Here is a 57,671-nt window from a genome sequence, read left to right on the forward strand (position 1 = left end):
AAGAAGGGCCGAATGGCACGAAGACTATACTTTGCCATCCCTTTGGGACTTTTATCAGCCCAGTAAAATATCGCACGGCTCATATTGGCACGATTGGGGCACGGAACAGGAAGTGGCCTGGAGGAATAATTACAAGCTATGGATGACCTTTGTAAACGAGTATAAAAACAGAGGTGGTAGGGTTACCACAGGGTCAGATTCAGGTTTTATTTTCCAATTATATGGCTTTGCCTATATCCGTGAGATGGAATTGCTACGTGAAGCGGGATTCCATCCATTGGAAATCATACGTTCGGCTACCCTAAATGGAGCAGAAGCTTTGGGAATGGATGACAAAATTGGTACTGTGGAAGTAGGAAAACTGGCAGATTTTGTGATTGTGGCCGAAAATCCCCTGAAAAATATAAAGGTACTTTATGGCACCGGGGCCATTAAATTAACCGATGACAACGAGGTTGTCAGGGTTGGTGGTGTCAACTACACCATTAAAGATGGAATTATCTACGACGCGAAGGCGCTTTTGCAAGACGTAAAGACAACAGTACAGCAGCAGAAACAAAAATTAAACTACAAAATAAAGCAACCGGGATTAAAATAGTATACATATTTTAAGGGTTTTGAGGTTTGATTGGGCTAAAATATAGTAATCGGGTTATGGAATTCTTCAATAATCGGTCTGTTACGGTTTTTTCCGATTAAACGTTTGTTTGAGCATTTAATGGATAAAAGGCTTATTCTGTCTTTGATGAATTCCCAGGGTCTCTCTTTTTCCTAAGAGAAAAGGCTATCGACGCAATAACGAAAGCCGTACTGAAAAACAGCGTCATTGGAATTATGATTCCCATAATCATGATTAAGCTAATTTAGATCGGTTTCTTTTAGTCTTAAAAGAAAGTGCTTTCTTAACTCTAGAGTTTTTGAACATGTACAATCTGGCTACCTTAGTTTCCTTTTCAGTTTCTTCCTGAATTTCAATGTTCAATTCTACACCTACAGTAAAAGTTTCAACTTTAACTTCTTTAGAAGTGTCTTGGGCCATAGCTAAGGTTCCGAAGAAGATTATTGCGATAAGGGTTAAAACTGCTTTCATGACTTGGGTTATTTTTACATGGTAAATTTACTTTTGGGCATACCCTCCCCTAGATTTTCATCGCTTAACCCACATTTTTTTTCGGTATCCGTACTTTTTTCGGCTGAAGTGCATTTTATCCTCGATGAAAGTTTTAGGCTCAAAAAACAGGCTGCCGATTTGATGTGCATTTCATCGATACCAGCAATAATAATAGCTATTACACGACGTGCACTTTATCTGATTTTTTGGTCAGGACATCTATGGGAAGACTTGTATCGGAACCCAATATTTCATAATTTCAAGACATTTTCGGACTCAGACCGAGGTTATTTTAAACCCTAGACCATGAATATTACTTTTTTAGGCCACGCCACCATTTTTATTGAAACAGAAAACACCAAACTCATTGTTGATCCATTCATTAGCGGGAACAATTTGGCGGCACATATAGACATCAATGCGCTAAAGGTTGATTACATACTTATTACCCATGGACACCAAGATCATGTATTGGATGTAGAGGCAATAGCAAAAAATAATCCCAAAGCCATGCTGATTTCAAACTACGAAATTGTACAATGGTTTGGTGAAAAAGGCATAAATGGACACCCTTTGAACCATGGCGGGAAACACCATTTTGACTTTGGCAGTTTAAAATATGTGAATGCAATCCATTCCAGCATATTGCCAGATGGCTCTTATGGTGGAAATCCAGGTGGGTTTGTATTGACAACTCCCTCAAAGTGTGTTTATATTGCTGGAGATACAGCACTAACATTGGATATGAAGTTGATTCCTGAGACCAGCCCTACATTGGATTTGGCAATTTTGCCCATTGGAGACAATTTTACAATGGGGTATGAGGATGCTTCAATTGCCAGTGATTTTATTAGGTGTAACAAAGTTATGGGCTACCACTATGATACTTTCCCTCCTATTAAATTGGATAAAACTGCGGCCCAATCCCATTTTGAGTCCAAAGGAAAGGAATTGATATTGTTGGATATTGGATCCAGTATATCCATTTGAAAAATTATACCCAACTTCGTAATGCATCATATAGTGGTGCGACAAAACAGAAAAATTAAATGATGAGAAAAATATTAGTCCTGTTGATATCATTGACCTCAATGGGTTGTCAATCCAGAAAAGCACCAACCCAACCTGTAGTTGCCCAACAAGACATTATTGAAGAAGCATCTCTACAATCTCCAGATTTACAGGAATATGAAACCGCATACTTTGCCAGTGGTTGTTTTTGGTGTGTGGAAGCTGTATTCGAAAGCGTAAAAGGCGTTAAAGAAGTCTATTCCGGCTATTCCGGGGGCAAAGAAAAAGACCCAACTTATGAACAGGTGGCTTATGGTCGTACAGGACATGCAGAAGCCGTGGAGGTATATTATGATCCCAAAGAAATCTCTTTTACAAAATTGGTGCAGGTATTTTTTGGATCTCACGACCCAACTTCCTTAAACAGACAAGGACCGGACAGGGGCGCCCAGTACAGGTCTATTGCATTTTATAAGAATGAAGGTGAAAAGAAGGTCATTACATCATACATAGCTCTGTTAGAATCCAAAAAAGCGTATGATCGGCCTATTGTTACCCAAGTGGTGCAATTTGACACCTTTTACAAAGCGGAAGATTACCATCAAGATTTTGAAAGAAGAAACCCCAACAATTCTTATATCCGAAATGTTTCCATTCCTAGATTAAACCGGTTCAAAGAAAACTTCAAATCTTATTTAAAAGAAGAATCCCACTAACAATAGTTGTGGATATTTGTGTAAGGTGTGGCAACTTGAAAAATCAGGATTTAAGAAATTGTCCTTGCTGTTTTATTTATGGGGAGATACGTAGATCAGAATCAGTTGCTTTGGGACAATAACCGATTACTATTGCGTTAATACTACTTCGCTATACTTTGAATTAATGTTGATGACCTTCCCCTCTCTGTTGTTAACATGATAGCCCTTGTGGATATTTGTATTATAATTTTTTGATGTGCCAATGGCCAGGACCTCGGGGTATTCAAACTCAGAGAATGTTTCATTAACGTATATTGAAAAGGGTACCGTAGGTATTTTGCAGTTTACTTCACCATTTTCCACGGTAATATCAATATTGGAAAAACCATCTGACACAGAGTTTATTTCCAAGGCACCTAAACTGTTGGTCACAAATACATTGTTTGTCAAGCGATCAATGCTAACATTGGAAGAAACCGCATTTAACCTTAAATCCACAACTTCTGCCAGGCTTACATTATCGGAATAGTCGGTTTTTAGCTGTCCATACTTCCATTTTTGAACTACAATTGGGGAATACGACGCCCTTATATCTGTTCGATCGCCATCAATGGTGGAAGCAAACAAGCTTGCGTAGGACAAGCTTGCATTGATATTTTTAGCGTTTGCTGCCAACTTCACCTCTCCGTGCCTAACGTTCATCTTCAGCTTTACGGACTTGGGCATTTTAATCTTTATGCGTTTTTTGACTTTATACTTTTTATGTTCCCCATCTGTGGAAAAATAAAATATGTTACTGTCGTCACCACTTTGTATGCTAAAAACCCTTTCCGATCGGAGTTTATGTCGTAACTCATTTCTTTCTTCTCTTAACTCATCTCGCTTGGCCCTCATTTCATCTCTTTTGGCACGAGCTTCTTCACGCATGGCCTCTCTTTGCTCCATAAGCTTTTGTCGCTGTACCTCACGCTCTTCCCTTTGCTTTTCACGCTGCTCCGCCATCTTTTCCATTTTATCACTCCATTCCTCAAAGCGATTCTGATACTTTTCGTCAAAATTTTTATCAAAATCCTTTTTCCACTTCTTCAGGTATTTATCTCCATCCTTTTTATAGGCGTCATAGTCAAAATCAATGTGCGGAATCGGAGGCATCGGTGGCATTTCCGGCATTACAAAAACCTCTGGCATTTCTGGCAACTCCATATGCTCAATAATAGGAGCAACAGTAGGAAGGTCTGGAAGAACAAAACTAAAATTGTTAGACGCTCCGAAGCCCGTATTTTTTGTACTCACTTCAATTTCCTTGCTATTTCCCAAGATTTTAATGGCATCCTTTTCAAAAAAGGATTTTGCCTCCTCATCTGTAGCCCCTTCAAGCTCAATGACCGCTGTTATCTCCACTTGGTTTTTGTTCCAAGTTTCAAATTCAATATCGGCATGGCTTGTGTTGATGTTCAAAACCGTTTCATCACTTACATTGAAAGTTTCTGTATAGGTTTTGGATTTTTCCTGCCCGTAGCCAACTATTCCGACCAGGGCAAAAAGAAAAGCATTAAATAATATTTGATGATTCCTGTTCATTTTTTGATGATTTTAATTGATTCAACTTTGTTTTTAATTTGTGCAATAATTGCAACCGTAATTGTAGGTTTTGGATCAAGGCATTTATAGTGTCGTCGTTGGGGCCAATTTCATTGAGCTCAACATTTAATCGACTGTATTCTTTATCCAATTCACCAAGTCGTTCCATATAACTGTCTACTATCGCCTTATTTTCCCCAGTAAAGTCCAATTCGGAAAGTTCTAGATTGATATTTGTCACATAGTAACTCTCAATCTTTTTTAAATCTGGGGAAAGGTCTCCCAGACTTACCGTCCTAAGTTGCTTTTCCAAACTATTCTTTTCAACAATTTGTGTATCGGTTTTTAAGCTCTCTTTTGTTCCACCTGAAAAAAAGTATATCGCCGTACCAAACAAAATGACCGCTGCTGCCGCAATGCGAATCCAGAAAAAAGAGTTTGACTTTTTCTTTATTTCTTGCTTCGGAAGTTTTTCATCCAACTTGGACAAGAAGCGTTTCTCATGTCCTTTTTTCATAACATAAGCTTTGCGGTCCCTTTCTTTTGCAAACAATTCTCTTAGATCATGTCCCATAAGCCATATTTTTAAGCATTTCTTTTAACTGAGTTTTTCCTCTTAGCAGTCTGGTTCTTGAAGCAGTTTCCGAAATTTCCAAAATTTGGGAAATCTCGTTATGATCATACCCCTCTACCAAAAACAATTGAACTACATATCTATATTTCTCTGGTAAATTTTCTATGGTTGACTTCACTTTCTCCAATGCAACCCCATCTTCAATGGTCCAGTCATCATCCTCCGTTACATGCATAAAGCTCTCGTTCAATTCCACTGTTTTTTGATGTTTCGATTTCAAAAAATCGATGCTCCTGTTCACCACAATCCGTTTTAACCAAGCTCCAAATGTTACCTCTCCCTTAAATTGATCTATACGCTGAAAGGCCTTGATAAAAGATTCCTGCAACACATCCTCCGCATCATCGGGATTCTTCAAGAATCGCATAGCCACACCGTACATACCATCACAGTATTGTTTGTACAATTGTAATTGCGCCTTACGATCGTTGGCCTTGCATTGCTCTACCAGTTCAATTTGAAACATGGTCAGTTTTTATGTTGGATTTTATAGTTGTTTAAGTAAAGGACGATGAAAAAAAACCGTCGTTGCAAAATCAATTCAATTTAGCGCGTTTTTAACATAAAAAAGTAGGCTAGGGTCATATCCTATTCCATTTGACCTGTAAAATGTATCCCAAAAACCCATGAAAACTTTATACCTTCGTATGGAATTCGATGCATTTTACCCTTGACAGATTCAAAAAGCACATCCTCAAATACGGTTTCCAAAATAAAACAACTGAGAAAACAGGAGATTTCCACTCAAAATTTCATAGATGGTATCTTCAAGGGAAACAAGGCGATTCTTGCAAAGGCCATCACGCTTTTGGAAAGCTCAAATCCGGAACATTTTGAAAAGGCCAATCAAATTATTGAAAAATGTCTTGCCAAGCCAAATAAGAGTATCCGTATAGGGATTACCGGAGTTCCCGGAGTCGGGAAGAGTTCTTTTATAGAGGTGTTTGGAACTACGCTCACCCAACTGGGCAAAAAAGTGGCTGTTTTGGCTGTAGATCCCACAAGTACCCTTAGCAAGGGAAGTATTCTGGGCGATAAAACCCGCATGCAAGCTTTGTCCAAAGACCCCAACGCCTTTGTTAGGCCCTCTCCTTCTGGAGAGTCTTTGGGAGGTGTGGCCCAAAAAACCCGTGAGAGCATTATTCTCTGCGAAGCTGCAGGTTATGATATCATTTTAGTGGAAACTGTTGGTGTGGGACAAAGTGAGATCGTAGTGCACAGCATGGTGGACTTTTTTTTATTGCTAAAATTATCGGGAGCTGGAGATGAGCTTCAGGGTATAAAACGGGGCATTATGGAAATGGCGGATGCCATTGCCATCAATAAGGCGGATGGCAGTAATATAGAAAAAGCCAAACTTGCCAAAACCGAATTTTCCAGGGCCTTGCATTTGTATCCTCCCAAAGAAAATGGATGGACACCAAAAGTGTTGAGCTGTTCTGCAATTGAAAACACCGGAATCCAGGAAATATGGAAAATGATAGCCAATTTTGTTGCCCATAACAGAGAAAACGGTTTTTTTGAAAAAAATAGGCAGACACAGAACAAAAACTGGTTCCTCCAGACCGTGGACGAGCTGTTGAAACAATTTTTCCATCAAAAAGAAGCTTTCAAAAAAAATCAAAACCAGTTGTTGAAAGAAATCGAGGAAAATAAAATATCCCCTTTTTATGCAGCCAAAAAGCTATTGGAAAGCCTGACCAAAGAACTTAAATAAAAGAAGTAAATTTGCCCAGATTATAAGCCAATACATGAGCACTGTCACCAACTCCCTCCTATCCATCGTGGTTCCCTTGTACAACGAAGAAGACAATGTGGTTCTTCTGACCCAAAAAATTCATGAAAGTCTGGAAGGGTATGATTACCAAATTGTTTATGTGGATGACTTTTCTACGGATAAAACCCATAAAGTGGTCAAGGATATGGACGATCAAAAAGTCCATCTTATTGAACTGAAAAAGAACTATGGACAAAGTCTGGCTCTAGCCGCTGGTATTGATTATGCTGAAGGGGAATTTATCATTACCATGGATGGCGACCTCCAAAATGACCCATCGGATATTCCGCAAATGTTGGAATATGCCGTTACCGATGAATATGATGTGGTAACCGGCATACGACAAAAAAGAAAAGATTCCCTTATTAAAAAAATACCCTCCAAAATTGCCAATTTTCTGGTAAGAAGGGTCACCAAACTTGATATAAAGGACAATGGTTGCGCTTTAAAGGTTTTCACAAAGGACATTGCCAAAGGGTTGAATCTTTATGGTGAAATGCACCGCTTCATTACCTTGTTGGCTCATTTGGAAGGGGCTCAGATAAAACAGGTTCCCGTAAAACACCATGCCCGCCATGCCGGAGTCTCCAAATATGGCTTGGAAAGGGTTTTTAAGGTTGTAGCCGATATGATGCTCCTACTTTTTATCCGGAAATACTTCCAAAGACCCATTCACCTCTTCGGAATATTTGGGGTATTATTGATTATCCTTGGCTTTTTCATCAATATTTATCTGTTGATCGTAAAACTTGGCTTTGGTGAAGATATTGGTAGCAGGCCTCTTTTAATTTTTGGAATGATGTTCATCTTGGGGGGCATTCAACTTTTTACCATTGGTATTGTAATGGAGCTGTTGATTCGAACGTACTATGAATCACAACAAAAAAGGCCATATCGGGTCAAAAAAATTACCATAGGTGACGGAAAAGCTGCGTAAAAAACTCATCACGGCGCTAAAAATCATAGTTAGCGCTGCGCTGATTTATTTCATTTTTACCAAAATAAATTTTGAGGATGTTGTTCAAACCTTAAAGAAGAGCAATCCTTTTTATTTAGTCTTGGGAGTTTTACTAGTTGTTCTTTCGAAAGTATTGGCGGCTTTTAGACTCAATCTTTATTTCCATCAAATCGATGTAAAAATCACGCAAGCCAGTAATCTAAAACTATACTTGTTGGGCATGTTCTACAACCTCTTTTTGCCTGGTGGAATTGGAGGAGATGCCTACAAAGGATACGTAATTCAAAAAAAGTATCAATCAGGAACTAAAAAGGTGGTTTCCGTGCTCTTGCTTGATCGTTTGAGTGGCATGTTGTTGATTTTTATCTATGCTTGTGCTTTAGCACTTTTAATGCAACATTCCTTTTTTAAGGCTTATTCTTGGTTGATTGCCTTGTCCATTCCAACAAGTATCCTTGTTTTCTGGTGGCTCAATAAAAGGTTCTTTTCTTATACCCTGCCAGTTTTTTGGAAATCTTTTGGGTATTCTGCCCTAGTACAGTTTTCCCAATTGGTCTGTATTCTCTGTATCTTAAAGTCACTTTCTGTTTCAGGGCATTCGTTTGAATACCTTTTTGTGTTTTTGGTATCTTCCATTGTATCGGTAATCCCATTGACCATTGGGGGAATTGGAAGTAGAGAGGTTACCTTTTTATATGGAGCAGAATGGCTGGGACTGGATGCCAATACTTCTATCGGTATCAGTTTTGTGTTTTTCCTGATTACGGCCTTAATATCCCTTTTTGGGATTGTTTACCACTTTAAAAAACCAAAATTGGAGACCCTTTCCTAATCCAAATGCACCAAATGCATTTTGTTGAGCTTTTTGGATCGTGTATGCGGATTTAAAAACTTAATCTGAAGTCGGGTAATTCGAAATTGATCTACAGTAATCTCATCATGCCAATGATAACCTGCGGCCCTAAGTTTTTGCAATTCTTCATCCGTAGCATAAACCCAAGCTTTGGGTATCTTTTCCAAATCAGAAACATCAACTATATTGACAGGCTTTTTGTTATAAAAGTCAAGAGCCCAAGTATGCCGTTTGGAGATTTTGTAAATATTATCCACCGGAATGGAGTGCTCTGTAACCTTCTCCGCCATGGTAGATCCCGCCTGATATTCCAAAAGTGAGGGATAAAAATGTATGTTCAAAACCACATTCAACAAAATTGCACTATATGCGGACAAAGTGATGATTCGTTTAAAGTATTCCTCTCGCTTGAGGCAAAAGTGGCATATCACCATGAACAGAATAAGCAATAATAGGTAGTATTGGATACCATTAAAATCAAAGACATAAAAGCAAGCCAATAACGCAAATATAAACACCAAACTTAGAATGAAATATTGCACCCCAAGGAGAACTTTCAATGTTCTCTTCTTAGATTTTTCGTATATCTCAATGAGATACGCAGCAGTTAGAACTGAATATAATGGGATAAGGATGTTCATGTAGTGCGGAAGCTTAAACTGGGCAAAGCTTATAAGAAAAAACAGAATAGTGATTCCTCCTACCGTCAAAAACTCTGATTTAGGGTTGAAAGCAAGCCTAGTTTTCCAAAAAGTTTTTACGCCATCCCAATAACCCAACAATGCAATTACCGTCCAGGGTAAAAAGACCCATAAAAATGTATGGAAGAAGAAAAAGAAATCATTGCTGTTCTTGCCCACACCTTCACCACTCATACGTTCAAAACTCTGTTCCCAGAGGATAAAAAAGATTCCGCTGCGATTACTCTTTCCTCTAATAATTTTCTCAGGATGCAAATCAAACTGCAAATAGTAGGCATAAAGCATTGGGGAAATGGTTAGCCCAAATACCAATAAAGCCAATAGTACTTTCCAACTAAGCAATCGATTCCATTTGCGCGTATAGGCCAAATGACACAATAAGGAAATACCTATGACCACTAAAGCAATTTGGCCTTTAGTTGAAAAAGCTATTCCAGCCCCAAAGGCACCCAACAAAATATTATGAAGGGTATTTCTTTCTACATACAACACCAATTGCCATATAGCAAAAATGCTAAATCCGGTCAGAACGGCATCGGTTCTAACATCTATTGCAGACAACACAATGGTTTGCGCAGTCATAAAAATCAATGCAGAAAGCTTGCCCACATCGGTATTATAAAGTTGCTTTCCCAATCCGTAGCAGCTATATGCTCCCAATAGGGTCGCCAAAATCCCTGGGATTCTATATGCCCAATCATGGATTCCGAAAATCTTATAGGATAAGGCCGCCAACCAGTAGTGCATGTGAGGTTTGTCCAAATACTCCTCTGTTCCCTTGATAAGGGTAAAGAAATCATTTTCCTGTACCATGCGCATGGCCATCACCGCAAATTGTGCAGAATCGTTTTCAAAAAGGGTCACAAACATTCCAGCAATGTATACTAGAACAATAAGGGTAAGTAAAAACCAGTATCTGGCAGAAGATATCATGTCCCCAATTTTAAGAATGCAAATATAGCCAACTTGGCAAACAGCCATCCAAAAACCATACCTACAAAGGTTCCAGTGACTACATCCAGGGGAAAATGTACACCGATATAAATTCTACTATAAGCTACAATACTAGCCCAAACTACAAGCAATAGACCAATAAATTTTACTTTTTTATGAAATAATAGGGCGAAAAAAGTAGCGGGTGCAAAAGAATTGGCTGCATGTGCGGAGAAATAGCCAAACTTTCCTCCACAGTAACTTTTGACCAGACGCATCACATCGGTTATTTCTGGATCATGACAGGGTCGCAAACGACCAACACCATATTTGAAGAAATTGGACAATTGATCCGTGCATGTAATCAACAAAGCTATGCTTACCAATATTATTGCAGTTCCTTTTAATCCGAAGTTTTTATAGGAAAGAAAGAGCAATAACAGATATAATGGCGCCGAATTTCTGGTCTTGGTCATAAACATCCAGAAACCGTCCCAAGTTGGGGTGCCCAAACCATTCAGGAACAGAAAAAGCTCTTTATCCAGTTGTACGAGTTCCTCCAGCATCATTCATCGTATCTAGACACTTCCCTATCGTAAAATGCTGTAGCCGCTTCTATTAAATTTTCGGCCTCAGCGGATAGCTCTTCTTCATCCTCTTTAGAAAATTCCTCTAGCCACTCCACTTCATCATTTTCTAAATTGATGATAAAACGGGGATATTCTGTATGGACAATAAAAATTGAATTGGGATGATCTGTATTATCTCCCAGAAGAAATTTGGGTAGTTCCATTTGTTAGTGCTTTGGATTCCATCCGTAGGAATCTTATTTAATTTTAATCAATTTCTTGGTCAAATAGTTGAATCGAATATACAACATTACCGCCGATGCCGTAAGTCCCAACAACAGCCCCATCCAAATACCCGTGCTCTTAAATTCAGTGAACAATCCAAAATAATAACTCACTGGAAAACCAATCAGCCAATAGGCAATAAATGTAATAAACGTAGGGATTTTTACATCTTGCAATCCTCTTAAAGCACCAAGTACCACCACTTGTATTCCATCAGAAATCTGAAAGAATGCTGCAACCAACAACAATTTGGCGGCTACAATGATCACCTCGGTATTATCCATTTGATTTACGATATCATCCACATCCAAATAAATTGTGGGCAACCAATGCCTACCTATCAAGAAAAGAGCCGCAAAAATCACTTCCAATAAAAGTGTCAAGAAAAAGATAGATTCGGCTATCCTTCGTAGTTCCTTGAAATTTTTCAATCCTTTCTGGTTGCCAACGCGTACCATGGCCGCAACACTAAGTCCCATACCCACCATAAAAGTCATACTGCTTAAGTTCAGGGCAATTTGATTTGCCGCTTGTGCATTTTTGCCCAATACCCCGCTCAACCAAATTGCTGCGGTAAAAATCGCCACCTCAAAAAACATCTGAAGGGCAGATGGGAAACCCAGGCTGATAATTTTTTTTATCACCTTCTTTTCAATAAGCCTAAAATTAAACCGGGTGACATAGCTTTCAAATTTTTCTTTGCGCTTCAACAAAAACCAGATATAGCCCACCATAATAAACCTAGAGGCCAATGTTCCGATGGCAGCACCTACAATGCCCAGTTTTGGAAACCCAAACGATCCAAAAATCAATAAATAATTAATGGTAATGTTTACCACATTTGCCAAAATAGTAGCATACATGGGGTATTTGGTTTGGGAAAGTCCTTCGGAAAACTGCTTAAATGCTTGAAATATGATAAGCGGCACCAGTGAAAATGCAACCAGCTCCAAATAGGGTATGGCAAGCTCAACAACTTCTGGTGGTTGTTTCATATAGTGCAACAAAGGCTTGCAGAGCAGTATTATCCCAAATAACGAAAGTCCTAAAACAGTACAAAGTACCAAGCCATGTTTTAATGCGCTTTTTCCATCTGCTTTATTACCTGCACCATCCGCCTCCGCAACCAAAGGGGTAATTGCCGTGGAGAAGCCAATGCCCAGGGACATGGCTATAAAAATGAAGCTATTCCCTAAAGATACAGCGGCCAATTCTGCGGTCCCCAACTGCCCTACCATAATGTTATCGGCAAATGCAACAAAGGTATGGCCCAACATTCCCAAAATCACAGGATAGGCCAGCCTTAGGTTATAGCTGAATTCTTTGGTGTAGTTCTTTAGCAATTGTGCACCTATTTTAAGTTGCCAAAGATACAGTTTACATTATCCCTTACCGAACTGTTTTTCTGTTTTAAAGATATTTATTCAAAGGCAGATTTTACAATCTCTTGCATTACAGGAAACTCCTCATCCATATCGCCATATTTTTTACGTTCCTCTTTCAACCTTTCCTTCATATCCTGGATGATAGATGCATACTTTGCTTCATGAATTGCATTATGAAGTTCCTTTGGATCCTCATGCAAATCATAAAACTCCCATTGTGGTTCGGTCGTTACTTTTGAAGTTCCTTTTTTACCAAGGTCCTGCCCATAAAACAGCGCCAGTTTATATCGATGGTCACGAATACCAAAATGAGCAGGTCTATCCGGAGTATGCAACCAATATCTATAGTACATCTGTTTTCTCCAATCGTCTTGCGTTTCTCCTTCAAGTATTTTCCTGAAACTTCGGCCTTGCGTATAAACCGGTTTTTCAATACCGGCGTAGTCCGCCATTAATGGTGCAAAATCAATATTTAGGATAATATCATCTATGCGCTGTCCTCCCTTAATTTTTTTGGGATATCGAATAACAAACGGCATTCTAAGCGACTCTTCATAAATAAGTCTTTTATCGAAAAAGCCATGCTCTCCCAGAAAATATCCTTGATCTGCGGTGTATACCACAATAGTATTATCGGCAATGCCCTTAGCTTCCAAATAGTCTAATAACCGTCCAATATTGTCATCAATTGCTGCTCCGCACCGCATAAAATCCTTCACTAATTTTTGATAGATTTTCTTTCGCTTCTGAATGCTATCCAATCCTTCCAACGGATAAGGCAAACCTGGATATTGTGTCCAAAATTCTTCAGGGTTTTTAGTTGCTTCATCCCAACGTGCAGCCAATCGTTCCAAAATTTGCCCTCCAAAAGTTCTGCCTGTAGTTTCCTTACCAAAATCAAACAGGGATTCAGGTTCGGGTATTTCCATACCCGTGTACAAATCGGCAAATCGTTCAGGATATTCGAAAGGCTCATGGGTAGCCTTAAAATTACAGAACATTAAAAATGGTTTTTCCTCATCTCTTTTTTCTAGATGTGAAATGGTCATATTCGTAATCACATCGGTAGAAAATCCTTTGTGAACAATTCCTTTTGTCCCATCATGTCCATCTACCCAATCTTCCTTGGTTTTCATTACCGGGTCCCAGTACAACCCTTGCCCCGGGAGCACATTAAAATAATCAAAGCCCTCTGGTTGCCCAACCAAATGCCACTTTCCTATTATTGCGGTTTGATATCCATTTGCCGAAAGTGTCTTGGCTATATTTGGGTGTCCTTTTGGTAAAGGTTCATTTAGGGTATAGACTTGATTGACATGGCTATACTGACCGGTAAGAATGCTTCCCCTGCTAGGGGTGCAAATAGAATTGGTGCAAAATGCATTGTTGAGCACGGCTCCCTCATTGGCTAAGCGCTGTAAATTATCGTTCTTCACATAATCCGCTAAAATGCCCCCATAAAGACCCCATGACTGGGATGTATGGTCATCTGAAAGGATGAACAGGATATTGGGTTGTTCTACCGTCTCCTCTTTTTCCTTTTTTGAATTGCAGGCCGATAGCATAATAAAACTTACGGCCAAGATGTAATATTTGAGGTACCTGTGTTGGTTCATTTTCAATATTTTTTGGTTGGAATGTGCATAAAGCTATTGAAAATATAGGATTTCAAATATTTGAAAGGAAAAAAGCTATACTTTTTTGGCTTCTTCCCAATGGATATCCATCTCCGCCAAAGTCATATCCTTTAGGGCCTTTCCCTTTTCCTTTGCCTTGCCTTCCAAGTACTGGAACCGTTTGATAAATTTTTTATTGGTACGCTCAAGGGCATTCTCTGGATTGATATTCAAAAAGCGGGCGTAATTGACCATAGAAAAAAGTACATCCCCAAATTCTTCCTCCATTTTATCCACATTATTGAGCTTAATCTCTTCTTGAAGTTCCGCCAGCTCCTCCTGCAATTTTTCAAAGACCTGCTCCGGATGCTCCCAATCAAAACCTACTCCGGCCACTTTTTCTTGGATTCTATTGGCCTTCACCAATGCAGGAAGACTGTTGGGAACCCCTTCAAGTACACTTTTCTTACCCTCCTTAAGTTTGATGTTCTCCCAATTTTGTTTTACATCTTCTTCGTTTTCAACTTTTACATCTCCATAAATGTGCGGGTGCCTATTAATCAGTTTTTCACAGATATCATTGGCTACGTCAGCAATATCAAAATCTTTGGTTTCTGAGCCTATTTTCGCGTAAAAAACAATGTGCAACAGCAGGTCGCCCAACTCTTTTTTTACTTCCTCCAGATTATTATCCAAAATAGCATCGCCCAACTCATACGTTTCTTCTATGGTTAAATGCCTAAGCGATTGTAGGGTTTGTTTTTTGTCCCATGGGCATTTTGCACGTAGCTCATCCATTATATTAAGGAGCCTTTCGAATGCCTTTAGCTCTTCAGATCTTGCGTTCATCTATAAAATTTTACCTAAAAGTACAAAGACCATATTTTAGGGCGTAGTTGATTTTTGTCATATTTTAGAAGACTGTCAATTATTTTCAACATTCCAATTATTATGAAAGCTTGGTTTAAATTCTTTTTGAACAAAAATGGGCACACAGCCTTTTCCCTTATGGGCTTTCTTTTTTTTGTCAATGTTTATGCCCAAGAAAGTCTTCCATTCGCAAAAGAAGTTAAGGATATATCCACCCATGCCGACTCTGTTTGGGATCACTCCAAAGAGACCATTGTATTTACCGGAAGCTCCAGTATTAGATTATGGAAAGATCTTCAAGAGAGGTTTCCCGATTCACAAATCATAAATACCGGGTTTGGCGGTTCACAGGCTTCAGACCTAGAACATTATTTGAATGAGCTGATTCTTGATTATAAACCAAAAAAGGTGTTTATCTATGAAGGGGACAATGATATCAGTGTAAAGAAAAGACCTAGGAACATTGTGGATACCTTTAATGATATTATAGCATATTTGAGTGAGAAACGACCAGAAATGGAAATTGTCCTTATTTCTGCAAAACCTAGCATAGCAAGATGGCATTTAAAAAGACGATATATCCGTTTGAACAAAAAGCTCAAAAGATTGGCATCAAATATTGATGGTGTTGATTTTGCCGATGTTTGGACACCAATGCTCAATAAAAGAAGGTTAAAAAGAAACCTTTTTATTGAAGATGGACTCCATATGAACGCCAATGGATATAACCTTTGGTACGGAGTAATCAAAAATTTCATGTACTGACATCAGTACTTTTATTATAATACCTAAAATTGATTATATAGTATCTATTAGTTGGCATTTGTGCCTTTAAATTTGCAGGGGTTTGCGCTTTTTGTTGGCAAATCCTTAAACAAACACCCATATTATGAAATCCATTGTTGTAAAAAGCTGCATTGTTTTTGGTATCGTACTTACCACTATAGCGTGCACAGCTCCAAAAAAAGAAATCAATTATCCTAACACCGATTTAGCCGAAGAAGCTTTGATTCCCAAACCGTTAAAGGTTGTTTCCACCAACTCTGCTTTTGGCCTGGATATCAAAACTGTTATTTATACCAATCAGACTTCTGATGGATTTGAAGAAGTTGGAAATTTTTTGGCCGATAAAATCAGTCAAAAGATTAAACTGGACATTCCGGTGAATTCTTCATCCGATGATACTGTTGAGCGTATTATTTATATCAATCAGTCAGATGATTTAGAGTCCGACTCTCCGGAAGCGTACGAATTATATATTAAAAGCGACTCCATTTTATTAAATGCAAAAACAGCAGCTGGTGCTTTTCGAGGTATTCAGACCATACAGCAGTTGATTCCGGAGCAGAGTAACGATACTTTGGCAGAACAGCCTATGTGGTTAATTCCTTCGGGAAAAATCAATGATGCACCAAACTTTGGGTACAGAGGCGTGATGTTGGACGTGGCTCGTCATTTTTTCACAGTTGATGAAGTGAAGAAGTTCATCGATATTTTGGCGTATTACAAATACAATGCGTTTCATATGCACCTAACAGATGATCAAGGTTGGCGAATTGAGATCAAATCATGGCCAAAATTGACCGAAGTTGGAGGAGAAACTGAAGTAGGTGGAGGCCCGGGTGGATTTTACACTCAAGAACAGTTTAAAGATTTGGTGGCATATGCAGCCGAAAGACATATGCAAATAATTCCGGAAGTCGATATGCCGGGGCATACCAATGCTGCATCTTTTAGCTATCCTATTTTAAATGGAAATGGCAAAAAACTAAGTTCTTATACCGGGACCCAAGTAGGTTTTAGCACTTTTGATGCGCAAAAAGATACCGTTTATGCCTTTTTGGATGATGTCATCCGAGAAATCTCAGCCATCTCCCCCAGCCCTTATTTTCATATAGGTGGCGATGAAAGCCATGTGACAAAAAAGAAAGACTATCTCCATTTTGTGGAAAAAGTGGAAAAGATTGTACAAAAACATGGCAAACAAGCCATGGGTTGGAATGAGATTGCACAGGCTAAAATCGACCCCTCAACCGTTGCACAATTATGGAACGAACCACATAATGCCATCAAAGCGGCCGAGGGCGGTTCCAAGATTCTGTTATCTCCTGCTAAGAAAGCATATTTGGACATGCAGTATGATTCCCTTTCAAAATATGGATTGCACTGGGCAGCTTACATTCCTGTGGATACGGCATATATGTGGAGTCCGGAAAAACATGTTCCAGAAATTTCCAAAGAAAGTATTTTGGGCATAGAGGCACCTTTGTGGTCCGAGACCATTTCAAATAGTGCTGAACTGGAATATTTGGCATTTCCGAGAGCCATAGGCTATGCCGAGCTGGGTTGGTCTACTGATGAAAACCGAAATTGGGAAGATTATAAGGAACGTTTGGCCCAACAGGTTCCCTATTTAACAAGGATGAATGTTAGCTATTACCCCTCGCCCTTAATAGATTGGGAGAAATAAAAATTATTCCTCTTCTTCAGAAGTCACCGGCTCTTCATCGGAGCTGGTGAAATCGGTGATTTTATTATCAATAAGGAGATTATACCATTGAACAATTTTTTTGATGTCACTGGCATATACCCTGTCCTCGTCATAGTTGGGTAGAACTTCAAAGAAATACTCTTCCAGTTGTATTTTCTCCGCTTTATGGCTAATAGTGGTTTTTTTACCACCTTCCTTGTCCATTATTTTTTGAAAGACCTCCTTAAGAGGCACTTCTTCCTCAAGGGTGTAAATGGCAATTTCGGACAGTACGCTCACATTGTTTCGCATTCCAACAGTAATTCGCTTACCATCTATGAGCGATTCTCCAACAAAACCAGTTCTTGTCTGGGTCACTAATCTGTAAAGTCCTGGTTTTCCACCAATGGATAAAATTTTGTCCAATGCCATTTTTTCTATTTTATGCGCGCAAAATTATGCTTTTATAGCAAATTCAATTCTTTTTAACGTCCTTTTTTGATATTGGGAAATCGCATTTTATAGTCAATGTTGATTTTCCCTTTGGAAATCTTGTCCAATCTACTTTTTAGAAGTCGTTTTTTAAGGGATGAAAGCTTATCGGTAAACAAAATTCCTTCAATATGATCATATTCATGCTGAATTACCCGAGCTAAAAGTCCATCATATGTTTCAGTATGCTCCTTGAAGTCTTCATCAAGATAAGTTACCGTGATTTCAGGTTTACGTTTTACATCTTCACGAATGTCAGGAATACTTAAACATCCTTCGTTAAAATCCCACTCAGTACCTGTTTCCTCTTCAATTTTGGCATTAATGAATACCTTTTTAAAACCGTTTAATGCTTTTTGCTCATCCTCACTCAATTCTTCATCATCAGAAAATGGTGTAGTGTCCACCAAAAACAAACGAATAGGCAATCCAATTTGCGGTGCCGCCAATCCAACTCCATGGGCATTGTACATGGTCTCCCACATATTGGAAATCAACTCATCCAGCTTTGGATAATCCGTAGTGATATCCTTTCCAACTTTACGTAAAACAGGATCTCCGTATGCAACAATGGGTAAAATCATAAAATTAAAATCTATTAAGGTATGCTTGCAAAATCAATGTGGCGCTTATCTCATCAACAATTGCCTTGTTCTGACGTTTTTTCTTTTTCATTCCGCTATCCAACATGGATTGAAATGCCATTTTTGAGGTAAATCGCTCATCTTGGCGTTCAATTCTAACAGTAGGAAACTTATCGGACAACTTTTTCAAAAACGGCTGAATCAATGTTTCAGATTCTGAAGGAGTATTGTCCATTTGCTTTGGAAGCCCCACTACAAAGGTTTCAACCTCCTCCTTATCCAAATAATCGGTCAAAAAAGAAATTAAGTCCCTGGTTTCAACAGTTGTCAATCCGGAAGCGATCAATTGAAGTTCATCAGTAACTGCAATTCCGGTTCTCACCTTTCCATAATCCAACGCCAAAATTCTTGCCAAGTCAAAATTTTTGGCAAAAATAAACCTAAAAATGTTACGCCCTTAAAATAAGCGGGATTATTCTATTAGGCCGACTATCTTTGTCAAAATTTTAGAAAAAATGACACAGTTAAGGGAGCTTATAGAGAAAGCTTGGGACAACAGGGAATTGTTAAAAGAAGAAGAAACGCAAAATGCTATTCGAGAGGTAATCAATCTAATAGATTTGGGTGAGCTGCGTTGTGCCGAGCCCGCTGGTGATGATTGGCAAATCAATGAATGGGTTAAAAAAGCTGTGGTTTTATATTTCCCTATACAAAAAATGGAAGTCTTGGAAGCTGGTATTTTTGAGTACCATGACAAAATTCCCTTAAAAAAAGGATACAAGGAAAAAGGTGTTCGCGTTGTTCCACATGCTGTTGCCAGACATGGGGCCTATATATCTCCAGGTACAATTTTAATGCCTAGCTACGTAAATATTGGCGCTTATGTTGATGAAGGCACCATGGTGGATACTTGGGCTACTGTGGGCAGTTGTGCCCAGATAGGCAAGAATGTTCATTTAAGTGGTGGTGTTGGTATTGGAGGTGTATTGGAACCATTACAGGCCGCTCCTGTGATTATTGAGGATAATGCTTTCATTGGTTCAAGATGTATTGTTGTTGAAGGTGTACGCGTTGAAAAAGAAGCGGTATTAGGTGCAAATGTGGTATTGACCGCATCCACAAAGATTATAGATGTTACCGGTGATGAACCTATCGAGTTAAAAGGAAGGGTTCCGGCCAGATCTGTGGTAATTCCTGGAAGTTACACCAAAAAATTTGCAGCCGGGGAATACCAAGTCCCTTGCGCTTTGATTATAGGAAAAAGAAAAGAAAGCACCGATAAGAAAACATCATTGAACAATGCGCTCAGAGAGCATGATGTTGCAGTCTAAAACTCTTTTTGTAAGAAATCCTTTAAAACAGTATGACTACCGTTCTATATTACAGGTATCAGATTCAATAATTTTTTATTTAAAAAAATAAGCAACCATATTAATATTCCATATCTATAAAGTACAATTGGTTAAAATTGTTAAAGTTTGACAGTGAAGTAGGGTATTTGGACTCTAGGTTGTTTTGTAAGAAAATAACCCCGCCAAACAATTTTTACCCCATTTTTTTGTTATAATTTTGTAATCACCAAACCTCGTACCAATAAATATGGCTGGATTGAGCGCCCCAAAGCAAAAAATATCAGCATTGATCATCACCTACAATGAGATGGGTTACATTGAAAAATGTATAGACTCCGTATCGTTTGCAGATGAGATTCTTGTTGTTGATTCTTTTAGTACCGATGGCACCTTTGAGTACCTACAAAATCACCCCCAAGTCAAGGTAATCCAAAACCCTTTTGAGAATTTCACCGCCCAAAAGAACTTTGCCCTTAAGCAGGCCGACAATGATTGGATACTTTTTGTGGATGCGGATGAAATTGTGGGAGATAAACTTCAAAAGGAAATTATAGATACTGTAAATGACGCTAATGCCTGTGAAGCCTATTGGTTCTACAGAAAGTTTATGTTCCAAAACCGCCCTTTACATTTTAGCGGTTGGCAAACAGATAAAAACCATAGACTTTTTAGAAAAAGTAAGGCACGGTTTACGGATAAAAAATTAGTCCATGAAACCTTGGATGTGGACGGTAATTCTTGTATCCTCAAGGAGCGATTAACACATTACTGCTACAAAAACTATGAGGATTACAAGGGCAAAATGCTCAAATACGGCCAATTAAAGGCAAAAGAGGCATTTTACAAGGAAAAGCAGTTTAACTACATGCTCATGATAATAAAACCATCTTGGAAGTTTTTTAACCATTTTATTATTAGACTTGGTTTCTTGGATGGAAAGAAAGGTGTTATCATCTCCTATCTTAACGCGCTAAGCGTTCTTGAAAGGTATAGAGAATTAAAAAGATTGGAAAAAAAGAACGAGCTTACCTATTATTTGGTAATGCCGTAATGGCTCCAAACTGATTTTTGGTTTCTTGTCTCCCTTCTAATTGCTTTGTTCTTGGCAATTGATTCTGGTGTTTTGTATCCTCTTTTGTGGTCAAGGTGCACGCATACCGCACTATAACGCAGTTGTTTCGACTTTAAACCAAAATTGAACAAGCGCTCACCCAGCTCACGATCCTGTCCACCATATTGCATGCGCTCGTCAAAACCATTCACGTTCAAAATATCCTTTTTCCAACCAGAGGAATTATGACCGTTCCAACTTGCATTGGTGGGCGTAAAAGTATTCAGTAGTTTAGAAATTGTCCCCCTAGCCGTAAGCTTGTTGTTCTTAAAGGTTTTTGGAACCCCTTGTTCTTTTAGCCAATTGATGTTAAAACAATTCTGTTGCTCTATGTCCTCCAAAGTGATCATTTTGGAGATATTCATTGGAAGCATATAATAACCTCCCGATATAAAATACCCCTCCTCCTTATTCACATAATGAACTTCGATAAAATCTTCTCTTGGGATACAATCCCCATCTGTCATAATAATATACTCAGCACTGCATGCCTCAACGGCTTTATTTAAAATCCTAGATTTTTGAAAGCCTTCATCTTCTTGCCACACATGTACTATAGGGTAAAACACCTCCTTGGAAAGAGCGTCCAATAATTCCTTTGTTTTGGGACCAGAACCATCATCAGCAATTACCACTTCAAAACTCTTGAAAATCTGACAGTTAAAACCCCAAAGCACTTTCTTCAGCCACTCCTCTGAATTATAGGTGCTTACAATAACCGATATTTTAGGAACATCCTTTACATCTGTATTCATCATGGCAAAAATATAAAAGTCTGAATGTATATCTTTGCTCTTCATTAATTTTAGCCCAAATGCTAAGAAAAATCAAGTTAGGTATCATCAAAAAATTGAAGTTTTTACCTGCCGACTTCTATATGAAAGCCTATTACGAATATTATACGGGCAAAAAATTAAATCTTGATGACCCTATAGAATTCAATGCTAAGATTCAATGGCTCAAAGTTTTTTACAGACCTATGATTTTGAGCAAATTGGTAGATAAATATGAGGTTAGGGAATATGTTAAGGAAAAAGTTGGAGAAAAGTATTTGAACGACCTTATAGGTGTTTATGACCGTCCTACTGAGATTGATTTTGATAACCTGCCCAACAAATTTGTCCTAAAAGCTACGCACGGATATCATTTTAATCTGCTTGTAAAGGATAAAACCAAACTCAACAAAAAAAAGTCCAAGTTTTTAATGTACAAATGGCTTTCCAAGAACCAATACAAGCGAGGTGGACTGGAATGGGCCTATAAGCATGCAAAACCAAGACTTATTGTTGAGGAATATCTTGAGGAAATTGGAAAGGATGACATTAACGACTATAAATTCTTTTGTTTCAATGGGGTTCCAAAGCTTTTGCATGTTGATATTGACCGGGGAAGCAATCATTCAAGAGCATATTATGACATGGAATGGAACAAACTCCCTATTAAACATGATTCCATAGGTTTTATTGAGGGAGAAACTGAAAGACCCAAGAATTTTGAAGAAATGGCATCCGTAGCTGCTAAACTGGCAGGCAACTTTCCTTTTGTAAGGGTTGATTTATACAATTTGAACGAGAAGATTGTTTTTGGGGAAATGACATTCTATCCAGCAGATGGACGCTTGGAGTTTATGCCAGAGGAATACAATAAAATTGTAGGGGACTATATAACAATACCGGAGATTCCCCCAAACCAAAAATATATTACCAACTATTCCAATTCCAAATGAAAGTTGTAAAAGAACTCCCAATTTCAATTTTCAATACCCTACGTTTGTTGAGTATTCCTACCAAAAAATTGCAACAAGCAAACAAAGCAACGGTTCCTGTAATTGTTTCCCTGACCTCTATTCCTTCAAGATTAAAAAGTTTACATCTTGTTATTAGAAGTCTTATGAATCAAGATGTTGCTCCAAAAAAAATTGTATTATGGCTTAACAACGATTTAAAAGGCCATCTCCCCAAAGCTCTTGAAAAATTGATTTGTGAACGGTTTGAAATACGCTATTCCGAACTAACTTGTTCCCACAGAAAACTGATTCATTCCATAGAGGCATATCCAGAAGATGTCATTATTACCTGTGATGACGATTTAATGTATCGCAGAAATTGGTTGTCCATTTTTTACGATGAACACAAAAAGAATCCAAAAAATATCATAGGAAACCATACCATACACATTAATCATGATCATAGTGGGAATCCCCTTCCCTTCAAAAAATGGAAATATCCTAAGACTGAAGAAGTAAACCCACAGGCCATAACACCTATTGGCGCATGGGGTATATTATATCCACCCCATTCTGTTGATGAAAAGGTGCTTAATGAAAAATTGTTCTTAAAACTAGCGCCAAAAGCGGACGATCTGTGGTTTAAGGCCATGGGACTCTTAAAAGGGACCATTACCATACAGGCGGGGAACACACCCAAAGAACCAATCCCCATTGGAGGTACCCAAAAAGTGGCATTGAAGAAAGAAAATTTGGGGTTGGATAAAAATTCGGTGCAATGGAACGCCCTGAACGAACATTACAATCTGTCTAACATTATCAATAGCTAAGGAATTGACCCAAGAAATCAATAACTGCATAAAAGAACTCAAAGAAGGTAATCTTATCCTCTACCCTACCGATACGGTTTGGGGTATTGGGTGCGATGCCTCCAATCCAGAAGCGGTAAAAAAAGTATATGAGCTTAAAAAAAGAGAAGATAGCAAGGCCTTGATCTGTCTGGTTGCCAACCAAGCCATGTTGGAAAGACATATTGTGGAAGTTCCTGAAACGGCTTATGATATTATAGATCTGGCCACCAAGCCTACTACCATAGTTTTTGATCAGCCCAAAGGAATTGCCCAAAATCTCATCGCAGAAGACAACACCCTTGCCATCAGGGTGGCTTCCGATAAGTTTTGCCAATACCTCATTAACAAGTTTGGCAAACCTATCGTGTCCACCTCCGCAAATATCTCTGGTTTTCCTACTCCAAAACAATTTAAAGAGATCAGCTCAGAAATTTTAAAAGGAGTGGACTATGTGGTAAATTTGCCCGACGAGAACAAAAATCCTTCCCCTTCGTCCATTATAAAATTGAGCAATGACGGTCAGGTCAAGGTAATCAGGCAGTAAAAATGACGCAAGAATTCCACAAAAAGGCTATACAACATCCCATTTTTAAGCTTATTGGAGAAACTTCAGAAGAGTTGGGCATTGATTCCTATGTAATTGGAGGATTTGTCCGTGATTACTTTTTAAACAGAGGTACCCCAAAAGATATCGATATTGTAGCTATTGGAAGTGGAATCGAACTTGCACAAAAAGTCGCTTCCAAATTGGAAGGAAAACCTCAAGTCTCTGTCTTTAAAAATTTTGGTACTGCCATGATCAAATACCAAGATTTGGAATTGGAATTTGTAGGGGCAAGAAAAGAGAGTTATCACCGAGATAGTCGAAAACCAGTTGTGGAAGATGGAACTTTGGAAGATGACCAAAACCGAAGGGATTTTACCATCAATGCAATGGCTTTGGCACTGAATTCTTCGAATTTTGGGCAACTTTTAGATCCTTTTAACGGACTGGGAGATTTGGACCAGCAATGCATCAAAACCCCACTGGAACCTGGAATCACTTATTCCGATGATCCGCTTCGTATGATGCGCGCCATCAGGTTCGCCACCCAATTAGATTTTACTATCGAGCTAAAATCCCTTCAAGCCATTACGGACAATAAAAACCGTATTAAAATCATCTCCAAAGAGCGAATTGTTGACGAGCTCCACAAGATTTTGATGAGTAAAAAACCTTCCATCGGGTTTAAGCTTATGCACCAGACCGGACTTCTACCGCTCATCCTTCCGGAACTTACAGCACTGCAGGGTATTGAGGAAGTTGAAGGGCAACGGCACAAAGACAACTTTTGGCATACTTTGGAAGTGGTAGACAACATCTCGGAAAATACCGATAACCTTTGGTTACGGTGGGCAGCGTTATTGCATGATATCGGCAAAGCCCCAACCAAACGCTTTCATAAAAAAATAGGGTGGACATTTCATGCACATGAATTTGTAGGCTCCAAAATGGTCTACAAACTTTTTAAAAGGTTGCGGATGCCTTTGAACGATAAAATGAAATTCGTTCAAAAAATGGTGTTGATGAGCTCCAGGCCCATTATCCTTTCTGAAGATCATGTCACGGACTCGGCGGTCAGGCGTTTGGTCTTCGATGCTGGGGAATATGTAGAAGACCTCATGACCTTGTGCGAGGCGGACATCACCACAAAAAATCCAAGAAAACAGAAACGGTATAAGAACAATTTTAAAATTGTACGCCAAAAAATAGTGGAAGTTGAAGAACGGGATCATGTTCGCAATTTTCAACCTCCAGTGTCCGGAGAGGAAATCATGAAAACCTTCAGCTTAAAACCTTCCAAGGAAATAGGCATCATAAAAGATGCCATAAAAGAGGCCATTTTGGAAGGCGTGATTCCCAATGAGCATGATGCGGCTTTTCAATTTATGTTGGAAAAAGGCAAAAAAATGAACCTGAAAGCAATTACAGATGAAAAATAACAAATATGTAATCTATTGGTTACTCTCGGGTTGTGTATTGATTTTTATCATGGTGGTTGTAGGCGGCATTACCAGGTTAACGCATTCAGGACTTTCTATTTCAGACTACAAATTGATTACCGGCACCCTCCCTCCCATGGGGCAACAAGAATGGGAGGAGGCCTTTGAACTCTACAAACAATACCCGGAATATCAAAAATTAAACTATCATTTTACCCTTGAGGATTTTAAGAGCATCTATTTTTGGGAATGGCTGCATAGGGTTATTGGCAGGTTGATCGGGATTGTTTTCATTGTTCCCTTTTTGATTTTCTTAATCCGCGGAAAATTGGATGGTCCTACCATAAAAAAGTGTCTTGTTTTACTTTTCTTGGGTGGATTCCAAGGTTTTTTGGGCTGGTATATGGTAAAAAGCGGCTTGGTCGACCGTCCAGATGTCTCCCACTACCGATTGGCAGCACATTTAACCACAGCCTTTATCACTTTTGCCTACAGTCTTTGGGTAGCTTTGGATTTGATTTACCCATCAAAAAAGGAAATCAATAAGAACATCAGAAACCTGATAGGATTTGGATTGGTGGTCTTGATCATTCAAATTATTTGGGGCGCTTTTGTTGCAGGTCTTGATGCCGGATTTATCCATAACCACTGGCCGATGATGAGTGAGGGAAAACTTATTCATGAAACCGTCTATATTGAACAACAACCCGTAATCAATAATTTCATTGAAGGCAAGAGCGGCGTGCAGTTTATACATCGATATTTGGCCTATATAGTGGTAGCCATAATAGGGCTAATTTGGCATAGGACCAAGACTCTTAACCTTACACAAATGCAGGAAAAGGGTATTAAAACTTTGTTGATCTTGGTTTTGGTTCAATTTTTATTGGGTGTTTTCACCTTAATTTACGCCGTACCGCTTATTTTGGGGGTTGCGCATCAGATCGGGGCCTTTTTCCTCTTGGCGGCTATGACCTTTACTTTGCATAGATTCTCAAAATAAAACACTATTTATTGTAACTTTGCCGCACTTTAATTTTTGCTGAATGATTTATAAAATAAGGATAATACTTGATGCGGAGGACGATATCTTTCGGGATATTGAAATAGAGGATATAAGTACCTTAGAAGATTTTCATAATGCAATAACCCAGGCCTTTGGTTTTGGAGGTAGTGAAATGGCTTCTTTTTATACCTGTGACGAGGAATGGAACCAGGATGAGGAAATCGCTCTTTTTGACATGAGTGAAACCGGTTCCGATGTTAGGTTGATGAATGAAACCATTCTGGAAGATGTGGTTACCGAAAACTCCCCAAAAATGATCTACGTTTATGACTTCTTCAGCATGTGGACATTTTTTGTGGAATTGGCAGATATTACCGAAAAAGAAGACGGTAGGGTCTACCCAAACCTTCTATTCAGTTTTGGAGAACTGCCAGATTCACCTCCAGAGAAAAAGTTTGAATCAAAACCTTCTGTAGACTTTGATGATTCCTTTGGCAGCTATGATGACCTGGATTTTGATGAAAACTGGAATTAATACCCTTAACCTTTAATTTTTTACCAAAAAATGCTGAACCTGTATTCCGCCCAAATTGAAAGTGTCTCACTCCATCGTGTTGGAAATCAAAGTAAAAATGAGGCCATATTCTTATCCGAAGAACCCTTTTCATTAAATGATGAAATGTCTGGGCTGTTAAAGGAATATTTTTTTAAGCCGTTCAGGGAAAAAGAAGAAAACTATTTTAGGTTTTCCCATGAGGTTGATTTGGAATTCAATGAAGTTTTCAACGCAGTTTCCGAGCTTTTTGGTGATTTTTCCAAGTCGCACCAATTATCTAAAAAGATTACCAGCCACCTTTATGAGCAATCCAACCATCCACATATTAAAAGCGGTGAGGTTTATGTTGTCCATTTTTCAGATATGGTCATCGATAACCAAAAAACGGAGGCGGTTGGAATCTTTAAAAGTGAGTTGAAACATGATTTTCTCCAATTTGAAGAAAAAAATCAGAATCTTGAAATTTTGATTCGTCAAGGAATCAATATCAATAAATTGGATAAAGGCTGCATTGTTTTTAACATGAACAAGGAAGAAGGGTATAAGGTTTTATCTGTTGACAGTAACCGATATGACGCCAAATACTGGTTAGAAAATTTCTTGGGCCTCTCACCCTTGACCGATGAAAATTTTTATACCAAGAATTATCTAAAATTCTGCCAGAACTTTGCTAAAGATGTTGTGCTACCCGCCGAAGACAAACAGCAAGAGGTGCTCTTTATGAACCGCGCAGTGAACCATTTTGCCAAAAATGATGAATTTGAGGAAACCTCTTTTTTGAATGAAGTGATGGAAAATCCAGAGCTGATTCCTGAGTTCAAGCATTACAAAGTTGAAAAGGGACCCAAATATAGCATTGAGGATGTTTCCAATTTTGATATTGCCAACAAAGCGGTTTCTGATGCCCGGAAAAAAATCAAGAATGTTATTAATCTGGACACCAATATTCAGATAAAGATGGATTTCATCAACCCAGAATCTGCTCAAAAATTTGTGGAAAAAGGTTGGGACGAAGAACGGCAGATGTACTACTACCTAGTGTATTTCAACAAAGAGCAAAAAAGCTAGGACTCATTGTCCAAAATTTGCCTCATATTCACATCTTGGTAATTACGTTTCACAAAATCCAGAGCTAGGGATAGTACCTCTCCCATGGTGTTGCATTTTTTAAAATCCAGGTCCTTGGCCAGATCGTAAATTTCAAGCTTAAGCTTGGTAATATTCTCGTCCAATGAAATATTGTCTACAAGACATGCGTCCAACAACCTTTTGATTCGGTCCCCTGAACTCAATATTCTTTTTGCAACAATAGAGCGTTCCTCAATCTTATATTGATCTACAGAATGCTTTTGAAGTTTTTCTCGCACCAGCTCTACCATTTTATAGTTCTCCTTAAAAAACTGTGGTCGGTAGACTTTTAATTTTCCTTCAAAACATTGTTGGTCAAAATCTATGGCCCTGATCTTATAAACCACATGGTCAAAATCATGTGTGGGAACGATTACGTAGTTATAGGAACGCATATCACCCAATAATCTGATCATACAACGTTCATTGAACTTCACGAACTCTTTGGCCAACTGCGCCTTTTCCGGTTCAGTGCATTTGGGTAACATATCATCAATAAAAACATCACCGGGGATGCCTGCAATATGTTCTTCGATCAACGTATCTCCACATACCAAAAAGTTAAGGTTATAGGGAGATAGCATATGCTCCAATTCCAGCCCATAAATGCGGGAAGCATCGGTCTTTTTTATATAGAAATAGGTGTAATTGTCATTCAAAATGTTCCGCACCTTGATTCGAAAAGGTTTAGAATTCCCGAAAGTACAGTAATCCACCGCATCAACGTTCAGGTACTCCAGAATCCGGTCGCTTCCATCAGAATGTAAAATAGAATAGACCTTCTTTAAACTTAAATCGATTTCCTCTCGTTCAAAATCTGAATAATATACCCGTACCCAAAGGGTATCAGCTCCCTGCGAATCATAAACTATTACCGAACCGGAGAACCGTAACAAATCCTCATAAAAAATGGGAATCTCAATTTTTCGATTATATCTATGTAGATACCCCTCCAATTTTTCATTGACTGGATAGGCAGGCTTTTTCTTGGACATTAATTTTTCCTCGGACATTCTTTCCCTATTTTGTAACAAAATCCATAATACCTCGTCAAGTTACTATAAACAAATCAAAAAACGATTCCGACTTGGAAACTATACTGACCGTAAACAATCTGACAAAAAAATTCGGCTATCTCACAGCCGTTAAGGATTTGTCGTTTACCATTGAAAAGGGCAATGTCTATGGCATTTTAGGGCCTAACGGTAGTGGTAAATCCACCACTTTGGGCATTATTCTAAATGTGGTGAACAGGACCGCTGGTAATTTTAGCTGGTTTGATGGAACTACCTCAACCCATGAGGCTTTAAAAAAAGTTGGGGCTATCATTGAGCGTCCTAATTTCTATCCCTATATGACCGCAATTCAAAATCTGAAGCTGGTCTGTAAGATAAAAGAGGTTCATGAAACCAAAATACAGGAGAAATTGGAGCTCGTTGGTCTTTGGGACCGCAAGGACAGTAAATTCCGCACCTATTCCCTAGGGATGAAACAGCGGTTGGCTATTGCCTCTGCCCTGCTCAACGATCCAGAAATCCTGATTCTTGACGAGCCTACAAATGGGCTTGATCCTCAGGGCATACATCAGATACGCCAAATCATAAAAAAAATTGCTGGTCAGGGAACTACCATTTTATTGGCCTCGCATTTATTGGATGAAGTGGAAAAAGTATGCTCTCATGTAGTGATTCTGCGAAAAGGAGAGAAGCTATATTCAGGCCCCGTTGATGATATGTTGGCTAGTCATGGCTTTTTTGAGTTGCGAACAGCAGACATGGAAAAACTGGAAGCCTTATTGGAAAAGAATGCCAGTTTTGGAAAACTAAGTAAGGAAAATGGCACATTAACCGCCTTCCTTAAGGAAGAAATGAATGCAGAGGAGCTCAATAAAATGCTATTTGAACAAGGCATGGTACTTTCCCACTTGGTAAAACGTAAAGAAAGTTTGGAAGAGCAATTTTTAACCCTGACCAAAAATAAATAAACAGCAATGGTACGTTTACTACAGATAGAATTCATAAAACTTTGGAACAACAGGGCAAGTAAAATATTGATTACCTCTTATTTTGTCCTTTTGACCTCAATTGCCCTGATTGCGGCCATTAAGTTTGATATAGGCCCGGTAAAGTTCCATCTTGCTGATCAAGGAATTTTCAATTTTCCGTATATCTGGCATTTTAACACCTTCGTAACGGCTATTTTTAAACTGTTTTTGGCCATAGTCATTGTTTCAATGATGGCTAACGAGTACAGCAATAAAACCATCAAACAAAATTTGATAGATGGTTTGTCCAAAAAGGAATTCATCCTCTCAAAATTTCTAACAGTCATTTCTTTTTCATTGATTTCAACCATATTCGTTTTTGTGGTATCCATGATTTTGGGACTTGTTTATTCTGACTACAATGAGGTTTCCATCATTTTCTCCAACATGGAATTTTTACCAGCATTTTTCTTAAAGCTGGTTGGATTCTTCTCCTTTTGTCTTTTTCTGGGAATCTTTGTCAAACGTTCTGCGTTTGCGCTAGGCTTCCTTATTTTATGGGCCGTTTTGGAACAGATTGTCTTTGGATTATTAGGGTGGAAAGTCATGAGCTGGGACAATGCCAAATTGGTCAAGGATTTCTTTCCCTTGGAGTCAATGACAAACCTGATCAAGGAGCCCTTTACAAGGCTTTCAGCTGTGCAAAACATAGGTAATCAGATAGGGGAGAACATGAAATTTGACTATCATGTATATTGGTATGAATTTCTAATTGTCCTTTTTTGGACCGCTCTTTTTGTCTATTTATCCTATGCATTGTTGAAAAAGCGCGATTTATAGTATCTTGTCAGGTACTTTTATTGCGTTGAATGCTATATAAATACATATACCTATTTCCTGTTTTCCTGTTTTCCCTTGCCTCTTTTGGACAGGGAGAGACCTCCAATTGGTATTTTGGAAATGGTGCGGGTATAAAATTCAATAATGACGGAACCGTTGTAGCTCTTAACGACGGTAGGATAAACACCTTTGAAGGTTGCGCCTCAATATCAGATGCCTCGGGTAATTTACTGTTATACACTGATGGCATTCGGGTTTTTGATGGAAACCACGATCTTATGCAAAATGGTTCTGGGCTTTATGGTGACCCTTCCAGTACACAATCTGCCATCATTGTACAAAAACCCCAAGACCCCAATATCATTTACATTTTCACGGTTGACACCTCAACTTTTGAAGATGATCCAGATAGGGGCCTAAATTATTCCGTCGTTGATCTTACCCTTAATGGTGGAAATGGTGCGGTAGTTCAAAAAAATGTCAATTTGCTGCAAGATTGTTCAGAGAAGATTTCTGCTGTGATCAAAAATTGTTTGGACGAATCTATTTGGGTGGTTGTTTTGGGCTCAAATGGTGGTCCAGTAGGTCAATTCAATGCCTATCACGCATTTGAGGTTTCAGCTGTAGGTGTCAACACCACTCCGGTCACAAGTACATTCAATAGTCTACAGATTGTTGATCCCAGAGGGTACTTAAAGTTTTCTGCTGATGGCAAAACCTTGGCAAGTGCCAATTCCAATGATGGCCTCTTTTTATATGATTTTGACGCGGATACGGGTATTGTATCCAATCAGCAGAGGTTAACAGTGGCAGCTCCCAACAAATTTCCATATGGCATTGAGTTTTCGCCAAACCAACAGTTCTTGTATGCCCATACCTCCAACAATGAACCAGCCGCACAGGAAGGAGGTCATTCATCTTCCCTACTGCAGTTTGATCTCAATGCTCCAAACATCTCAACATCGGAAGTAGAAATTGATAGAAGATCCATATATAGAGGAGCCCTTCAATTAGGCCAAAATGGAAAAATATACAGAACCATAGCGGAAAACTACATCAGAGGGACCTCATATTTAGGGGTTATTGAAAATCCCAATGAAAAAGGAAATGCAGCAAACTACAGACATAATGCCGTATATCTAAATGGACGAAATGCCACTCAAGGTCTCCCTCCTTTCATTCAATCTTTTTTTGATAGGGTAGCAATTATAAAAAATGCCGATGGTTCCACTTCCACTTCGTTGGATGTTTGTTATGGAGAACCGTTTACACTTGAGGCGGAAAACATCCCTAATGCGATTTATACCTGGGAAAAAGATGGAAATCCAATCAACAACCCAAGTAACATCCTCACTATAAATCCAGCTGACTTTACTGATTCTGGACGTTATTCCCTTGAGATCACGTCTAGTGACCCAGGTGAGTGTCCAATAATTGGTGAAGCCTTCATATCGGTAAATCCACTTCCGGACACCCCACCTCTTTTTCTGGCACAATGTGATGTTGACACCAATAATGCAATTGACGGTATCACCATTTTTAACCTGGAACAGGCAATTTTTGATTCTTCATATTCTTTTTCGTTTTACGAATCTTTGGCTGATGTAAATGCGGACAATCCCATAGGAAACCCTATTGGTTACACCAATACTACTCCATTCAATCAAACCATTCATTACAAAATTACCGATGCATTGGGTTGTGAGAATTTTGGGGAACTGGAGTTGGAAATCAGATCTGTGGTTTTGGCACCAGAAGATGAAAAGTCATTTTACCAGTGTGATGAAAACCCTGAAGACCAATTGTTGGAAGCAACTTTTAATCTAAGTGATTTTAAACAATTAAATTACCCAAATGAGGATATTGCTTTTTACGCTACCCTAGAAGATGTAAGCTTGGAGCAAAATCCAATATCAGGCGCCTATAAGAGTTCGTCCAAGGCAATCTATGTTAGAATTGAGGATGAAAATGAGTGTGAGGATATCGATGTTGTCAATCTGATTGTCAACCCTACCCCATTCGTTAATTTTGACAGTGAATTTTTATGGTGTACCGATGGTCCTCCACTTCCCATAGAAGCTCCCGGTGGTTTTGATATATACCAATGGTATAAAAATGAAGGGGCATCACGTCAAGATATGGGAAGCCAACAAAATATTCAGGTTTCTTCTATTGGAAATTATATACTTCTGGTGGGTTATCGTTATACCACAACTGACGGAGTCTTTGAATGCACCAATGAGTTTAGTTTTGAAGTAAGGCCATCTAATATTGCCTTAATCGAAGATGTTCATATCGAAGATATCTCAGACAACAATTTGGTAGAGGTAGCCGTTTCTGGTGATGGTGATTACGAATATTCCTTGGACGGATTCAGTTATCAGGATTCGCCATTATTTACAGATGTGCAACCAGGCTTACCCACCATTTATGTGAGGGACAAAAATGGATGTGGTATATCCAAAAAAAGAATTTCGGTTGTTGGATACCCCAAGTTTTTTACACCCAATGGAGATAACATCAATGATTCTTGGCAAATCATTGGTATAAATGAACAATTCCAAGCTGAAAGCATGATTTCCATCTACGACAGATTTGGAAAACTTATTGCGCAAGTGAGCCCAAAAACAGGAGGGTGGAACGGTACTTTCAACAATAGTGCAATGCCTGCCTCTGACTACTGGTTCAAGGTTGCTTTGGAAGACGGTAGGATATTTAAAGGTCATTTTGCTTTAAAAAGGTAGCATAAGTCTATTTAAACTGTATTAGTAAAACAATGTTTAAGAATATTGCTTATTTACTTTTACCCATGTATCTGGTATTCAACACCATTGAAAACAGCACTGGATATGTTAGAAAAATGGTTCCGGGAGAAACCACAGTACAGACCTGCGATCACTTTATCAATACTCCTCCAGATTTTTATGCCTGTGATACCGACAACAACAGTATTGAACAATTCAGTATTGACCTTGTGGCACTGGAAAGACAGGTTATGGGCAGTCAAACCGGTTTAACGATTTCATACCATTCGCCAATGGGTGTTGTTTTAGATATGACAGATCCAGGCAACCAGTTGGCGGTTAATCAGCGTACTATTTGGGTAAGGTTGACCAATGCGGAAGGTTGTTATAAAGAAACCACGTTTGATTTGATTCTGGAATCACCAATTAAAGCCAATAAACTTGAAAACGTTGAAGAATGTGAAAGTTTCACACTTCCTCCTTTGAATACCAACAATCAATATTATACACAAATCAATGCGGGTGGTACCATGTTAAACCCCGGAGATATTATAAACAAGTCCCAAACCATTTACATCTATGCTAGCTCAAACAGTTGTAGTGATCAGAGTAAGTTCTTGGTAACAATTGATCCAAAAATCTGCGATGAGCCTACTGAAGTGTGTAAAATTGAGTTTCCAAAATTCATAACACCTAACAATGATGACATAAACGACAGTTTTAAACCTTTAAAAAATGATTGTGGAACCAATGGCATCCTGTATATATATGATCGTTATGGAAATTTGTTAAGGCAATTTGCTGCAAATGATGGAGAGTGGAAAGGTGATTTCAAGGGCACTGCCCTACCTGCATCGGACTATTGGTATCGGTTCGTATCTGAACAGGGTGATAAAGAATTTAGTGGACACTTTGCATTAAAACGATAGTTTGCTGAAAAAAGAATCACTAATTTAAAGAGTTTGATTTTTGTCAAATGTTAAAAAAATTGCTTCTCATATTCACTTTGTTCATTTCCATTATTGGAACAGCGCAAACATGTCCAGATTTGGTCGGCCCTGTAAATGGCGACACCAATGTCCCAGTGGATACAGCAATTTCCTGGGAATCAGTGGATGGAATCCCGGCATATCGCATTCGTTTGGGCACAACTCCTGGTGGAGCTGAAATTTTGGAACGATCCGTTGGCAACTCAACTTCTTACACTCCCCCATTAGGGCTTCCAGAGAGCACCCAAATATATGTAACCATAATTTTGGATTTTTTGTTTGAAAGTGGTGATGATATTGTTTGCCCAAGCCAATCATTTACTACAGAAAACGTAACCATACCTCCGGGCTGCACAACCATGAGAACCCCACTGGATGGGGCCATTAATGTGAGTGTCTTTTCGAACTTGGTTTGGAATTACGCACCTAAGGCCACAAGTTATGTAGTTAGCTTGGGGACGACACCCGGAGGGAATGATATCCTTCTTCCTACCAATGTGGGAAATGCACTTTCCTATAATCCTCCAGGTCAATTTCCTGCAAACACGACAATATATGCCACAGTATCGCCTCGTAATGAAAATGGCGCAGCCACAAGTTGCACAGAAACCAGTTTTACAACGGGAGCATTGGCGAGCCTACCAGGATGTACAAACCTTGTAAGTCCATTGGATGGTGATATCAACGTTCCTTTGACTCCATTCATAGAGTGGGTATCTGTTCCAGGCGCTACTGGCTATCGGGTCACCATAGGCTCATCCCCAGAAGCAGCCGATGTTCTGGACAATGCTTCATTTTCTACAAATTCCACTTTTGTTTTGGATTTTGAACCGAACCGAACTTTTTTCATCACCATTGTTCCCTTCAACGCTGCTGGAAGTGCACTGAGTTGCGGGCAGGAAAGCTTTTCCACCTCTTTGGGGTGCGGTCCATATTTGGATGTGGCCACAGGTGAAACTGTAACATTAAATCCTGAAATCAATTTTCCAGATACCTTATCCCTATGTCAAAATGAGGCTCCATTTATGGTAACTTCAAATGATGTAGCAGATGGGTACCGATGGTATCAGATTGATCAATTTGGCAATGAGTCTTTGCTATCCGAAACCAATGAAGTTGCTCTTAGTGAAAATGGAATTTATAAATATGAAGCCTATAATTTGATTCCGCAATCAGGAGGCACCTTGGAATGTCCAACAACCCAAACATTCAATGTGGTTTCCTCGGAAATTGCATCTATTGGAAACTTGCTCGTTACGGAAAACGTAACCGGATTACAGATTGCGGTTGAAACTTCAGGAAATGGAGATTATGAATATGCTATCGATAACATTGATGGGCCCTATCAAAATAGCAATGTTTTTAAAGCTGTGAAACCAGGAACACATACTTTTTATGTTCGTGATAAAAACGGCTGTGGAATCGCCGAGAAAAAATTTGTTCAAGATCTTACTGTTGAAGGTTTTCCAAAATTCTTTACCCCCAATGGAGATAATGTCAACGATTTTTGGCAATTTATACAGCCCCCTGGTGGTGAGGAAATTGTATTGCTGAATATCCGCATATTTAATCGTTATGGCCAATTTTTAAAAGAAATCACCCAAAACTCCCAAGGATGGGATGGCAATATTGCCGGACGCCCCTCACCTTCTGGTGATTATTGGTACAAAGCTGTAGATGTTATGAACAGGGAGGTATTTGGCCATTTTTCTCTTAAAAGATAATCTTGTTCTTTCACTTCATTTTGGTATATCGCTTTAGTATTTTTATGGAATGAAGTTTCAGGTAGTATCAGAATTTAACCCCACAGGTGACCAACCCGAAGCAATACGGCAATTGGTCAATGGAATTCAGGAAAAAGAAGCACATCAGACCTTATTGGGTGTAACAGGCTCTGGAAAAACGTTTACAGTGGCCAATGTGGTGGAATCCGTGCAACGTCCAACGCTTGTATTGGCCCACAACAAGACCCTAGCCGCACAATTGTATTCCGAGTTTAAACAGTTTTTTCCAAAAAATGCCATTGAGTACTTTGTGTCATACTATGATTACTATCAACCGGAAGCTTATATCCCTACCAGCGGACTTTACATTGAAAAAGATCTATCCATCAATGAGGACATAGAAAAACTCAGGTTAAGTGCCACTTCATCATTGCTATCCGGAAGAAGGGATGTGCTGGTAGTCGCTTCTGTATCCTGTCTTTATGGTATTGGAAACCCGGTGGAATTTCAAAAAAATGTAATATCCATCCATAGAGATCAGGTAATCTCAAGGACCAAATTCTTAAAACAACTCGTCCAAAGTCTTTATTCCAGGACAACAGCCGATTTTAGAAATGGAAATTTCAGGGTCAAAGGCGATGTTGTGGATGTATTCCCAGGTTATGCCGACCACGCTTTCAGGATTCACTTTTTTGGGGACGAAATTGAGGAAATTGAAGCTTTGGATCCTTTCAACAATAACGTGATAGAGGAGTATGATTCACTGAACATTTATCCTGCCAATATGTTCGTGACCTCTCCTGATATTCTTCAAAATGCCATCCATCAAATTCAGGATGATCTGGTAAAACAAATTGATTATTTCAAGGAAATAGGCAGACCTCTTGAAGCAAAACGTTTAGAGGAAAGAACCAATTTTGATTTGGAAATGATTAGGGAACTCGGCTATTGCTCTGGGATTGAAAATTATTCCAGATACTTGGACGGAAGGGAGCCTGGCACAAGGCCTTTCTGCTTATTGGACTATTTCCCGGACGACTATTTAATGATCATTGATGAAAGCCATGTAACCATTCCGCAGGTCCATGCCATGTATGGTGGTGATCGCTCCAGAAAGGAAAATTTAGTGGATTACGGATTCAGACTTCCTGCGGCAATGGATAACAGACCTTTAAAGTTTGAGGAATTTGAAGTCCTACAGAATCAGGTCATTTATGTGAGTGCCACCCCTGCCGATTATGAATTGCAATTAAGCCAAGGGGTTTATGTAGAACAAGTCATTAGACCGACTGGGTTACTGGACCCCATCATTGAAGTCAGGCCCAGTATGAATCAAATAGATGATTTGGTAGAGGAAATTCAACAACGTGTTGAGGCAGATGAAAGAACCCTTGTGACAACTCTGACCAAGCGTATGGCAGAGGAGCTGGCCAAGTATCTTGCAAGAATAGATGTGCGTTGCAGATACATTCACAGTGATGTAGATACTTTGGAACGCGTTGAAATAATGCAGGATTTGCGAAAAGGGATATTCGATGTTTTGATAGGCGTAAATCTGTTACGAGAAGGATTGGACTTACCCGAAGTTTCACTTGTGGCCATTTTGGATGCGGACAAAGAAGGTTTTTTACGCAGTAACCGTTCTTTGACCCAAACCGTGGGCCGTGCCGCCCGTAATTTAAACGGAAAAGCCATAATGTATGCGGATACCATTACGGAAAGCATGCAAAAAACCATTGATGAGACCAATTACCGTAGGGAAAAACAGATGGCTTACAATACCAAGAACAATATTACTCCCAAGGCATTGAATAAAAATCTGGACAATGCACTCGCCAAAAACTCCGTTTCCACCTATCATTTTCAAAAAGAAGAGTTGCGTGCTGCAGAACCTGATCTAGAATACCTAACCCAAGATCAAAAGGAAAAAATGATTCGGGAAAAAAGAAAGGCCATGGAGAAAGCTGCCAAAGAACTTAATTTTATGGAAGCGGCCAAGTTACGGGATGAAATTAAAATGCTGCAGGAACAAGAATAGAAGAAAGCCCCACCAAACGGCAGGGCTTTCCCCAACTAACCAACTAAACCAACCATCATGAAACACCTAAGTTGGTGTTCTACAATTTTTTATTTGGATTTATCCAATGGAAATCATTCTCTTAGGCTCTGGCAGGGCCTCATCCTTTTTTGGAAGAATCACCCTTAAAATTCCATCTTCATATTTTGCATCTATTTTGGTGCCATCTACTGTTTCAGGCAATGTAAATGCTCGATTGAAAGATGAATATGTAAATTCTTTTCTGGTATAATTTTCCTTGGTTTCCTCATTCTCCGATTTCGCTTCGCTTGAAATGGTAAGAATATCATTGTCTACCTCAACTTTAAAATCTTCTTTTTTGGCTCCGGGAACAGCAAGTTCCAATTCAAAACCATCGGTATTGTCCTTTATATTTACAGCAGGAACTGAAGGATTCCAATTATCGACGCCCCCAAACCAATCAGGAGTGAACAAATCGTTCATTAAGGAAGGAAAAAACAAATTATTTCTTTTAACTAAACTCATGGTGATCAAATTTTACATTAAACATTTAAATCACCTAACCATAGTCAAATGCTATACCATGATAGAATACATGTCATTTTGACATTTTATTAACAAATATTAATGACAAAATGTCCTAGTTGTAGTGTGCTTTAAAAATATTGATGAGTACATCTGGCGGAACCACCTTATTTGGATACTTGTGCATAACCTCTAAAACCTGTCCAATAGCTGAGGGAGGCAACCCCATGGCAAGGCCTACATTATGTAGTGTGCTAATCTCTTTTTCGTGCTGCTCTTCATCAATATTCATCAAAAGTAGTAACCTATGGAACTGAACAATGCGCTCAGCCTGGGATTTAAGTACAACTTTGGGAGATTTTTTCCTTAAAAGTTCGGTAAAAGTACGCTCATCTATACCAAGATTTGAGGCAACACTGAGTAAAAAGTGGTGTTCAGAATCCTTCATGGAATGATCCACCCTAGCAAACGCAATCATTTCAGAAAGTATGCTCAATTTCTCTTCGTACGTTCCCATTTTATGTGTTTTGAGGCCAAGTGGTAGTTAGATAACTCCAAAACACACAACTTTAGTGCGCAAATAGGTTAAATTACATTGAAATAATCCTTCAACAGAAAACAAAAAAGGCAATGCTTTTCGCATTGCCTTTTACTTCTTAATGAAATACGGTTTATCCCAATACTTCTTTTACTTTATCTGCCGCTTCTTGGAATTGAACAGCTGAATGTACCGCCAATCCAGAATTATCAATAATCTCCTTGGCCAATTCGGCATTGGTACCTTGCAACCTTACGATGATAGGTACTTTAATGGCATCACCCATGTTTTTATAGGCATCCACAACTCCTTGGGCAACCCTATCACAACGTACAATACCACCAAAAATATTGATTAGGATTGCTTTTACGTTAGGGTCCTTCAAAATGATTCGGAAAGCTTCTTCTACCCTTTTGGCATCAGCAGTACCACCTACATCCAAAAAGTTAGCTGGCTCGCCGCCCGCCATTTTGATCAAATCCATAGTGGCCATGGCCAATCCGGCTCCATTTACCATACAACCTACGTTACCATCAAGGTCCACATAGTTAAGGCCAACCTCTCTAGCTTCAACCTCAATAGGGTTTTCCTCACGAAGATCTCGCATTTCTGCGTAGGTCTTTCTTCTATACAGTGCATTATCATCAATGGATACCTTGGCATCCACAGCCATAATCTTGTCATCAGATGTTTTTAAGACCGGATTGATCTCAAACAAACTGGCATCACTTTCTTGATATGCTCTGTACAAGGCGGAAACAAATTTCACCATTTCCTTGAATGCCGTACCTGATAAACCAAGGTTGAACGCTATTCTACGCGCTTGGAACGGTAACAATCCAGTGGCTGGGTCAATTTCTTCCGTATATATTAAATGAGGGGTTTTTTCAGCAACCTCTTCAATATCCATACCTCCTTCGGTAGAGTACATGATCATGTTTCTACCTGTACCTCTGTTCAACAGTACGGACATGTAAAACTCATTGGTCTCGCTATCTCCCGGATAGTATACGTCCTCAGCAATAAGTACCTGGTGTACTTTTTTACCTTCTGCCGAAGTTTGCGGAGTAATCAAGTTCATCCCGATGATGCTTCCGGCCAATTCTTCGACTTCTTTCAGGTTCTTGGCCAATTTTACACCGCCACCTTTACCACGTCCACCTGCGTGCACCTGAGCTTTAATAACATGCCAGCCCGTTCCTGTTTCTTGTGTAAGCTGCTTGGCAGCATCTACCGCTTCTTTGGCATTACGGGCAACAATTCCTCGTTGGATTCTAACCCCAAAGCTGGCTAAAATTTCTTTTCCCTGATATTCGTGAAGATTCATCTGCGAATTAACTTTTGTTTGGCGACAAAAATAGAAAACGACTTTGACAAATTGAAGATGAAAAGGGAATAATTGAACTTGAAGGAACTAGACTCAAAAAACAAGTCAAAATATCTGATTACCGACCGACCCGTTTACACTTTGAAATCCTCATAATCCAAGGGGTCAAAGTTTTTGAAATGCCCATTCATTTCAATAATGGTCTTAGTGCGATTGATTTCTTGCAGTACATTTGTAGTAGTCTCCAAATGGCTCTTTATAAAATTCAATCGGTCTATTTCACTAGAAATTTGTAACAATTGATATTCTTGCTCAAAAGAAAGTCCCATCTTATGGGCCAAAGAATAACTATTAAATTGCTTGGGAGGAATTTTGGTGAACGGAACATCCATTAAATCGTACAAAATCTCTAATTTTTCGAGGACTTCCTTTCGCAATGCTTCATCTGCATCATTTTTAGCATCCAAAAACTCTACGTCCCCGCCGGCATAAAGTTTTCCTTCCATTTGATTCTCAAAAGAAAGGATTTTAAACACCTGCCTTGCCACACAAACCACATCCATTTCGCCACTTTCATAGGTATTTACAACCTCCACCAGTTGCACCTCAGTACCATAAGCTATGGTCTTGTCAATATAAACCGGTATTCCAAATGTTACCGCCTCTTGCCTACAATCGTTGATCAACTGTTTGTAGCGTTCTTCAAAAATATGTAACGGAACAGTTTCACCAGGGAAGAAAACAGATTGCAATGGGAATAGAGGTAATTTCATCATTGGAATTTGTGTTAAAAATACAATGCGGAATTTAAAGCGGCAAGTGATAGATTTATCACAATTGTTATTTATACAACAATTTGTTATATAAATATGATTTGGTATGATATTCTTGCGGGACTAAATGGCAACCTTTAGATTTGTTTGAAAGACTAATGACTTATGACTTCTTCAAATTTGTTAAATCTAGCGGATAAATTCGGTGCTCCGCTATATGTATATGACAGCAACACGATTGCCTCACAATTTCAAAGGTTGACCAAAGCTTTTGCAGGTGTTGGTAGTTTAAGGTTAAATTATGCGGCCAAGGCGCTTTCCAATATTACCATACTTCGATTAATGAACCATTTGGGCAGTGGCTTGGATACGGTTTCCATTCAGGAAGTAAAACTGGGTCTTATGGCTGGTTTTAAACCCGAATCCATTATTTACACCCCCAATGGCGTTTCTTTGGAAGAAATTGAAGAAGCTTCTGCGCTTGGTGTTCAAATCAATATAGACAACCTATCAGTTTTGGAGCAGTTTGGCAGTAAACATCCCGATGTTCCTGTTTGCATAAGAATCAATCCACATGTTATGGCGGGTGGAAATTCAAAAATTTCCGTAGGGCATATCGATTCTAAATTTGGTATCAGCATACATCAAATCCCACATTTGTTACGTATTGTGGACTTGACCAAAATGAACATTAATGGAATCCATATGCATACCGGGAGTGATATCCTAGACATTGATGTATTCCTTTATGCTTCAGAAATTCTTTTTGAAACAGCCAAAAACTTCAAAAATCTTGATTTTATTGACTTTGGCAGTGGATTTAAAGTTCCCTATAAAACTGGCGACATTCAAACCAATATTGAAGAACTGGGCAAAAAACTAACGGCTAGATTCAACGAGTTTTGTGCAGAATATGGCAAAGAACTGACATTGGCTTTTGAGCCAGGAAAGTTTTTGGTAAGTGAAGCCGGTTCCTTTTTGGCAAAGGTCAATGTGGTAAAACAAACCACTTCCACCGTTTTTGCAAGTGTTGATTCCGGTTTCAATCATTTAATTCGCCCCATGCTTTATGGCGCTTCCCATGAAATAGTTAATTTATCCAATCCAAAGGGTAAGGAACGTTATTATTCGGTTGTTGGCTATATTTGTGAAACGGATACTTTCGGTAGTAACCGCAGAATCAATGAGATTTCTGAAGGCGACATCCTTTGTTTTAAAAATGCTGGAGCGTATTGTTTCACCATGTCCAGTAATTATAATTCAAGATATCGCCCTGCTGAAGTGCTTTGGCACAAGGGAAAGGCGCATCTAATTCGTGAAAGGGAAACTTTTGATGATATCCTCAGAAATCAGGTTGATGTAAAGGATTTGTTTAAAAAACCAAAAGCAGCTGCTATAAAATAATATGGATGTATTGGCCATTTTAATTTCAATTGTTTTAATTATTTTGGCCATACTTCATTTTTTTTGGGCTTTGTTTGGCATCAAAAACCCAGAAACCGTTGTTCCCACCACAATAGGAAGTAATCACGTAAAAACGCCCAATAAGATTATGGCGGTGCTTGTAGGCCTTTTTCTACTTGGCTTTGCATTTGTATTCATTAATAAAATTATCAATTATGTTGATTTTGAATGGTTGCAATATGTTTCCATAGGTGTTGGCATCATTTTCATTATCCGAGCTTTTGGGGATTTTAAGTATGTAGGTTTTTTTAAAACCGCCAAGAACAGTAAGTTTTCTGCCTTGGATACACGATACTATTCGCCATTGTGTTTACTTATGGGTGCATTGATCTTGATTCTGGAGTTGATGGACTAAACACTATTTTGGCACAATTTTCGTTAGTTTTGTAATGGTCGCAAGACTAAACCCACAAAAACAAGGAACGATGCGTGCAGTTTTTACCTACTTTACCCAAATTAGTTTATTTCTTTTTCTTTTGGTCGGATTCCAGGCCCAAGCACAAAATGTGCAATGGTTAAGCTGGAATCAAGCAGTGGAATTGTCTAAAACCGATGCCCAGCCCAAGAAAATGTTTATCGATGTTTATACAGATTGGTGCGGATGGTGCAAGAAAATGGACAAGGATACTTTCCAAAATCCGGAAGTCGCAGCTTACATGCAGGACAACTTTTATATGGTGAAATTGGATGCCGAAGGGAAGGACCCCATAGATTTTCAGGGGAAGACTTTCAAATTTGTACCTTCTGGACGAAGAGGTTATCATGAGTTTGCAGCTGCACTTTTGCAAGGCAAAATGAGCTACCCAACCGTGGTTTTCTTGGATGAAAAGCTAAATATGCTATCGCCGGTTCCCGGATACCAAAAGGTTAAACCATTTCTTCAGATTGCCCGCTATTTTGGGGACAATATCTACAAGGACAAGGATTGGCAAACCTATGCTGGGAAATAGTTCTCTATTTTAAATCTAGATTTAAGATATATTCATCTCCTCTTGGACCATCGGCAAACTCTTTGGTAAAGAAAACAATGTCCTCATAGCTTCCTGTCGCATCAAACTTAAAACTTTGGCAAGAAAACGAATCAGGCTCAATTTCATTAGGGTTTGCTGACAAAGATTTCATGGATAGCTCCTCGTTTATCTCCATTGGCAGTTCAAAATCATAGTACGGAATTCTTAATGCAGAAGTTGTCGGCCTATTCTTAAAACGCCAAAAAAATTGGTTAATGCTTCCATCCCCATTAAGCGAAACTTTATCAAAAAAGAATTCAGAATAATCGTAATCCCCTGAGAAATTTAATAAATCATCTGTTCGTGAAATGTCAAAGTCTGGAATAAAAAAATCGATAGCGATACCCTTTTGAGAAGTTTGAAATCGTTTTTTACCCTCAGTAATGGATAATTGTCGCTGGAAAACTTCAAATTCCTCTAGAACAGGAACTTCCAAAGCGTTTTCTGTAAGCATTGATATTTCATCTCCATTTTCAAAAATCCTTCGATACTTATAGTTTTGATAGTCGCTCTCATCATAAAAACCGTTAATGCTCAGATAATAGGAACCTGTATTCTCAGGAATTTCCATTTTTACGAATGAGTTTGGTTTTTTAAACTCCGCTAATTCATAGGACGATTTGTCAAAGTCATTGATAAGTAAGTATTCGTACTCTGAAATTGCTGTAACTTCAGTCGTCGGGAATGAAAACAGTACCTCACTTTGGCCATTTTGAAGGGAGTTATTGTATAATATTCTATAGCTTCCACTAAAACCAGAAAAGCTCTGCAGTATTGCGTTATGGGAATGTACAACAGGCAAATGGGTTGATTCTACCAGAATCTCAATATTATTGTCCGAGTTGGTTCCAGGTTGCTCTCTTGCGGTTCCACGCTCCTCATCTGTAGGCAATATAGTTCCCGGAGGGATATCAGAAACTGACGAGAAGAATTGAAAACTTTGTGGGCTTTTACCAATTGTATATCGTGTCAAGGTAATATTCTGGTGTGAAAAGGAATCATCTGCAAAGAAATCGAGAACCTCTTCCATTTCAACTTTTTTATACGCTAGCAGTTTGCCAGTAAGATCGTTTATCGCATAATAGTCTTCTGCAACTTCTGCTTCTGTACCCCTCGAAGGGTTTGGTATTCGTACCAAAAGCTTCTTCAATTCAAAAGATATTTCAACTGTACTTTCATTACCACTGTCATCAACAGAAACTATTTTCAAATTTTTAGGTCCAGAAGAATAATCGAATGGATTAATTTGGAAATTAAAGCTTTTCGCCGTCGAAGAGAATATCTCCTCACCGTCCAACAAGATCCTATTTACAAGCTCATTCGAGTCATCCTGAATCGTGAAGTATAAATCGGTCAGCACTTGAATTACATTGGGTGTTTCGGGAGCCTGAATCGTTGGAGGAGTATTATCCAGTTGAATATCATCATCTGTAGGAATTTCTTCGGAGTCGCTACCACAACCTACCCAAACAAACACCAATAAAAGATAGAAAAAAGTTGTTCTCTTCAACATAAGTAAGGTTAATTAATACGAGAACTCCTAAAGTAATCCTTTGATCACTTTTTGACAAGAAATTCAGACAAAAGGGTTTAATTACCTACTATAGTTAGGACTTTCTTTGGTAATAGTCACATCATGTGGGTGACTTTCATTGATGCCGCTTGCAGTAATTTTAACAAATCTTCCGGTTTCTTTTAAGGTCTCAATATCCTTGGCACCGCAATAGCCCATACCGGCACGCAATCCGCCAACAAATTGATGGATACTTTCAAACAGTTCTCCTTTATAGGGTACACGACCTACTATCCCTTCCGGTACCAGTTTTTTAATATCATCCTCTACATCTTGGAAATAACGGTCCTTACTTCCCTCCTTCATGGCTTCCACGGACCCCATACCTCTGTACGATTTGAATTTACGGCCTTCGTAAATAATGGTTTCGCCTGGGGATTCCTTCGTTCCCGCCAAAAGAGAGCCTAACATCACCGTATCTGCTCCTGCTGCTATCGCTTTTGGAATATCACCCGTATATCGGATTCCACCATCGGCTATAACCGGAACACCAGTACCTTTTATGGCTGCCGCCACTTCCAACACTGCAGAAAACTGCGGAAATCCTACTCCGGCAACAACCCGTGTGGTACAAATGGAACCTGGTCCAATACCTACCTTCACGGCATCCGCTCCAGCTTCTACCAAATATTTTGCAGCTTCACCTGTAGCTATATTCCCTACAACCACATCAAGTTCAGGAAAAGATTTTTTTACATCTTTTAATACACCCACAACGCCTTTGGTATGACCATGGGCCGTATCGATGATTATAGCATCTACTCCAGCATTCACCAAAGCTGCTGCTCTATCAACTGCATCCGGGGTAACCCCAATGGCTGCTGCAACACGTAAACGTCCGTATTGATCCTTGTTCGCAATTGGTTTTTGGGTCAACTTGGTGATATCCCTGAAAGTAATCAATCCAACCAAGACATCTTTGTCATTTACAACCGGAAGCTTTTCAATCTTATTTTTTTGCAAGATAACTTCTGCCTCCTGCAAGGATGTCCCTTCACCAACAGTTACCAGATTCGCTGAGGTCATCACTTCAGATATAGGTCGGTCATTGTTCTTCTCAAACCGTAAATCTCTATTAGTAACGATTCCAATCAACTTTTTATCAGCATCAACAATTGGAATTCCACCAATGCTATGTTCCTTCATACTTGCTTTTGCATCACGTACAGAGGAGTTTAGTGGTAGCGTAACTGGATCCATGATCATGCCACTTTCGGCTCGTTTTACCTTTCTTACCTTAAGTGCCTGCTGATCTATGGTCATGTTTTTGTGCAAAACACCTATACCACCCTCCCTTGCCATGGCAATGGCCATTTGGGATTCAGTCACAGTATCCATCGCTGCTGAAACAACGGGAACATTTATGGTAATATTTCTAGTGAATTTTGTTTGGATATTGACTTCTCGGGGAAGAACTTCCGAGTATCCAGGCACAAGGAGAACATCATCATATGTTAGTCCTTCGCCAACGATTTTATTTAGGTGGGCTTCCATTGCAATTACGGATTAATTGCGTGCAAATATACCATATTTTAATTCAAGTTGAACCTTATCGGAGTTTGAGGTGTTATTTAATTTATTTTTATTTAGACTTATTATAAATAATAAATATATTTACAACAAATTCTACCTTATGTGCGAGTCTCAAAAAATTCTAAGCCAAACCAAAAACGGAACCTTAACCTTTTGCAATCAAAGTAAACTTTTCCAGCTAGTCTATAACAATCTATGTTTTGAGCTTTATGAATGGGAACTTGATGCATTTAAATGCTATGTCTCCCAACTTGATATTACCTATTGGGAAAAAGAGTTCAAAAACTGGATACATGAGCGAAAAATTCCAATTTCGGTTGGTCAAAAGCACTTTATCATTCTAGTAAGCAAAAGGGAAATTTTAGAAATCAAGCGACTCTTGTGCATAAATTTGAAACAAGTGGAGTTTCTGGAATATGATGATATCAATTACCGATTTATAGAAAACTAGGGTCACTCCCTATTTGGTTTGACACATTGCAATAGCACCAGTATTGCCGAGAAAGTAAATGTCAGGGTCATTAGCGTTCCTGAAAAAATCACCACGTACTTCATCCATAGCATTCCTTTCCACATCAGGTAAATACCTCCAAAAGTTAATAGGACGGACAAAAATGGCTCAATGGTTAAGAAGAGTTTCCATTTTTTTGGGAATCTGGTTATCCATACCAATCCGCCCAATAAAAAGAAGATAAAGGACATGGAGAGAATATGGGTATGGATGATGGTCAACATTTCCCGATCTCCTTTTTTGAATTTCATTACCGTAGCCCCTTCATCCTCTTCATTCCCCAAGTAGTTTTCCTCAATCCCGGCAGGTGTGGCAGAATCGGTTTGTTTAACAAACAATAATCCTGTAAAAAAGCCAATGGAAAGTACCACGACAAATACGGCAATAAAAAGTCTGATTTCCCTTGGGAAAGTAGTCAAAAGACCATTATAAGTCATTACAATTGTCCTTTTTCCTGAAGAATACCAACGGTTTGCAGGAGATTGTCCATGGATTTTGTCATTGAACGCACGGAAATGGTAGCTCCTGAAATGGCATCAATATTAGTTTCGTGGTTCACTCTATCCCCTCCGGTCTTTCCAAGAAATTGCTTTAACCATCTTTTGCTGCCAATTTCTCCTCCGTACTCTTCGCGATAAACCAATACTTTGGAATTAACCACGGTTAAATTGTGGTCAAAAACCACCAAGTAGTCAAACTTAGCAGTTTTACTTGGGGCTTGATCAACAAAAACATAGCCTAAAAGGGAAGTTTGGTCAACTATCCTATAAAAGTTTTCTCCTGAAATCTTTGATGGTAGCTCTGCATTCAATTCATCCGAAACCGTGATAGGACTCATGCTAAAATCCACCACTTCAAAAGTCTTCTCAACTTCCTTAACTACCTTTTTATGGACTCCTTTAGGAATACCGAATCCACAAAATAGGAGCACAACTAATATACTGGCCGATGTTCTTACCAATTTCATGCCCCAAATATATGTTAATTTAGACTTATTATGAATAAAAATAAGATAAAGATTTTATCCAATGGGCAAAAAAAAGGTGTGGTTAAAACCACACCCCTATTCCAAAATTGAGCCTATCCGTTACATCATCACCATCCAAAGCATTGCTTCTAAACTGATAATCTCCTTTAACGACAACTCCGGGAGCAATATGATAGGTTAATCCGGTAGTAACATCGGTTCTATCATAAGCCTCATTTTCTACCAAAGCACCATCAGTATTGGCATGGGTATCATATTTTTCGTAGCGGGCAAAAGCAAATAATTTCTGTCTTTTACCGGTTGGTAGCAAATTATAAGCTCCTTCTACATACCAACCTTGCAAAGCACTTCCCAAATCTCTTCCTGTCAAAGAATTATAAGCTTCGGTATCTGAAAGTGATGCGTGGATAAATTGTCCTCTCGCAGTAAACTTTTGGTAGGCGTATCTAGCATCCAATCCTAGCATGGCGATACCAATATCGGAACCATCAAATTGCTCGACATTATCATCTGCCTGGGTACGTCCGAAGTATGTTGACAAGCCCAAACGAAGTCCTGGAATACCATAGTAGTCCAATTTCGTAGCCAAATTAGGGCTATCTATGGTGGACTTAATACCTTTCTGCCTTCCGCTTCGCAATCCGTTCGATCCTTTCAAAATTCCAGATACTCCGCCTTCCCCATCAGCTTCAGAAGATTTAAAGCCATTGAATAAATAGGCTTGATATCCCAAAGAAATGGAATTAAATCTACCAGTAACCCCTACCCCAAGCTCTCTCCATGTTGTGGGTACAATCACATTATCAATAGCGGGTCTTTCCGTTCCATTAAAGGTTGTGGGTTCATGAAATTCATTGACAATGCCCATTGGTACCAACATCAATCCACCTCTAACATTGAAGTTAGGTGCGGCGTTGTAGTTTACAAATGCCTGCTCCACAAAAACCTCTTCAACATGTTCAAATTCAATTTCCGTTACAAACTGGGTACGGTCATCAAACCTATATCCAAAAAGAAGTACCAATCGTTGTACATCTATTTCCCCATTTCCACCTTCTGGCTGATTGTACAACATTTCTCCGTACGCACCTACCGTAACAGCCGATGCATAATTGCCCGAGAGTAGCCTCTGTGCTGCGTTTATTTGTTTTTGTGGGTCCAAAGCAATGGAATCCGTTTGAGTCTGCGCAAAAATTGTTGATGAAACCAGTACTGTAAATAAGAGAATAAAATGTCTCATGTTGTTACTTATTATTATTTAGATTGATTTAAAATAAATTAGAGGAGGCAAATATATTTCGACCTTTAGAATAGGCCAAATTTATTTAGACTTAATTTAAATAAATTTTAAGATTTAACATTTTAACCCTTTATGGGCATCCAAAAAAAGATTCAATGGTACACAGAAAATAGCTCTGTAGCCTTGTTGTAAGCTGCTTCAAAAACCATCCAGTTTACATTGGAATCCACTTTTTCTGAAGTGAAATAGGAAAGCATTTTTTCTGTGGGCATGTTCCCTGTAAGCTCATCTTTTGCCATGGGGCATCCTCCAAAACCCTGTACAGCACCATCAAAGCGCCTGCATCCCGCTTTATAGGCTGCGTCCACCTTTTCATGCCATTTAGTGGGTGTTGTATGCAAATGTGCCCCAAACTCAATATCGGGATACGTTGGAATCAAATTGGAGAACAAATAATCAATAACTTCAGGTGTAGAGCTTCCAATGGTATCGGAAAGGGAAAGTATTTTAGCTCCCATCCCAGCCAGCTTTTCTGTCCACTCCCCCACTATTTCAACATTCCAAGGGTCTCCATATGGATTTCCAAAACCCATGGAAATGTATGTGACCACCTCTTTGTCATTGTCATTTGCAATTTCCAAAATACCCTTAAGTGTCTCTATGGATTGTGCAATGGTCTTGTGGGTATTCCTCATTTGAAAGTTTTCCGAAATGGAAAAGGGATACCCCAAATAATCAATCGCTGAATGCTGACTTGCATCATTGGCACCTCTGGTATTGGCCACAATGGCCAAAAGCTTGCTCTTGGTCTTGGAAAGATCCAATTGTGCCAAAACATCAGCGGTATCCACCATCTGTGGAATAGCTTTGGGAGAAACAAAACTTCCAAAATCTATGGTGTCAAAACCACAGCCCAATAAAGATTGAATATACTTTACCTTCTCCTGAGTGGGGATAAAGGTTTTTATGCCTTGCATGGCATCTCTAGGGCATTCTATAAGTTTGACTTTTGACATAGGCTGCCTGTAAAATTACCATTATTTATCCGATAGCAATAGATAAACGGCAATCAACACAAACACAACAATCTGCAACCATTTAAGGTATATTCCCGCTTTTGGGTTTTTTAAAAGGTAGTTGGAAATGCTTCCGGCCAAAACCGCAATCAGACCAAAAATAAGGAAGGCCACTAGCATAAAAAGTAGTCCCAATACATAAAATTGAATTACTGTATGAAGCTCATCACTGAACAAAAAACCAGGAAAAAAAGCCAAAAAGAAGATGGTTACCTTTGGATTGAGCACATTCATGGTAAAACCCTTCCAAAACAACTTGGAAAGTCCTTTTGTAGAGCCGTTCCCTTTATCCAACAGGATGGTGGCATCACTTCTGTAGACCATTATCGCCAAGTACAAAAGGTAAATAGCTCCGAAAAGTTTTATGCCAAAAAAAAGGGAGTCACTTCTTTTAATAATTTCCGATACCCCAAAAGCCAAAAGCGTGGTGTGCACCAAACACCCACTCACCAATCCGGCTACCGTGGCCAATCCAGATTTTACACCATTGGAAATGCTCTGGGCTAGCACAAAAATGTTATCTGGCCCTGGTGCAATGGCCAAGGCTGCTGAAGAAATCACAAATGTTAATAGTACTGGATAATTTACGGTTTCAACAAGAAAAATGGACAGACTAGACATATGATCTTAGCTCGTACGTTCCAAAATAGCCTTATTTATTTTTTTAATGAGCGCCGGGCCCTCATAAATAAATCCTGTGTACAGCTGAATCAAGTCGGCTCCAGCGTCCAGTTTTTCAAGTGCATCTTCTGGGGAATGTATTCCTCCCACCCCAATAATAGGAAAGGCTTTGTTGCTCTTTTCGGCCAAAAACCGAATCACCTCTGTACTTCTATTGGTCAAAGGTTTTCCACTGAGGCCACCTTTTTCTTCTGTCATAATCAAATGGGATTTCAATCCTTTTCTTGAAATGGTGGTGTTGGTGGCGATTACCCCATCAATTGAGGCATCTCCAATTATTGAGATGATATCCATCAACTGATCATTGCTCAGGTCGGGGGCAATCTTGAGCAAGATAGGCTTTTCCTTCTGTTCGTACTTCTTTGCCAATTTTCTACTTTGCCTCTTCAACTTCTTTAACAAGTCTGTCAACGGCTCTTTATCTTGTAACTCCCTAAGTCCAGGAGTATTGGGTGAACTCACGTTTACGACAAAATAATCCACATGCTCAAAAAGCGCTTCAAAACATATTAGATAGTCTTTTATTGCATCTTTATTGGCCGTTACTTTATTCTTACCAATATTGCCCCCAATAAGTACTCGATGTTTCTTCTTCAACTGTTCAACCGCCTCAAAAACACCTTTGTTGTTGAAACCCATACGGTTGATAATAGCTTCATCTTCCCGCAGTCGGAACAATCTTTTTTTAGGATTACCGGATTGAGGCTTGGGGGTCAACGTGCCTATTTCAATAAAACCAAATCCAAAATCGGACAATTCGTTGTATAATTTGGCATCTTTATCAAACCCAGCGGCAAGACCTACCGGATTTTTGAACTTTAATCCAAAAACCTCCCGTTCCAGTTTAGGGTCATTTACCGAAAAAACACTTCTGAAAAGTCGGTTCAATCCCAATCTTGAAAAGGTCTTTATGGCGCCAAAAGAAAAATAATGTACAGATTCGGCATCAAAAAGAAAGAGTATAGGGCGTATGAGGAACTTGTACATTTATAAAATTTTGTCAAAAATATAAACTCTGGATTCAGAATTTAGAAAATCGGCTATTTTTCGTTAACTGACCTATCTATATAGATAGGGCGTAAGGTAAGTTGATTGCACAATTTTATATAGAAATTGTATTGCCTATCATTAAAAATGGACAATAAGCGTTTATCCAGCATCCGTGAATTCTGTTTCATGCTATCCAATAAATCTCTGTATTTGTAGGAGATGTTCATTAAATCTTCCGGCGAACTCTGTGCATGGCGTTTTAACAGATACTCTGCCTGATTCTTTAAATGGTCATTTCTCACCTTAAGTTCGGCGCTCCAATTCTTTAATTTTTCCAACTGGATCTCACTGAGCTGAAAGACTTCTGCAATGGTCTCATCATCCTGTCCGCCAATACCCAGCGAACATTCTTCCTGGGCAACGCTAAAAAAACTGGAAATCAAAAAAAGATAAAAAAGTATGGCTTTCAATTGGTTTGGTTTTCTCAAACGGGAAAGATAGTTTTTCACCTTCATTTTTTCCCAAAATCACGATTGAATAAACGTTATTTTTGATGAAACGCATTTTATGGAAAAATTACTACCCCGATTTCTTGAATATGTGACCACCGACACGCAAAGTGACCCCTACTCCAAAACTACGCCCAGTACCGAAAAACAATGGGATTTGGCTAAAAAACTGGTGCTGGAACTCCATCAAATAGGAATGCAAGAGGTTTCCATAGATGAAAATGCGTATATCATGGCCACCTTGCCCAGTAATATGGACAAAAAAGTGCCTGTCATTGGCTTTATTTCACATTTTGACACTTCTCCTGATTTTACGGGGAAAAATGTAAAACCTCAGGTAATTGAGAATTATGATGGGGAGGACATTGTATTGAACAAAGGCAAAAATATTGTACTGTCACCTGACTATTTTGAAGATTTGCAGCAGTATAAAGGCCAGACACTGATTACTACAGATGGCACAACCTTGTTGGGTGCGGATGATAAGGCCGGTATTGCTGAAATTATTACGGCCATGGAATACTTGATTCAACATCCAGAAATAAAGCATGGAGAAATTCGTATTGGCTTTACTCCGGATGAAGAAATTGGAAGGGGCGCGCATAAATTTGATGTGGAAAAATTTGGAGCTGCCTGGGCCTACACTATGGATGGCAGTCAGGTTGGTGAATTGGAATTTGAAAACTTCAACGCTGCCAGTGCCAAAATCCAAATAGAAGGAAAGAGTGTTCATCCGGGTTATGCAAAAAACAAAATGGTAAACGCCATTGGAATTGCCAATGAGTTTTTAAGCCTTCTTCCTCCAAGGGAAGTTCCGGAACGCACCAGCGATAGAGAAGGTTTTTTTCACGTTCACCATATAAAAGGGGAAATTGAAAAGGCCGAGATAGAACTTATTATTCGGGACCATGATGAAGGCCACTTTGATGCAAGAAAACAACTTTTGCAAGACATTACGGATAAGCTCCAAAAAAAGTACGGTGACTGTGTAACACTGCACATTGAGAATCAGTACAGAAACATGCACGAAAAGATAGTTCCTGTTTTCCATATTGTTGAAATTGCACAAGAGGCCATGGAATCTGTGGGTATTGACCCCATCATTAAACCCATTCGTGGGGGAACCGATGGTTCACAATTAAGTTTTATGGGGCTGCCATGCCCCAATATTTTTGCGGGAGGCCACAATTTTCATGGTAAATATGAGTATGTCCCATTGGAAAGTATGCAAAAAGCAGTAGAGGTCATTGTTAAAATCTGTGAGCTCACTGCTATTCAAATAAAATAAAATGGAAAAATTGGAAAAACTCGATGCCTACTATCAAAAAGAGCATCCATTTAGGGAAGGAATTGGTGTCCTTCGGACATTGGCGCTCCAAACGGATTGTATGGAGGAGTATAAATGGAACTTTCCGGTTTACACTATAAATGGAAAAAATGTATTTGGTATCTGTAGGTTCAAAAACCATTTTGGTGTCTGGTTTTTCAATGGGGTTTTTCTTTCCGATCCAAAAAATGTATTGCGTAATGCCCAAGAGGGAAAAACCAAGGGAATGCGCCATTGGAATTTCCTTTCCACAACGGAAATTGAAAAGGATGCTGTGTTAGCTTATATGCTGGAATCCATTGAAAATCAAAAACAAGGCAAAGAAATTATTGCGAAAAAAAGTACCGTTTCCCTTGAAGTTCCAGCTCTACTCAAAACTGAGCTATCCAAAAAATCCAATTTAAAAGCTTCTTTTGAAGCACTTAGCCCATATAAACAAAAGGAATATTGTGAATACATTATAGAAGCCAAGCAGGAAAAAACCAAAATCAGAAGGCTGGAAAAAATCTTGCCCATGATATCCAAGGGAATTGGGCTTCATGATGCCTACCGTTAAAAAAAGGAAACAGCTCCTTTCCTTAAAAGGGAAAGGTGTCAACTTAAAGTTGACGGAAAGGGCAACATCCCTCCCATCTTTAGCCTCATTCGTCAAACCATAATACCCATCCATCAATTCCAGTCAGGTTTTTCTGTTGAATTTTCCAAACTTTCACTTATCGGATTCTAAGCTTAAAGCTTAGCTACAAGTTGATAAACTTAAAGATGATCAATCCATTAAGAATGTAAAATAAAACAATAGGTATGTCACTTAAAAATGTTCAAAAAGCTTATGAGAAAGTTGGAACAGACGATCCTCTCTGGGCAATTCTCACAGACGACAAAAAACGTGGAAACAAATGGGATCCAGAAGAATTTTTTGAGACAGGGCGAAAAGAAATCAACTCTGTAATTGCCTATTTAGAAAGCATTGATGTTGAAATCAACTATGGTAATGCATTCGATTTTGGCTGTGGTGTAGGAAGGTTAACTCAAGGTCTTTGTTATCATTTTGACCAAGTTACTGGAGTGGATATTTCCAACACTATGATTGCTGGTGCCATAGCATATAATAAATTCGGCGAAAATTGTACTTACATTACCAACACTGAACCTAACCTAAAATGTTTAAACAGCAACACTTTTGATTTCATATACACAAATATTGTGTTACAACATATGGCGCCACGCTATCAGGTCGAATACATCAAGGAATTTTTCCGGATACTTAAGCCTGGTGGTAAAGCCCTCTTCCAGGTGCGTACGCCAAAAGGCTCCAGTCCCAAGCCAGGATCGCTTGCAGAAAAGATGTACAACTTCAAAATGGAAAGGTTAAAACCATTTTGGAAAACTGTCCGTGGCCGTCCACCAATTCAGATCCACACAATTTCACCCCATATAGTGGAGCAGGTTATTAAAGAGTGTGGGGCAACGCTTCTTGATGTGAAAGGAGTAGATAAAAGAGTCCATACGTGGTACAAGAACCTGCGTTATTGTGCAATGAAGCGTAGATAATACTGCCTAGTACTTTGGCGCAATCCATCTGTTTGCTGCTTGATTGGCGACACCCCTCCCATCTTTAGCCTCATTCGTCAAACCATAATACCCATCCATCAATTTGCACTAAATTTTTAGGTAGAAAATTCCGAACTTCACTTATCGGTCGATATAACTCATTAAAACGAGGCCATATCTTAAACGTTACCCACAATTATGAAGAACATATTTCTATTTTCAACACTTTGCTTTTTCAGTTTTAGTAATTACGCTCAAGAAAATATTACTTCTGAATTAGAAAAAGCTTATGGAGAGAGGAAATATGACTTGATTATTTCAGAGCACTCAGAAAAAGTAAGTGAATATCCAGCGAAGGCAATTTACTATGTCGCTATGGCTTACTACATGAAAGCTAATGACAGCAAAGTACTGGAATTAATGGATTTTTCCATTCAAAAGGATAAAAATGATCCTGACGTGCATTATATCCAAGGAATGACGCTTAACTATGTTGGACAATTCGACAAAGCAATTGAATCTTTCAGAAAAGCAATCGAATTGGATTCAACTAACTCAAATTATTTTAGTGGTATGGGTGATTCTTATGTTAGTCAAGAAAAATATGAAGAGGCTCTTTCTCAATATATGATGGCTACAGAAAAAAATGAGCCAATTGACCGCCCTTTTGCCATGATTCCACAAATTTATGCGGAACTAAACCAGCCCGAAAAAGCTCTAATGGCGTTTTATAAATCAAAGGAAACTATCTCAAAGGAATCTGACTCATACATTAACGCATTATTTAATATCGGACTCTATGAGTTTTTGGACAAAAATTATGACAAATCCGAAATTGCCTTCAAAGAACTTATTGAACTAGTGCCAAGTGACTATCCTTCATATGCTAAATTAATTCAAGTTTATTATGGTAAAAAGGAATATGAAAAAGCAAAACCTCTTAAAAAACAACTTTACAAAGCCTATGAAAATGGATTATTGCCTGATAATCTCAAAAGTATGTTCTGCTTTGACCAATTTGACTGGAAAGACAAATTGATTCTTGCATATGAAAGATTTGCGGTTAAAGAGGGGGAATTGTATTACAAGCACGTTTTTTATGTAACTAACGAAAAAGGGGACACTGAATTTACTATTCAAACCGAAAATTCCCCAATTTCCGTAGAAATGGGAGGCCCTAAATATGCAGTTGGAATGGATAGAGGTGGCACTCATTCGACTTTCGGATTTATCAATGAGAATTTTAAATATGATGATTTAAAATCCATTGTAATAAAAATTCTTAACGAACAAATTACTCCCTCTTCCAGCTCAAGAAAAGGGAAAAAATAACTGTGGGTAACAACGCCTATAATCCATCGCATGCGCTCGCTGGTGAATAATTGCTAACTTGTGGTTTATTAATCATGCCCCGGAGGCATGCGCCTCCAGGTGCCGTATCATAGCCAGGGCAGATAAGCGCAACCATCACAAAATGTATAGCCTATCCCATTTT

At 38.9% G+C, this 57,671-nt stretch carries 60 protein-coding genes (2 of these 60 cut by a window edge); 31 read left to right on the forward strand and 29 right to left on the reverse strand.

The annotated features are described in order from the left end of the window. Positions 1-598 carry the 3' portion of an amidohydrolase family protein gene (locus ACOQO1_RS08235; RefSeq protein ID WP_420602387.1) on the forward strand. The gene continues 983 nt to the left of window position 1, outside the view, so only the last 598 of its 1,581 coding nucleotides appear in the window; its start codon lies beyond the left edge, outside the window; its stop codon occupies positions 596-598. Between the two features lie 255 nt (positions 599-853). Here the strand turns inward: ACOQO1_RS08235 and ACOQO1_RS08240 are convergent, their stop codons facing one another. Beyond that, positions 854-1,090 (reverse strand): hypothetical protein, encoded by a 237-nt coding sequence (locus ACOQO1_RS08240; protein WP_420602388.1) that lies wholly within the window; start codon positions 1,088-1,090, stop codon positions 854-856. Between the two features lie 327 nt (positions 1,091-1,417). Between ACOQO1_RS08240 and ACOQO1_RS08245 the strand changes: the two genes are divergently transcribed. Together ACOQO1_RS08245 and msrA are read left to right on the forward strand one after the other, a co-directional pair. Next, on the forward strand, positions 1,418-2,101 hold the full coding sequence (locus tag ACOQO1_RS08245) for a metal-dependent hydrolase (RefSeq protein ID WP_420602389.1): 684 nt from the start codon (positions 1,418-1,420) through the stop codon (positions 2,099-2,101). Positions 2,102-2,163: 62 nt separating this feature from the next. Continuing rightward, complete coding sequence (gene msrA, locus ACOQO1_RS08250) at positions 2,164-2,838, forward strand: peptide-methionine (S)-S-oxide reductase MsrA (RefSeq protein ID WP_420602468.1); 675 nt, start codon at positions 2,164-2,166, stop codon at positions 2,836-2,838. A 129-nt stretch (positions 2,839-2,967) separates the two neighbouring features. Here the strand turns inward: msrA and ACOQO1_RS08255 are convergent, their stop codons facing one another. From ACOQO1_RS08255 to ACOQO1_RS08265, 3 genes are read right to left on the reverse strand one after another with little or no spacing between them, the layout of a single operon-like run. After that, on the reverse strand, positions 2,968-4,401 hold the full coding sequence (locus ACOQO1_RS08255) for a Spy/CpxP family protein refolding chaperone (protein ID WP_420602390.1): 1,434 nt from the start codon (positions 4,399-4,401) through the stop codon (positions 2,968-2,970). Continuing rightward, positions 4,373-4,975, reverse strand: coding sequence for a hypothetical protein (locus ACOQO1_RS08260; protein WP_420602391.1), 603 nt, complete (start codon positions 4,973-4,975; stop codon positions 4,373-4,375). The genes ACOQO1_RS08255 and ACOQO1_RS08260 overlap by 29 nt, the downstream gene beginning before the upstream one ends. Further along, complete coding sequence (locus tag ACOQO1_RS08265; protein WP_420602392.1) at positions 4,965-5,501, reverse strand: RNA polymerase sigma factor; 537 nt, start codon at positions 5,499-5,501, stop codon at positions 4,965-4,967. Before ACOQO1_RS08265 ends, ACOQO1_RS08260 begins: the two co-directional genes overlap by 11 nt. Before the next feature lie 204 nt (positions 5,502-5,705). Here ACOQO1_RS08265 and meaB point away from each other — a divergent pair, with 204 nt between their 5' ends. Genes meaB through ACOQO1_RS08280 form a run of 3 tightly spaced genes read left to right on the forward strand, consistent with a single transcriptional unit; the run spans position 5,706 to position 8,602 of the window. Next, positions 5,706-6,752, forward strand: coding sequence for a methylmalonyl Co-A mutase-associated GTPase MeaB (gene meaB / locus ACOQO1_RS08270; protein WP_420602393.1), 1,047 nt, complete (start codon positions 5,706-5,708; stop codon positions 6,750-6,752). Positions 6,753-6,786: 34 nt separating this feature from the next. Further along, entirely contained in the window at positions 6,787-7,749 is a 963-nt protein-coding gene (locus tag ACOQO1_RS08275; RefSeq protein ID WP_420602394.1) for a glycosyltransferase family 2 protein, read from the forward strand. Further along, positions 7,730-8,602: a lysylphosphatidylglycerol synthase transmembrane domain-containing protein gene (locus ACOQO1_RS08280; protein WP_420602395.1), complete on the forward strand. Its 873-nt coding sequence runs from the start codon at positions 7,730-7,732 to the stop codon at positions 8,600-8,602. Before ACOQO1_RS08275 ends, ACOQO1_RS08280 begins: the two co-directional genes overlap by 20 nt. Here ACOQO1_RS08280 and ACOQO1_RS08285 read toward each other — a convergent pair. The 6 genes from ACOQO1_RS08285 to mazG form a co-directional block, all read right to left on the reverse strand. Continuing rightward, entirely contained in the window at positions 8,599-10,257 is a 1,659-nt protein-coding gene (locus ACOQO1_RS08285; protein WP_420602396.1) for an ArnT family glycosyltransferase, read from the reverse strand. The two genes, ACOQO1_RS08280 and ACOQO1_RS08285, sit on opposite strands and share 4 nt — an antisense overlap. Next, positions 10,254-10,823: a phosphatase PAP2 family protein gene (locus ACOQO1_RS08290; protein WP_420602469.1), complete on the reverse strand. Its 570-nt coding sequence runs from the start codon at positions 10,821-10,823 to the stop codon at positions 10,254-10,256. The genes ACOQO1_RS08285 and ACOQO1_RS08290 overlap by 4 nt, the downstream gene beginning before the upstream one ends. After that, entirely contained in the window at positions 10,823-11,050 is a 228-nt protein-coding gene (locus ACOQO1_RS08295; RefSeq protein ID WP_420602397.1) for a hypothetical protein, read from the reverse strand. Before ACOQO1_RS08295 ends, ACOQO1_RS08290 begins: the two co-directional genes overlap by 1 nt. Before the next feature lie 33 nt (positions 11,051-11,083). Continuing rightward, positions 11,084-12,454, reverse strand: a complete 1,371-nt coding sequence (locus tag ACOQO1_RS08300) for an MATE family efflux transporter (protein ID WP_420602398.1) — start codon at positions 12,452-12,454, stop codon at positions 11,084-11,086. A 77-nt stretch (positions 12,455-12,531) separates the two neighbouring features. Further along, positions 12,532-14,112 (reverse strand): sulfatase, encoded by a 1,581-nt coding sequence (locus ACOQO1_RS08305; protein WP_420602399.1) that lies wholly within the window; start codon positions 14,110-14,112, stop codon positions 12,532-12,534. Positions 14,113-14,187: 75 nt separating this feature from the next. After that, a complete protein-coding gene (gene mazG, locus ACOQO1_RS08310; protein ID WP_420602400.1) occupies positions 14,188-14,961 on the reverse strand; it encodes a nucleoside triphosphate pyrophosphohydrolase in 774 nt (257 codons plus the stop codon). Positions 14,962-15,063: 102 nt separating this feature from the next. Between mazG and ACOQO1_RS08315 the strand changes: the two genes are divergently transcribed. Next, positions 15,064-15,747, forward strand: a complete 684-nt coding sequence (locus ACOQO1_RS08315; protein WP_420602401.1) for an SGNH/GDSL hydrolase family protein — start codon at positions 15,064-15,066, stop codon at positions 15,745-15,747. Between the two features lie 124 nt (positions 15,748-15,871). Next, positions 15,872-17,452 (forward strand): family 20 glycosylhydrolase, encoded by a 1,581-nt coding sequence (locus ACOQO1_RS08320; protein ID WP_420602402.1) that lies wholly within the window; start codon positions 15,872-15,874, stop codon positions 17,450-17,452. A gap of 3 nt (positions 17,453-17,455) precedes the next feature. Here the strand turns inward: ACOQO1_RS08320 and ACOQO1_RS08325 are convergent, their stop codons facing one another. From ACOQO1_RS08325 to ruvX, 3 genes are read right to left on the reverse strand one after another with little or no spacing between them, the layout of a single operon-like run. Beyond that, positions 17,456-17,884, reverse strand: coding sequence for a DUF5606 domain-containing protein (locus ACOQO1_RS08325; RefSeq protein WP_420602403.1), 429 nt, complete (start codon positions 17,882-17,884; stop codon positions 17,456-17,458). A 53-nt stretch (positions 17,885-17,937) separates the two neighbouring features. Beyond that, entirely contained in the window at positions 17,938-18,528 is a 591-nt protein-coding gene (gene def, locus ACOQO1_RS08330; protein ID WP_420602404.1) for a peptide deformylase, read from the reverse strand. A 4-nt stretch (positions 18,529-18,532) separates the two neighbouring features. Then, complete coding sequence (gene ruvX, locus ACOQO1_RS08335; protein ID WP_420602405.1) at positions 18,533-18,943, reverse strand: Holliday junction resolvase RuvX; 411 nt, start codon at positions 18,941-18,943, stop codon at positions 18,533-18,535. A 100-nt stretch (positions 18,944-19,043) separates the two neighbouring features. Between ruvX and ACOQO1_RS08340 the strand changes: the two genes are divergently transcribed. Next, positions 19,044-19,859, forward strand: a complete 816-nt coding sequence (locus tag ACOQO1_RS08340) for a 2,3,4,5-tetrahydropyridine-2,6-dicarboxylate N-succinyltransferase (protein WP_420602406.1) — start codon at positions 19,044-19,046, stop codon at positions 19,857-19,859. 268 nt (positions 19,860-20,127) lie between these two features. Next, the gene (locus tag ACOQO1_RS08345; protein WP_420602407.1) at positions 20,128-20,931 is read left to right on the forward strand and encodes a glycosyltransferase family 2 protein; all 804 of its coding nucleotides are present in this window, start codon (positions 20,128-20,130) and stop codon (positions 20,929-20,931) included. On the opposite strand, the gene ACOQO1_RS08350 is transcribed toward ACOQO1_RS08345, so the two are convergent. Further along, positions 20,913-21,746 (reverse strand): glycosyltransferase family 2 protein, encoded by an 834-nt coding sequence (locus tag ACOQO1_RS08350; RefSeq protein ID WP_420602470.1) that lies wholly within the window; start codon positions 21,744-21,746, stop codon positions 20,913-20,915. The genes ACOQO1_RS08345 and ACOQO1_RS08350 overlap by 19 nt on opposite strands. 59 nt (positions 21,747-21,805) lie before the next feature. On the opposite strand from ACOQO1_RS08350, the gene ACOQO1_RS08355 reads away from it, so the two are divergent. Genes ACOQO1_RS08355 through ACOQO1_RS08385 form a run of 7 tightly spaced genes read left to right on the forward strand, consistent with a single transcriptional unit; the run spans position 21,806 to position 28,181 of the window. After that, entirely contained in the window at positions 21,806-22,717 is a 912-nt protein-coding gene (locus ACOQO1_RS08355; RefSeq protein WP_420602408.1) for an ATP-grasp fold amidoligase family protein, read from the forward strand. Beyond that, positions 22,714-23,547, forward strand: a complete 834-nt coding sequence (locus tag ACOQO1_RS08360; protein WP_420602409.1) for a glycosyltransferase — start codon at positions 22,714-22,716, stop codon at positions 23,545-23,547. The genes ACOQO1_RS08355 and ACOQO1_RS08360 overlap by 4 nt, the downstream gene beginning before the upstream one ends. Positions 23,548-23,551: 4 nt before the next feature. Then, positions 23,552-24,112, forward strand: a complete 561-nt coding sequence (locus ACOQO1_RS08365) for an L-threonylcarbamoyladenylate synthase (RefSeq protein WP_420602410.1) — start codon at positions 23,552-23,554, stop codon at positions 24,110-24,112. Positions 24,113-24,114: 2 nt separating this feature from the next. Beyond that, positions 24,115-25,551, forward strand: coding sequence for a CCA tRNA nucleotidyltransferase (locus ACOQO1_RS08370; RefSeq protein ID WP_420602411.1), 1,437 nt, complete (start codon positions 24,115-24,117; stop codon positions 25,549-25,551). Next, entirely contained in the window at positions 25,541-26,554 is a 1,014-nt protein-coding gene (locus ACOQO1_RS08375; protein WP_420602412.1) for a COX15/CtaA family protein, read from the forward strand. Before ACOQO1_RS08370 ends, ACOQO1_RS08375 begins: the two co-directional genes overlap by 11 nt. 43 nt (positions 26,555-26,597) lie before the next feature. Then, positions 26,598-27,092, forward strand: a complete 495-nt coding sequence (locus tag ACOQO1_RS08380; protein WP_420602413.1) for an IS1096 element passenger TnpR family protein — start codon at positions 26,598-26,600, stop codon at positions 27,090-27,092. Positions 27,093-27,122: 30 nt separating this feature from the next. Next, complete coding sequence (locus ACOQO1_RS08385) at positions 27,123-28,181, forward strand: nucleoid-associated protein (protein WP_420602414.1); 1,059 nt, start codon at positions 27,123-27,125, stop codon at positions 28,179-28,181. On the opposite strand, the gene ACOQO1_RS08390 is transcribed toward ACOQO1_RS08385, so the two are convergent. Next, positions 28,178-29,254 (reverse strand): hypothetical protein, encoded by a 1,077-nt coding sequence (locus ACOQO1_RS08390; RefSeq protein ID WP_420602415.1) that lies wholly within the window; start codon positions 29,252-29,254, stop codon positions 28,178-28,180. The two genes, ACOQO1_RS08385 and ACOQO1_RS08390, sit on opposite strands and share 4 nt — an antisense overlap. Positions 29,255-29,328: 74 nt before the next feature. On the opposite strand from ACOQO1_RS08390, the gene ACOQO1_RS08395 reads away from it, so the two are divergent. The 6 genes from ACOQO1_RS08395 to uvrB are packed head-to-tail and all read left to right on the forward strand — an operon-like array spanning position 29,329 to position 38,560. Next, positions 29,329-30,225 (forward strand): ABC transporter ATP-binding protein, encoded by an 897-nt coding sequence (locus tag ACOQO1_RS08395; protein WP_420602416.1) that lies wholly within the window; start codon positions 29,329-29,331, stop codon positions 30,223-30,225. Between the two features lie 6 nt (positions 30,226-30,231). After that, positions 30,232-31,065: an ABC transporter permease gene (locus ACOQO1_RS08400; protein WP_420602417.1), complete on the forward strand. Its 834-nt coding sequence runs from the start codon at positions 30,232-30,234 to the stop codon at positions 31,063-31,065. A gap of 29 nt (positions 31,066-31,094) precedes the next feature. Next, positions 31,095-33,809, forward strand: a complete 2,715-nt coding sequence (locus ACOQO1_RS08405; RefSeq protein WP_420602418.1) for a T9SS type B sorting domain-containing protein — start codon at positions 31,095-31,097, stop codon at positions 33,807-33,809. Between the two features lie 32 nt (positions 33,810-33,841). Next, positions 33,842-34,738, forward strand: coding sequence for a T9SS type B sorting domain-containing protein (locus tag ACOQO1_RS08410; RefSeq protein ID WP_420602419.1), 897 nt, complete (start codon positions 33,842-33,844; stop codon positions 34,736-34,738). A 59-nt stretch (positions 34,739-34,797) separates the two neighbouring features. After that, positions 34,798-36,522, forward strand: a complete 1,725-nt coding sequence (locus ACOQO1_RS08415; protein WP_420602420.1) for a T9SS type B sorting domain-containing protein — start codon at positions 34,798-34,800, stop codon at positions 36,520-36,522. Between the two features lie 49 nt (positions 36,523-36,571). Then, a complete protein-coding gene (gene uvrB / locus ACOQO1_RS08420) occupies positions 36,572-38,560 on the forward strand; it encodes an excinuclease ABC subunit UvrB (protein ID WP_420602421.1) in 1,989 nt (662 codons plus the stop codon). Positions 38,561-38,659: 99 nt separating this feature from the next. Here uvrB and ACOQO1_RS08425 read toward each other — a convergent pair whose 3' ends face one another. The 4 genes from ACOQO1_RS08425 to ACOQO1_RS08440 all read right to left on the reverse strand — a co-directional run bounded on the left by ACOQO1_RS08425 (position 38,660) and on the right by ACOQO1_RS08440 (position 41,726). Continuing rightward, entirely contained in the window at positions 38,660-39,085 is a 426-nt protein-coding gene (locus ACOQO1_RS08425; RefSeq protein WP_420602422.1) for an Hsp20/alpha crystallin family protein, read from the reverse strand. 115 nt (positions 39,086-39,200) lie between these two features. Next, complete coding sequence (locus ACOQO1_RS08430; protein ID WP_420602423.1) at positions 39,201-39,602, reverse strand: TerB family tellurite resistance protein; 402 nt, start codon at positions 39,600-39,602, stop codon at positions 39,201-39,203. Between the two features lie 154 nt (positions 39,603-39,756). Further along, on the reverse strand, positions 39,757-40,950 hold the full coding sequence (sucC, locus tag ACOQO1_RS08435; RefSeq protein ID WP_420602424.1) for an ADP-forming succinate--CoA ligase subunit beta: 1,194 nt from the start codon (positions 40,948-40,950) through the stop codon (positions 39,757-39,759). A 134-nt stretch (positions 40,951-41,084) separates the two neighbouring features. Beyond that, positions 41,085-41,726, reverse strand: a complete 642-nt coding sequence (locus ACOQO1_RS08440) for an LON peptidase substrate-binding domain-containing protein (protein ID WP_420602425.1) — start codon at positions 41,724-41,726, stop codon at positions 41,085-41,087. A 162-nt stretch (positions 41,727-41,888) separates the two neighbouring features. Between ACOQO1_RS08440 and lysA the strand changes: the two genes are divergently transcribed. The 3 genes from lysA (at position 41,889) to ACOQO1_RS08455 (ending at position 44,137) form a co-directional block, all read left to right on the forward strand. Next, positions 41,889-43,127: a diaminopimelate decarboxylase gene (lysA, locus tag ACOQO1_RS08445; protein ID WP_420602426.1), complete on the forward strand. Its 1,239-nt coding sequence runs from the start codon at positions 41,889-41,891 to the stop codon at positions 43,125-43,127. A gap of 1 nt (position 43,128) precedes the next feature. Beyond that, the gene (locus tag ACOQO1_RS08450; RefSeq protein ID WP_420602427.1) at positions 43,129-43,542 is read left to right on the forward strand and encodes a DUF3995 domain-containing protein; all 414 of its coding nucleotides are present in this window, start codon (positions 43,129-43,131) and stop codon (positions 43,540-43,542) included. A 70-nt stretch (positions 43,543-43,612) separates the two neighbouring features. Next, complete coding sequence (locus ACOQO1_RS08455; protein ID WP_420602428.1) at positions 43,613-44,137, forward strand: thioredoxin family protein; 525 nt, start codon at positions 43,613-43,615, stop codon at positions 44,135-44,137. Positions 44,138-44,141: 4 nt separating this feature from the next. On the opposite strand, the gene ACOQO1_RS08460 is transcribed toward ACOQO1_RS08455, so the two are convergent. Together ACOQO1_RS08460 and guaB are read right to left on the reverse strand one after the other, a co-directional pair. Further along, complete coding sequence (locus tag ACOQO1_RS08460) at positions 44,142-45,710, reverse strand: hypothetical protein (protein WP_420602429.1); 1,569 nt, start codon at positions 45,708-45,710, stop codon at positions 44,142-44,144. A gap of 81 nt (positions 45,711-45,791) precedes the next feature. Then, on the reverse strand, positions 45,792-47,264 hold the full coding sequence (gene guaB, locus ACOQO1_RS08465; RefSeq protein WP_420602430.1) for an IMP dehydrogenase: 1,473 nt from the start codon (positions 47,262-47,264) through the stop codon (positions 45,792-45,794). Between the two features lie 139 nt (positions 47,265-47,403). On the opposite strand from guaB, the gene ACOQO1_RS08470 reads away from it, so the two are divergent. After that, on the forward strand, positions 47,404-47,754 hold the full coding sequence (locus ACOQO1_RS08470) for a DUF6686 family protein (protein ID WP_420602431.1): 351 nt from the start codon (positions 47,404-47,406) through the stop codon (positions 47,752-47,754). A 2-nt stretch (positions 47,755-47,756) separates the two neighbouring features. On the opposite strand, the gene ACOQO1_RS08475 is transcribed toward ACOQO1_RS08470, so the two are convergent. From ACOQO1_RS08475 to ACOQO1_RS08505, 7 genes are all read right to left on the reverse strand, one after another. Further along, positions 47,757-48,251, reverse strand: a complete 495-nt coding sequence (locus ACOQO1_RS08475; protein ID WP_420602432.1) for a hypothetical protein — start codon at positions 48,249-48,251, stop codon at positions 47,757-47,759. Next, positions 48,251-48,781 carry an FMN-binding protein gene (locus tag ACOQO1_RS08480; RefSeq protein ID WP_420602433.1) on the reverse strand — a complete coding sequence of 177 codons (531 nt, stop codon included), beginning with the start codon at positions 48,779-48,781 and terminating at the stop codon, positions 48,251-48,253. Before ACOQO1_RS08480 ends, ACOQO1_RS08475 begins: the two co-directional genes overlap by 1 nt. A gap of 82 nt (positions 48,782-48,863) precedes the next feature. After that, on the reverse strand, positions 48,864-50,042 hold the full coding sequence (locus ACOQO1_RS08485) for a hypothetical protein (protein ID WP_420602434.1): 1,179 nt from the start codon (positions 50,040-50,042) through the stop codon (positions 48,864-48,866). 152 nt (positions 50,043-50,194) lie between these two features. After that, the gene (locus ACOQO1_RS08490; protein ID WP_420602435.1) at positions 50,195-51,058 is read right to left on the reverse strand and encodes a hydroxymethylglutaryl-CoA lyase; all 864 of its coding nucleotides are present in this window, start codon (positions 51,056-51,058) and stop codon (positions 50,195-50,197) included. 21 nt (positions 51,059-51,079) lie between these two features. Continuing rightward, the gene (locus ACOQO1_RS08495; protein WP_420602436.1) at positions 51,080-51,739 is read right to left on the reverse strand and encodes a LysE family translocator; all 660 of its coding nucleotides are present in this window, start codon (positions 51,737-51,739) and stop codon (positions 51,080-51,082) included. A 6-nt stretch (positions 51,740-51,745) separates the two neighbouring features. Then, positions 51,746-52,786 (reverse strand): quinone-dependent dihydroorotate dehydrogenase, encoded by a 1,041-nt coding sequence (locus ACOQO1_RS08500; RefSeq protein WP_420602437.1) that lies wholly within the window; start codon positions 52,784-52,786, stop codon positions 51,746-51,748. Between the two features lie 53 nt (positions 52,787-52,839). Next, positions 52,840-53,259: a hypothetical protein gene (locus ACOQO1_RS08505; RefSeq protein WP_420602438.1), complete on the reverse strand. Its 420-nt coding sequence runs from the start codon at positions 53,257-53,259 to the stop codon at positions 52,840-52,842. A gap of 97 nt (positions 53,260-53,356) precedes the next feature. Between ACOQO1_RS08505 and pepT the strand changes: the two genes are divergently transcribed. The 4 genes from pepT to ACOQO1_RS08525 all read left to right on the forward strand — a co-directional run bounded on the left by pepT (position 53,357) and on the right by ACOQO1_RS08525 (position 57,508). Continuing rightward, the gene (gene pepT, locus ACOQO1_RS08510; protein WP_420602439.1) at positions 53,357-54,586 is read left to right on the forward strand and encodes a peptidase T; all 1,230 of its coding nucleotides are present in this window, start codon (positions 53,357-53,359) and stop codon (positions 54,584-54,586) included. Between the two features lies 1 nt (position 54,587). Continuing rightward, a complete protein-coding gene (locus ACOQO1_RS08515) occupies positions 54,588-55,181 on the forward strand; it encodes a YdeI/OmpD-associated family protein (RefSeq protein WP_420602440.1) in 594 nt (197 codons plus the stop codon). 245 nt (positions 55,182-55,426) lie between these two features. After that, positions 55,427-56,176 (forward strand): class I SAM-dependent methyltransferase, encoded by a 750-nt coding sequence (locus tag ACOQO1_RS08520; protein ID WP_420602441.1) that lies wholly within the window; start codon positions 55,427-55,429, stop codon positions 56,174-56,176. A 198-nt stretch (positions 56,177-56,374) separates the two neighbouring features. Beyond that, positions 56,375-57,508, forward strand: coding sequence for a hypothetical protein (locus tag ACOQO1_RS08525; RefSeq protein ID WP_420602442.1), 1,134 nt, complete (start codon positions 56,375-56,377; stop codon positions 57,506-57,508). A 151-nt stretch (positions 57,509-57,659) separates the two neighbouring features. Here the strand turns inward: ACOQO1_RS08525 and ACOQO1_RS08530 are convergent, their stop codons facing one another. After that, on the reverse strand, positions 57,660-57,671 hold the end of the coding sequence (locus ACOQO1_RS08530) for a Gfo/Idh/MocA family protein (protein WP_420602443.1). The gene runs 1,338 nt beyond the window's last position; the window shows 12 of its 1,350 coding nt (coding positions 1,339-1,350); the start codon falls outside the window, past its right edge — the gene reads right to left on this strand; it ends in the stop codon at positions 57,660-57,662.

The organism is Flagellimonas sp. (assembly GCF_965222555.1).
In the GTDB taxonomy this organism is placed as follows: domain Bacteria; phylum Bacteroidota; class Bacteroidia; order Flavobacteriales; family Flavobacteriaceae; genus Flagellimonas.

Excerpts from the sequence above, each read along its gene's own strand:
- ACOQO1_RS08475 (WP_420602432.1), bottom strand. The coding sequence starts at position 48,251 with ATGACTTATAATGGTCTTTTGACTACTTTCCCAAGGGAAATCAGACTT.
- ACOQO1_RS08345 (WP_420602407.1), top strand. The coding sequence starts at position 20,128 with ATGGCTGGATTGAGCGCCCCAAAGCAAAAAATATCAGCATTGATCATC.
- ACOQO1_RS08295 (WP_420602397.1), bottom strand. The coding sequence starts at position 11,050 with ATGGAACTACCCAAATTTCTTCTGGGAGATAATACAGATCATCCCAAT.
- ACOQO1_RS08290 (WP_420602469.1), bottom strand. The coding sequence starts at position 10,823 with ATGCTGGAGGAACTCGTACAACTGGATAAAGAGCTTTTTCTGTTCCTG.
- msrA (WP_420602468.1), top strand. The coding sequence starts at position 2,164 with ATGAGAAAAATATTAGTCCTGTTGATATCATTGACCTCAATGGGTTGT.
- ACOQO1_RS08240 (WP_420602388.1), bottom strand. The coding sequence starts at position 1,090 with ATGAAAGCAGTTTTAACCCTTATCGCAATAATCTTCTTCGGAACCTTA.
- def (WP_420602404.1), bottom strand. The coding sequence starts at position 18,528 with ATGATTTTACCCATTGTTGCATACGGAGATCCTGTTTTACGTAAAGTT.
- ACOQO1_RS08315 (WP_420602401.1), top strand. The coding sequence starts at position 15,064 with ATGAAAGCTTGGTTTAAATTCTTTTTGAACAAAAATGGGCACACAGCC.
- ACOQO1_RS08400 (WP_420602417.1), top strand. The coding sequence starts at position 30,232 with ATGGTACGTTTACTACAGATAGAATTCATAAAACTTTGGAACAACAGG.
- ACOQO1_RS08405 (WP_420602418.1), top strand. The coding sequence starts at position 31,095 with ATGCTATATAAATACATATACCTATTTCCTGTTTTCCTGTTTTCCCTT.
- ACOQO1_RS08525 (WP_420602442.1), top strand. The coding sequence starts at position 56,375 with ATGAAGAACATATTTCTATTTTCAACACTTTGCTTTTTCAGTTTTAGT.
- ACOQO1_RS08255 (WP_420602390.1), bottom strand. The coding sequence starts at position 4,401 with ATGAACAGGAATCATCAAATATTATTTAATGCTTTTCTTTTTGCCCTG.
- ACOQO1_RS08390 (WP_420602415.1), bottom strand. The coding sequence starts at position 29,254 with ATGTCCGAGGAAAAATTAATGTCCAAGAAAAAGCCTGCCTATCCAGTC.
- ACOQO1_RS08370 (WP_420602411.1), top strand. The coding sequence starts at position 24,115 with ATGACGCAAGAATTCCACAAAAAGGCTATACAACATCCCATTTTTAAG.
- ACOQO1_RS08455 (WP_420602428.1), top strand. The coding sequence starts at position 43,613 with ATGCGTGCAGTTTTTACCTACTTTACCCAAATTAGTTTATTTCTTTTT.
- ACOQO1_RS08520 (WP_420602441.1), top strand. The coding sequence starts at position 55,427 with ATGTCACTTAAAAATGTTCAAAAAGCTTATGAGAAAGTTGGAACAGAC.
- ACOQO1_RS08440 (WP_420602425.1), bottom strand. The coding sequence starts at position 41,726 with ATGATGAAATTACCTCTATTCCCATTGCAATCTGTTTTCTTCCCTGGT.
- ACOQO1_RS08460 (WP_420602429.1), bottom strand. The coding sequence starts at position 45,710 with ATGTTGAAGAGAACAACTTTTTTCTATCTTTTATTGGTGTTTGTTTGG.
- ACOQO1_RS08490 (WP_420602435.1), bottom strand. The coding sequence starts at position 51,058 with ATGTCAAAAGTCAAACTTATAGAATGCCCTAGAGATGCCATGCAAGGC.
- ACOQO1_RS08385 (WP_420602414.1), top strand. The coding sequence starts at position 27,123 with ATGCTGAACCTGTATTCCGCCCAAATTGAAAGTGTCTCACTCCATCGT.
- ACOQO1_RS08325 (WP_420602403.1), bottom strand. The coding sequence starts at position 17,884 with ATGGCATTGGACAAAATTTTATCCATTGGTGGAAAACCAGGACTTTAC.
- ACOQO1_RS08350 (WP_420602470.1), bottom strand. The coding sequence starts at position 21,746 with ATGAATACAGATGTAAAGGATGTTCCTAAAATATCGGTTATTGTAAGC.
- ACOQO1_RS08425 (WP_420602422.1), bottom strand. The coding sequence starts at position 39,085 with ATGAGTTTAGTTAAAAGAAATAATTTGTTTTTTCCTTCCTTAATGAAC.
- ACOQO1_RS08285 (WP_420602396.1), bottom strand. The coding sequence starts at position 10,257 with ATGATATCTTCTGCCAGATACTGGTTTTTACTTACCCTTATTGTTCTA.
- ACOQO1_RS08500 (WP_420602437.1), bottom strand. The coding sequence starts at position 52,786 with ATGTACAAGTTCCTCATACGCCCTATACTCTTTCTTTTTGATGCCGAA.
- ACOQO1_RS08360 (WP_420602409.1), top strand. The coding sequence starts at position 22,714 with ATGAAAGTTGTAAAAGAACTCCCAATTTCAATTTTCAATACCCTACGT.
- mazG (WP_420602400.1), bottom strand. The coding sequence starts at position 14,961 with ATGAACGCAAGATCTGAAGAGCTAAAGGCATTCGAAAGGCTCCTTAAT.
- ACOQO1_RS08265 (WP_420602392.1), bottom strand. The coding sequence starts at position 5,501 with ATGTTTCAAATTGAACTGGTAGAGCAATGCAAGGCCAACGATCGTAAG.
- uvrB (WP_420602421.1), top strand. The coding sequence starts at position 36,572 with ATGAAGTTTCAGGTAGTATCAGAATTTAACCCCACAGGTGACCAACCC.
- ACOQO1_RS08515 (WP_420602440.1), top strand. The coding sequence starts at position 54,588 with ATGGAAAAATTGGAAAAACTCGATGCCTACTATCAAAAAGAGCATCCA.
- pepT (WP_420602439.1), top strand. The coding sequence starts at position 53,357 with ATGGAAAAATTACTACCCCGATTTCTTGAATATGTGACCACCGACACG.
- ACOQO1_RS08470 (WP_420602431.1), top strand. The coding sequence starts at position 47,404 with ATGTGCGAGTCTCAAAAAATTCTAAGCCAAACCAAAAACGGAACCTTA.
- ACOQO1_RS08480 (WP_420602433.1), bottom strand. The coding sequence starts at position 48,781 with ATGAAATTGGTAAGAACATCGGCCAGTATATTAGTTGTGCTCCTATTT.
- ACOQO1_RS08340 (WP_420602406.1), top strand. The coding sequence starts at position 19,044 with ATGACACAGTTAAGGGAGCTTATAGAGAAAGCTTGGGACAACAGGGAA.
- ACOQO1_RS08305 (WP_420602399.1), bottom strand. The coding sequence starts at position 14,112 with ATGAACCAACACAGGTACCTCAAATATTACATCTTGGCCGTAAGTTTT.
- ACOQO1_RS08275 (WP_420602394.1), top strand. The coding sequence starts at position 6,787 with ATGAGCACTGTCACCAACTCCCTCCTATCCATCGTGGTTCCCTTGTAC.
- ACOQO1_RS08320 (WP_420602402.1), top strand. The coding sequence starts at position 15,872 with ATGAAATCCATTGTTGTAAAAAGCTGCATTGTTTTTGGTATCGTACTT.
- ACOQO1_RS08410 (WP_420602419.1), top strand. The coding sequence starts at position 33,842 with ATGTTTAAGAATATTGCTTATTTACTTTTACCCATGTATCTGGTATTC.
- ACOQO1_RS08245 (WP_420602389.1), top strand. The coding sequence starts at position 1,418 with ATGAATATTACTTTTTTAGGCCACGCCACCATTTTTATTGAAACAGAA.
- guaB (WP_420602430.1), bottom strand. The coding sequence starts at position 47,264 with ATGGAAGCCCACCTAAATAAAATCGTTGGCGAAGGACTAACATATGAT.
- ACOQO1_RS08375 (WP_420602412.1), top strand. The coding sequence starts at position 25,541 with ATGAAAAATAACAAATATGTAATCTATTGGTTACTCTCGGGTTGTGTA.
- ACOQO1_RS08485 (WP_420602434.1), bottom strand. The coding sequence starts at position 50,042 with ATGAGACATTTTATTCTCTTATTTACAGTACTGGTTTCATCAACAATT.
- ACOQO1_RS08380 (WP_420602413.1), top strand. The coding sequence starts at position 26,598 with ATGATTTATAAAATAAGGATAATACTTGATGCGGAGGACGATATCTTT.
- lysA (WP_420602426.1), top strand. The coding sequence starts at position 41,889 with ATGACTTCTTCAAATTTGTTAAATCTAGCGGATAAATTCGGTGCTCCG.
- sucC (WP_420602424.1), bottom strand. The coding sequence starts at position 40,950 with ATGAATCTTCACGAATATCAGGGAAAAGAAATTTTAGCCAGCTTTGGG.
- ACOQO1_RS08430 (WP_420602423.1), bottom strand. The coding sequence starts at position 39,602 with ATGGGAACGTACGAAGAGAAATTGAGCATACTTTCTGAAATGATTGCG.
- ACOQO1_RS08450 (WP_420602427.1), top strand. The coding sequence starts at position 43,129 with ATGGATGTATTGGCCATTTTAATTTCAATTGTTTTAATTATTTTGGCC.
- ACOQO1_RS08355 (WP_420602408.1), top strand. The coding sequence starts at position 21,806 with ATGCTAAGAAAAATCAAGTTAGGTATCATCAAAAAATTGAAGTTTTTA.
- ACOQO1_RS08495 (WP_420602436.1), bottom strand. The coding sequence starts at position 51,739 with ATGTCTAGTCTGTCCATTTTTCTTGTTGAAACCGTAAATTATCCAGTA.
- ACOQO1_RS08260 (WP_420602391.1), bottom strand. The coding sequence starts at position 4,975 with ATGGGACATGATCTAAGAGAATTGTTTGCAAAAGAAAGGGACCGCAAA.